Below are 55,878 nucleotides of genomic sequence, written 5' to 3' on the forward strand. Positions count from 1 at the left end.
AAACGCCCGGTTACATTCCGAACCCGGAAGCTAAGCCTCACAGCGCCGATGGTACTGCAGGGGGGACCCTGTGGGAGAGTAGGACGCCGCCGAACTATTATTAGAGCTCCGGCTCCTGGGAATTTTCCCGGGAGCCGGAGCTTTTTTGTTTTCCGGAAGGATTTCCCGCTGACGTCCCCGCTCCTGCCTCCCCTCTGCGCTGTCGCGCCGGGGCTGCGGGTAAGGTCAGGGGGCATCGTTGGCTCGTTTCCCACAGGAGGCCCCCGGGTGGAGGTCCAGGAGACCCGCGTTCAGACGAACCGGGTCCTCACCATCCCGAACATCCTCAGCATGGCGCGCCTCGCCGGCGTACCCATCTTCCTGTGGTTGATCCTCAGGCCGGAGTTCGGTGGTCCCAACAGCGACGGTTGGGCGCTGCTCGTCCTCATGCTGAGCGGCATCAGCGACTATCTGGACGGCAAGCTCGCCAGGCGCTGGAACCAGATCAGCAGCCTCGGCCGGCTGCTGGATCCCGCGGCCGACAGGCTCTACATCCTGTCGACGCTCGTCGGACTCACCTGGCGCGAGATTCTGCCGATCTGGCTCACGGCCGCACTTCTCGCACGCGAGCTGGTTCTGCTGGTGATGGTGTGGATCCTCCGGCGCCACGGCTATCCGCCCCCGCAGGTGAACTTCCTCGGGAAGGCGGCCACCTTCAACCTGATGTACGCCTTCCCGTTGCTGCTGCTCAGTGACGCCAGCGGCTGGATCGCGACAGTCGGCGCCATTTTCGGATGGGCGTTCGCCGGATGGGGTACAACGCTGTACTGGTGGGCAGGAGTCCTCTACGTGGTACAGGTCCGCCGGTTGATCCGAGCGGACACCATGGCCGAATGAGCTCAGCCCGATTGGGCGGCTCGAGAGCCCCGATGGCCCCCGCTCGAAAACTGCGGGACAATCAGGACGGGTGAAGTCGGCTGTACCGTCGTCTCTTCAAGGAGGACGCTTCCGACATGAAGGCCGTCGTGATGGCCGGAGGCGAAGGCACACGCCTTCGCCCAATGACCTCGAGCATGCCCAAGCCGCTCCTGCCCGTGGCGAACCGCCCGATCATGGAGCACGTACTCAGGCTGCTCAAAAGGCATGGGCTCAACGAAACCGTCGTCACTGTCCAGTTCCTGGCCTCACTGGTCAAGAACTACTTCGGTGACGGCGAAGAGCTCGGCATGGAGCTCACCTATGCCAATGAGGAGAAGCCACTCGGTACCGCCGGCAGCGTCAAGAACGCCGAGGAGGCGTTGAAGGACGATACCTTCCTCGTCATCTCCGGTGACGCTCTTACCGACTTCGATCTCACCGAACTCATCAACTTCCACAAGGAAAAGGGCGCCCTCGTCACCGTCTGTCTGACGCGCGTCCCCAATCCGCTGGAATTCGGCATCACCATCGTGGACGAGGAAGGCAAGGTCGAACGCTTCCTGGAGAAGCCGACCTGGGGCCAGGTCTTCTCGGACACCGTCAACACGGGCATCTACGTCATGGAGCCGGAGGTCTTCGACTACGTCGAGGCCGATACCTCCGTCGACTGGTCCGGAGACGTCTTCCCCCAGCTGATGAAGGAAGGCAAGCCGGTCTACGGCTATATCGCCGAGGGCTACTGGGAGGACGTCGGCACCCACGAGAGCTATGTGAAGGCTCAGGCCGACGTCCTTGAGGGCAAGGTCGACGTCGAACTCGACGGGTTCGAGCTGTCTCCGGGCGTCTGGGTGGCCGAGGGCGCGGAGGTCCACCCCGACGCCGTGCTGCGCGGGCCGCTGTACATCGGTGACTACGCCAAGGTCGAGGCGAACGCCGAGATCCGCGAGCACACCGTCGTCGGCTCCAACGTCGTCGTGAAGAGCGGAGCCTTCCTCCACCGGGCCGTCGTGCACGACAACGTGTACGTCGGGCAGCACAGCAATCTGCGCGGCTGCGTGGTCGGAAAGAACACCGACATCATGCGGGCCGCCCGTATCGAGGACGGCGCCGTGATCGGCGACGAGTGCCTCGTCGGTGAAGAATCGATCATTCAGGGCAACGTCCGCGTCTATCCGTTCAAGACGATCGAGGCCGGCGCCTTCGTCAACACCTCGGTGATCTGGGAGTCGCGCGGCCAGGCCCATCTCTTCGGCGCTCGTGGCGTGTCCGGGATCCTGAACGTGGAGATCACCCCGGAGCTGGCCGTTCGCCTGGCGGGTGCCTACGCGACGACCCTCAAGAAGGGTTCCACCGTCACCACGGCCCGCGACCACTCCCGAGGCGCCCGCGCGCTGAAGCGGGCGGTGATCTCGGCGTTGCAGGCCAGCGCCATCGACGTACGCGACCTGGAGAACGTACCCCTGCCCGTGGCCCGGCAGCAGACGGCCCGGGGAAGCGCGGGCGGAATCATGATCCGGACGACACCGGGAGTGCCCGACTCCGTCGACATCATGTTCTTCGACGGAGCGGGCGCCGACCTGTCGCAGGGCGGCCAGCGGAAACTGGACCGGGTCTTCGCGCGACAGGAGTACCGGCGCGCGTTCCCCGGTGAGATCGGCGACCTGCACTTCCCCGCGAGTGTCTTCGACTCGTACACGGGATCACTGCTGCGCAATGTCGACACCACCGGGATCGCGGATTCCGGGCTGAAGGTGGTCGTCGACGCCTCCAACGGCAGTGCCGGACTGGTGCTGCCCAGTCTGTTGGGCAAGCTCGGTGTGGACTCCCTGGTGATCAATCCCGGTCTCGACGAGTCCAGGCCGACCGAGACGGTGGAGACCCGGCGGGCCGGGCTGGTGCGGCTGGGCGAGATCGTCGCCTCCGCGCGGGCCGCGTTCGGAGTGCGCTTCGACCCGGTGGGCGAGCGGCTCTCGCTCGTCGACGAGAAGGGCCGGATCGTCGAGGACGACCGGGCCCTGCTCGTGATGCTCGACCTGGTGGCCGCCGAGCGCCGAAGCGGGCGGGTGGCGCTGCCCGTCACGACCACGAGGATCGCCGAACAGGTGGCCGCGTACCACGGCACGCAGGTGGAGTGGACGACCACGTCGCCGGACGACCTGACCCGGGTCGGCCGCGAAGAGTCGACGATCTTCGGCGGTGACGCGCGCGGCGGATTCATCATTCCCGAGTTCAGCGGTGTCTTCGACGGCGCGGCCGCGTTCGTACGGCTCATCGGTCTGGTGGCGCGGACACAGCTCACACTCAGCCAGATCGACGCCCGGATTCCGCGGGCGCATGTCCTCAAGCGGGACCTTGCGACTCCGTGGGCCGTGAAGGGTCTGGTGATGCGCCGGGTCGTGGAGGAGGCGGGAGACCGTTTCGTGGACACGACCGACGGTGTCCGTGTCGTGGAGACGGACGGACGCTGGGTGATGGTGCTGCCGGACCCCGCGGAGGCCGTCACCCATCTGTGGGCCGAGGGCCCGGACGACACCTCCGCGGAGGCTCTGCTCGATGAGTGGGCCGCCGTCGTGGACAGCGCCGGCCGCTGAAACGATCTTCACCCGTACGTGTCGGACAAGTGCCCTTCAGGGGGCCTGTCCGGCACGTTGGTGGGGCCATTCGGAGGTAGTACCCGCGACGTGCGACGATGTGCGGCATGCCGCAGCAGCCCCCCGTTCGGAGCAGCGCTCCGCGCCCCTCGCGCCCGGACGCCTCCATGTCGCTGCTCACCAACGTCATGGACCACAGCCTCGACGAGGGATACGCCGAAGCGGCGGCCCGCAAGGGGGCCGAGGGCACCGGTGGTATGCCGAAGACGCTCCGGGCCAAGGCGGCTCTCGCCGCGGGTCTGGTGCTCGCCGCGCTCGTGGTCACCGTGGGGGCGGCGAACGCCCGGCTGGCGGCCCCCGTCGTCGCCAAGGAGCACCAGGAACTCATCGACCGCATCGAACGCGAGACGACGGCCGCTGACAAGCTGGAGAGCGGCGTCGACACCCTGCGCGCCGATGTGAGCGCCCGCCAGCGCGCCGCGCTGAAGAAGGGCGGCGGTGAGCAGGCCGACCTCGTGAGCATCCTGTCCGGTGCCACCGATGTGCACGGACCGGGTGTGCGGCTCGTCGTCAACGACGCCAAGGAAGCCAGCACGGGCGGAGACGGCACCAACCCGCGCGAGACCTCGGGCTTCTCCGACACCGGGCGGGTGCGGGACCGTGACATGCAACGGGTGGTCAACGGCCTGTGGGAGTCGGGTGCCGAGGCCGTCTCCGTCAACGGCCAGCGGCTGACCGCCCTGTCGGCCATCAGGGCCGCGGGTGACGCGATACTGGTCGACAACAAGCCGCTGGTGCCGCCGTACACGGTGCTCGCGGTGGGGGACGGCCAGAGGCTCAGCACCAGGTTCCAGAACAGCGCCGACGGGCTGTATCTGCATGCGTTGCAGGAGAACTACGGCATCAGGACCAGCATTTCCACCGAGGGGGACGTCCGGTTGTCCGCCGCACCGAGCGTGATCGTACGTACAGCAGAGCCGAGCACAGAGAAGGGCACACCGTGATCGCCGTACTGGGCCTCGTCGTGGGAGTCGTGGCTGGACTGTTGGTCCGGCCCGAGGTTCCGGCGGTCGTCGAGCCTTACCTTCCGATCGCCGTCGTGGCGGCGCTCGACGCCGTGTTCGGCGGTCTGCGCGCGATGCTCGACGGCATCTTCGACGACAAGGTCTTCGTGGTCTCGTTCCTGTCGAACGTGGTCGTCGCCGCGCTGATCGTTTTCCTCGGTGACAAGTTGGGCGTGGGTGCCCAGCTGTCCACGGGTGTCGTGGTCGTCCTCGGCATCCGGATCTTCTCCAACGCCGCGGCCATCCGCCGGCACGTGTTCCGGGCGTGAGGCCGATGAGCAACCAGAACGAGAACGAGGACGAGACTCCCGAGAACCCGCTGCGCAGAGAGCTGCCGGAAGAGGTTCCCGCGGTCGCGGAGGAGCCCGAGCCGCAGCCGGCCGAGGAGGAGGGCGTGCCCTCGCTCTCCGGCCGTCGGCGGCTGGTCAAGGGGTTGTGGCCGCCGCGGCTGTCGCGTGCCCAACTCATCGTCGCCGTGCTGCTGTTCGGCCTCGGTTTCGGTCTGGCCGTCCAGGTGGCGTCCAACAGCGACGGCGACAGCGCGCTGCGCGGCGCACGTCAGGAAGATCTCGTCCGCATTCTCGATGAACTCGACAGCCGGACTCAGCGTCTTGAGGACGAGAAGCAGGGTCTCGAGGATCAGCGCACCGAGCTGGAGAACAGCTCGAACCAGGCCGAGGAGGCCCGCAAGCAGACGGTCGAGAAGGAGAAGCAACTCGGCATTCTGGCGGGCACCGTGGCCGCACAGGGCCCCGGCATCACTTTGACGATCGACGACGCGAAGGGGACGGTCAAGGCGGACATGCTGCTCGACGCCGTCCAGGAGCTGCGTGCCGCCGGTGCGGAGGCGATCCAGGTGAACGGCGTGCGCGTGGTCGCCGGTACCTACCTGTCCGACTCCGGAAGCGGGGTGAAGGTCGACGGGAACAAGATCACCCAGCCCTATCGTTTCAAGGTCATCGGCAAGCCGCAGGACCTGGAGCCGGCGCTGAACATTCCGGGAGGCGTGGTGCAGACACTGGAGAAGGAGCAGGCCACCGTCACGGTGGAGCGCTCCACGAAGATCGTCGTAGATGCCTTGCGACCGGCGAAGCGGCCTGACTACGCTCGGTCGTCCTCCCGGTGAACGGCGGTCGGATGGGGGCCGTCGGGCGAGGGCAGGAGGTTGCGGGGGGTCGGCGCACCGAATGGGTGGTGCGTGGTGGAAACTGTCTGGTGGATACGGACGTTGTGAGGATGTCCGGGTCGACCGGTGTGTTCAATCAGGGTTCGTCCTGCCCCACGGGCGGGTCTGTTTCGGTCAAGGGGAATCGCCCGTGAAGTTGTTTGCGAAGTTGTTCGGCAAGAGCACGCGAGAGGACAGTGGCGAGAACGCGACTGCCCGCCATCGCGCACCGCGCCAGGGAGACGCGGAGGCCCAGGGCGGCGACCGCCCGCTGTTCCGGGACCAGGTAGGCGGTCCCGGTGGTCAGGGCGCGTCGTCTGTTGACCCTGGCCAGCCCGGACGCATAGGTTTCGGGGAACCGTCAGCCTCGAGCGCGGGTGGAGGGTTCGCCTCCGATCCGTATGCGTCCCATGCCCCTGGTGGGCAGCCGCGGCAGGAGGATCCGTCCATGTCGGCCCAGGTGTGTACGAGGTGCGGGAACCGTAACGGGGAGAACAGCCGGTTCTGCTCCAACTGCGGTGCGCCGCTGCGGGGCGGCCCGGAGCGTCCGTCCGAGACGACGTCCACGATCTCCATCTCCGGTATCGAGGCCTACGACGCCGAGGTGACGGGCCAGACGCCTTCGCCGACGCTCTCCCCGGAGGCGCAGGCGGCCGTCGACGCGCTGCCGGTCGGTTCCGCGCTCCTGGTGGTGCGCCGCGGCCCCAATTCGGGCAGCCGCTTCCTCCTGGACGGCGAGCTGACCACGGCCGGCCGTCACCCGCAGAGCGACATCTTCCTCGACGACGTGACGGTGTCGCGCCGGCACGTGGAGTTCCGTCGCGTGGCCGACGGTTCGTTCACGGTCGCCGACGTCGGCAGCCTGAACGGCACGTACGTCAACCGGGAGCGGATCGACCAGGTCCCGCTGTCGAACGGTGACGAGGTGCAGATCGGCAAGTACCGGCTGGTGTTCTACGCGAGCCAGCGGGGCATCTGATCCTCCCCCAACTCCGTCCGGGGGGACATCGAGGGAATGTCCATGCTTCAAACACCGAGCGGCGGTGCCGGAAGCGGTACCGCCGCCGCGGACAGTGGGCTGATGAGCATCGGCGCGGTGCTGAGTCTGCTGCGCGACGAGTTCCCCGAAGTCACCATCTCCAAGATCAGGTTCCTGGAGTCGGAGGGGCTCGTCGAGCCGAGGCGGACCCCTTCGGGGTATCGCAAGTTCAGCGCGGACGACGTCGCGCGCCTCGGTCACATCCTGAGGATGCAGCGTGACCACTACCTTCCGTTGAAGGTGATCCGTGAGCATCTGGACGCCCTGGCGCGCGGTGAGCAGGTGCGTCTGCCGTCCGTGGGCCGTCAGCGCGACGCGGGCGAGGCAGACCCACCGGGCGAGCTCTACGGCGATCCCGAGGGGTCCACGGTGGCCCGGGTGGGCCGCGAGGAGCTGCTGGCCGCCGCCGAGATCGGTGAGCAGCAGCTCCAGGAGTGGGAGTCGTACGGACTCATCGGCCCGCTGACCGACGGTGTCTACGACGCTGAGGCGGTGACCGTCGCCGCGCTCGTCGTCGAGCTGGGCCGCTTCGGGATCGAGCCGCGCCATCTGCGGGCCATGAAGGCCGCCGCGGAGCGTGACGCGGGGCTGGTGGACCAGGTGGTCGCCCCGCTGCGGCGCCACCGCAATCCGCAGACCCGGGCGCACGCCGAGGCCCGTACGAAGGAGCTCGCGGGCCTCACGGTGAAGCTGCACGCGGCGCTCGTGCAGACCGCGCTGGGTGTGCGGTTGCGCTGACGCGTGCCCCCGGCGTGGGCCCCGGATCGTCCACCCGTTCTGTGCCCGACTACCCAAACGTCCCGGGCACGGCCTAGGGTTGCTGTGTGAACGAGCTCGATGTCGTAGGTGTCCGGGTCGAAATGCCCTCCAACCAACCGATCGTGCTTCTGCGTGAAGTGGGAGGCGACCGCTACCTCCCCATCTGGATCGGACCGGGGGAGGCGACGGCGATCGCCTTCGCCCAGCAGGGCATGGCCCCCGCACGACCGCTGACCCACGACCTGTTCAAGGACGTGCTGGAGGCCGTCGGCCAGGAGCTCACGGAAGTACGTATCACCGACCTGCGTGAGGGTGTGTTCTACGCCGAGCTCGTCTTCGCCAGCGGGGTCGAGGTGAGTGCCAGGCCGTCCGACGCCATAGCGCTCGCGCTGCGCACCGGAACGCCGATCTACGGCAGTGACGGGGTGCTCGACGACGCGGGAATCGCGATCCCCGACGAGCAGGAGGACGAGGTGGAGAAGTTCCGCGAGTTCCTCGACCAGATCTCACCCGAGGACTTCGGCACCAACAGCCAGTGAGACTTCCGGGCGGAGGGTCTCTTCGGGCGGCATTTGCCTGCGGCGAGTGTGGTGTGGCGCGGCCCGTGCCGAGAGCATTCGGCTAGCCTTTCCCCGCGGTAGGGCACGGGAAACCACTCTTAGGGTGATTATCACTCGGCGTGCCGAGTGTGGCGATCGTTGACGCGCCCCGGGTGACTGCCTACCGTCGAGAAGGCAGGTCAAGGACGGAGGTCGGCGTGAGAAGCAGCGGCGACGGTACGGCTGGGGGTGCTCCCGGACGCGGTTCGGGGGAGAGCGGCCCGTACCCTCCCCCAAGCTCTCGGCTCGGCTCGAGCGGGGGGCGCCCTCATCAGGGCGGTGCGGCCGGGCATGTTCCGGTGCGCGCGGCGGCAGTGCCGGACGAGGGAGGGACGGTTCCCGAGGAGGTCGGCTACCGAGGGCCCACGGCGTGCGCCGCCGCGGGCATCACCTACCGGCAGCTGGACTACTGGGCACGGACCGGACTGGTCGAGCCCAGCGTGCGTCCCGCCTACGGGTCGGGGACGCAGCGCCTCTACAGCTTCCGGGACGTGGTGGTCCTGAAGATCGTCAAGCGGTTCCTCGACACCGGGGTGTCGCTTCAGAACATCCGCACCACGGTCCAGCACCTGAGGGAGCGCGGCTTCCAGGACCTGGAGCGCATGACCCTGATGAGCGACGGCGCCACGGTCTACGAGTGCACCTCCCCGGACGAGGTCCACGCCTTGCTCCAGGGCGGCCAGGGCATCTTCGGCATCGCCGTGGGCGTGGTGTGGCGGGACGTCGAGGGCGCCCTGTCCCAGTTGCACGGAGAGCGCGTGGACACTGGTGAGACGCTTCTCGCGCACCATCCCGCCGACGAGCTGGCGCGCCGCCGCAACCGTGCGGTGTGAGCTGTGAGCCGCATCAGATGACGCGATGCCCCGGGATGCCGGGGCATTGTCAGTGGCGTAGGGCAGCATCGGAGATGTGAGAACCGCGCCCACGATCCTGCATCTCGACATGGATGCCTTCTTCGCCTCGGCGGAGCAGGCGTCCAAGCCGAGCCTGCGCGGCAAGGCCGTCGTCGTGGGCGGGCTCGGGCCCCGTGGAGTCGTCGCCACCGCCTCGTACGAGGCACGCGTCTTCGGGGTGAACTCCGCGATGCCCATGGCGCAGGCGCGCAGGCGCGCACCGAACGCCGCCTACCTCGTGCCGCGTTTCGGGCTCTACCGCGAGGTCAGCGAGCAGGTGATGGGGCTCCTGCGGGGCCTGTCGCCGCTGGTCGAGCCGCTGAGCCTGGACGAGGCCTTCGTGGACCTGGAGGCGGGCGGGACGGCCTGGGACGAGGCCTCCGCCCGGCTGGCCGGTGCCAAGCTGCGCGCGGACATCCGGGCCGTCACGGGACTCACGGGGTCGGTGGGGCTCGCCGCCTCCAAGATGCTGGCGAAGATCGCCTCGGAGCAGGCCAAGCCCGACGGCCTCGTCCTGATCGAGCCCGGCACCGAGCGGGCGCTGCTGGGGCCGATGACGGTGCGGACGCTGCCGGGCGTCGGGCCGGCCACCGGCGACCATCTGCGCAGGGCCGGCATCACGACCGTCGAGGACCTCGCCGAGGCGGGCGAGGACGAGCTCGTACGGCTGCTGGGGAAGGCTCATGGACACGGGCTGTTCGCGATGGCGCTGGCCCGCGACGAGCGGTCCGTGGTGGCGGAGCGGGAGACCAAGTCGGTGTCGGTCGAGGACACCTACGACGTGGACATCCACGACCGGGTCCGGGTTGAGCTGGAGGTGCAGCGGCTGGCGGACCGGTGTGTGGGGCGGCTGCGCGGGGCCGGGCTGTCGGGGCGGACGATCGTGCTGAAGGTGCGCAGGTACGACTTCTCGACCCTGACCCGGTCCGAGACGCTGCGCGGGCCCACGGACGATCCCGGCGTCGTGCGGGAGGCCGCCGCCCGGCTGCTGGAGGGCGTGGACACGACCGGTGGCGTCCGTCTGCTGGGAGTCGGCGTCTCAGGGCTCGCCGACTACACGCAGGAGGACCTGTTCGCCCAGGCCGCGGCCGTGGCCGAGCCGCCGGCCGAGGAGCACACCGCGGACGAACCGGCCGAGGAGCACACCGCGGCCGGGGAGACGGCGCCCGTGGAGCGGCGCTGGCCCTCCGGACACGACGTGCGGCATGCCGAGTTCGGGCACGGCTGGGTGCAGGGGAGCGGCCTGGGCCGGGTCACCGTGCGGTTCGAGACGCCCTACTCGGGACCCGGGCGGGTGCGGACCTTCAGGACGGACGATCCGCGGCTGGAGCCGGCCGAGCCGCTGCCCCTGGTGGAGCGAAGACCCGAGGTCGCCGACGGGCTGCCGGCAGGCCCCGGGCCGTCGGTGTCGCAAGCCGGGACGCGCGGCCCCGGCCCGGGGGCTCAGGCGTCCTCCGAGCCCGCGAGCCGGCCGAAGTCCCGGTCCGGCGGCGGAGGCGACGCCACGTCGAGGCCGTAGTGGTGGTAGAGCTGGAGCTCCTGTTCGGGTGAGAGGTGGCGCCCGACACCGAAGTCGGGGGCGTCCTTGATCAGGGCCCGGTCGAAGGGGATGCGCAGGGTCCCCTCGATGATCTCGCTGGGCTCCAGGGGTACGAAGGCGTCCCTGCTGAACAGCCCGGTGCGTATGGCCGCCCATTCCGGGACGCCGGTCGCGTCGTCGAGGTAGACCTCGTCGATCGTGCCGATCTTGGTGCCGTTGCTGTCGAACGCCTTGCGGCCGATCAGGTTGCGCGGATCGATGTCGGTCTGCACGGTCCCTCCAGTGGTCGCAAACTCATCCGTAAGTACTACAAAAGAGCACATCTGTGAAGGCGGCCACTCGAGCTGTCCTCCGGCCGCCGCTGGTACGCTGGCAAGCGGCTGCTGATCCCGTGCGGGAGAGTCCTCCGGATTTCACCGGAGGCGCCGAAGGAGCAAATCCTCCCCAGAATCTCTCAGGCTCACGTACCGCACGGACGAGGTCACTCTGGAAAGCAGGGCGGGTGCCGATCCATGGCCACCGCCCTCACCGACGGTGAAAGCCGGATCGTCCGCAGGACCGTCCGGTGAAACTCTCAGGTTGAGATGACAGAGGGGGAGGCCGTCGGGGTACCCGTGCCGGGGTGCCCCTCGAAGGTCGCGTCAGACCAGGAGGCCTCCGCCATGACCGCCCCTCGCATTCCGCTCTCCGAGCTCGAACAGGGAATCCCCTTCGAGCAGCGCCACATCGGACCCGACTCCGAAGCACGGGCCAAGATGCTCGCGCAGGTCGGCTACGGCTCGCTCGACGAGCTGACCGCCGCCGCGGTGCCGGATGTGATCAAGAACGCCGAGGCCCTGAAGCTGCCGGCCGCGCGTACCGAGGCCGAGGTCCTGGCCGAGCTCCGCTCCCTCGCGGACCGCAACCAGGTGCTCGGCTCGATGATCGGCCTCGGTTACTACGGCACGTTCACGCCGCCGGTGATCCTGCGCAACGTCATGGAGAACCCGGCCTGGTACACCGCGTACACGCCGTACCAGCCGGAGATCTCGCAGGGCCGCCTCGAGGCGCTGCTGAACTTCCAGACAGTCGTCGCCGAGCTGACCGGGCTGCCGACCTCCGGCGCGTCCCTCCTCGACGAGGGCACCGCCGCCGCCGAGGCCATGGCGCTGTCCCGCCGCATGGGCAAGAACAAGAAGGGCCTCTTCCTGGTCGACGCGGACGCGCTGCCGCAGACCATCGCCGTCATCGAGACACGTGCCGAGCCGACCGGCGTCGAGATCGTCGTCGCCGACCTCGGCGACGGCATCCCGGCCGACCTCGCCGGGCGCGAGATCAACGGCGTGCTCATCCAGTACCCGGGCGCCTCAGGTGCCGTACGCCACATCAAGCCGGTCGTCGAGCAGGCGCACGAGCTGGGCGCGGTCGTCACCGTCGCCGCCGATCTGCTCGCCCTGACCCTGCTGACCTCGCCCGGCGAGCTCGGCGCGGACATCGCCATCGGCACCACGCAGCGCTTCGGCGTGCCGATGGGCTTCGGCGGTCCGCACGCCGGTTACATGGCGGTCCGCGAGAAGTTCGCGCGCAGCCTCCCCGGCCGCCTCGTCGGCGTGTCCGTGGACGCGGACGGGCACAAGGCGTACCGCCTCGCCCTTCAGACGCGTGAGCAGCACATCCGCCGCGAGAAGGCGACGAGCAACATCTGTACCGCTCAGGTGCTGCTCGCCGTCATGGCCGGCATGTACGCCGTTTACCACGGCCCCGACGGCCTGCGGACCATCGCACGGCGTACCCACCGCTACGCCACGGTCCTGGCCGCCGGGCTCATCGCCGGCGGTGTCGAGGTCGTCCACGGCGCGTACTTCGACACGCTCACCGTGCGCGTCCCTGGCCGTGCCGCCGAGACCGTGGCCGCCGCTCGCGAGAACGGCGTCAACCTCCATCCCGTCGACGCCGACCAGGTATCGATCTCGTGCGACGAGACGACCACGCGCGAGCAGCTGGCCGCCGTGTGGAACGCGTTCGGTGTCGAGGGCGACATCGAGTCGCTCGACGCGAGCACCGAGGACACGCTGCCGGCCACGCTGCTGCGCACCGACGCGTACCTGACGCACCCCGTGTTCCACGAGCACCGCTCCGAGACCGCGATGCTGCGCTACCTGCGCAAGCTCTCCGACCGCGACTACGCGCTCGACCGCGGCATGATCCCGCTGGGCTCCTGCACCATGAAGCTCAACGCGACCACGGAGATGGAGCCGGTCACCTGGCCCGAGTTCGGGCAGCTGCACCCGTTCGTGCCCGCCGACCAGGCGCGGGGCTACCTGACGCTCATCCACGAGCTGGAGGACCAGCTCGCCGAGGTCACCGGCTACGACAAGGTGTCGCTCCAGCCCAACGCCGGCTCGCAGGGCGAGCTGGCCGGTCTGCTGGCCGTCCGCGGCTACCACCGCGCCAACGGTGACGAGCAGCGCACCATCTGCCTCATCCCGTCCTCGGCGCACGGCACCAATGCCGCCAGCGCCGTGATGGCCGGCATGAAGGTCGTCGTCGTCAAGACCGCCGACGACGGCGAGATCGACGTCGAGGACCTGCGCGCCAAGATCGAGCAGTACCGCGACGAGCTGTCGGTGCTGATGATCACGTACCCCTCCACGCACGGTGTGTTCGAGGAGCACGTCGCCGACATCTGCACCCAGGTGCACGAGGCCGGCGGCCAGGTCTACGTGGACGGCGCGAACCTCAACGCCCTGGTCGGCCTCGCCAAGCCGGGCCACTTCGGCGGCGACGTCTCGCACCTGAACCTGCACAAGACCTTCTGCATCCCGCACGGCGGCGGCGGCCCCGGCGTCGGTCCGGTCGGTGTGCGCGCGCACCTGGCGCCGTACCTGCCGAACCACCCGCTCCAGCCGGAGGCCGGTCCCGAGACCGGTGTCGGCCCGATCTCGGCCGCTCCCTGGGGCTCGGCGGGCATCCTGCCCATCTCCTGGTCGTACGTCCGGCTGATGGGCGGCGAGGGCCTCAAGCGCGCCACGCAGGTGGCCGTGCTCTCCGCCAACTACATCGCCAAGAGGCTGGAGCCGCACTACCCGGTGCTCTACACCGGCCCGGCCGGTCTGGTCGCGCACGAGTGCATCATCGACCTGCGCCCGCTCACCAAGGCGACCGGCGTGAGCGTCGACGACATCGCCAAGCGCCTGATCGACTACGGCTTCCACGCGCCGACGATGTCGTTCCCGGTGGCAGGCACCCTGATGATCGAGCCCACCGAGTCCGAGGACCTGGGCGAGATCGACCGGTTCTGCGACGCGATGATCGCGATCCGTGCGGAGATCGAGAAGGTCGGCAGCGGCGAGTGGGCCGTGGACGACAACCCGCTGAGCGGTGCGCCGCACACGGCCGCCGCGCTCGGCGGGGACTGGGAGCACCCGTACAGCCGCGAGGAGGCCGTCTTCCCGGCCGGTGTCTCGGCCGCCGACAAGTACTGGCCGCCGGTGCGCCGCATCGACCAGGCGTACGGCGACCGGAACCTCGTCTGCTCCTGCCCGCCGCTGGACGCCTACGAGGACTGATCGGCGCTCGGCACGCGGACGCCTACGGGGAGTGATCACCCTCGGACATGCGTCGGGGCCGGTTCGGAGAGTACGTCTCCGGGCCGGCCCCTCGTGTGTCTGGGCGGCCTTTCACGGCCGCCCGGGTCGTGCGGCTCAGGCGGCCGTCATCACCGGCGCGCTGCCCAGTGGGCGGTGCGGGGCGATGATCTGGCCGTCAGGCAGGAGCTCACCGGTGTCCTCGAAGAGCAGAACGCCGTTGCACAGCAGGCTCCATCCCTGCTCCGGGTGATGCGCCACATGGCGGGCGGACTCCCGGTCGGCTGATTCGGCTGCGGGACACGGTGGCTGGTGCTGGCACATGGATGGGATCTTTCGCTGGGTCGAGATGTGAGTGATGGCTGTGGTGTCCGTGTTGCGGCTCGAGGTACTCATCGCCGCCCCCCGTTGATGTGTGGTCTGGAACCCAGTGTTGCCCCACGGGCGCCGATCCGCAGGGATTTGAGGGCACCGCTTCTCACAGGTTGATGACGCATCACCCGTGCGGAGGGTTCACCCCAACTGCGCCGTCCTTTCGGGTGGTTCGAGGTGGCCGGATCGGGCTAGTCCGGTCGGGCGCGGAGCGCGTTTTCCCTCGTACGAGCGGTTGGAAGCCCTAACGAGCGAGCGGCGCTCCGGGTTGCTGAGAGCGCCGTGCCCCGCAGCCTGGTTTACCCCTGAGGGGCACGGCTGCGGGGCACGGACGCGAGGTGCGGGGACTCAGGCCGGCGAACTGAGGAGTGGTGCCGGGGTGACTCGGTGGGTGAGGACCGGCAGCAGTTCGGTGACGAGGTACGGCCGGTGCGCGGCGATGCCGGGCGGGGCGGGTGCGAGTGGGACCAGCAGGTCGTCGGCGGCCGGATGGCCGGTGGCGCCGTCCGCGGTGCAGTCGCCGTGCAGCCAGAGCGTCAGCATGTACAGCTCGGGCACGGACAGCAGGCGTGCCTGGTAGGGCTGTTGCATGGTCTCGGCCTGCCGCAGGGCGAGCTCGGTCGCGGTGATGTAGGGGCCCTCGAAGAAGCGGGAGAAGGCCCAGCCGTCCGGGGTCAGCATGGTGTCGGCGGCGGCCACCGCGCGGTCGCCGCTGTGGATCAGGAAACGCCACCCGGCGAGCCGGGTGGCGGAGGCGCCCGCGGGAGTGATGCGGTCCAGGACGTGGACGGGCAGGGGGAGTTCAGGGGTGACGGGTCCCTGTGCCAGGCGTAGGGACGGGGTGCGGGCTTCGCGGACAGCGGTGGGGGAACCGAGTGCCGTGAGAACCGTGCGCAGGGCGGGCGCGGGAGCCGGGGGTACGTGCAGCGGCATGGTGGGTCGCCTCTCATTCGACAGGCACAGTGGCGCGAGGGCGGGGGCGGACGGCGCTGTCAGCTCTCGGGTCAGAGGTGGGGCGAGGGGTCTGGATCTGCCGACAGGGTGTCGCCTGCCGTCGTCACCGTGACGACGGCACTAGGACCGCGAGTGCCAACTCTCTGCCTCGGTAGCGGAGTTTATACGACGCGTGTTCAGGCGTTGTTTCGTCTAGTCGCACCGAATACGCAGAACAAGTCGATATCCGGTCGGCGAAATGCGGGAATCATCCCGGTTCTGCGCGATCGAATCGCCGTGACCTCGGAATGCTTCGCCCGTGCGGTCGGCCGATTCTCGTCGGTGTTTTTCACGAGATCATTTCGGGCGGTAAACTTGCTGAATGCTCCATGCCTCGTGAATGTGCCCGGGGCCGATGTCCAGACTAGCGGTCGAAGAGCGCGCGCGGGACGTTATGGATCGTGTTGCCTGGGCATCATCCCCCGTGACCCGGGACGCCAGGGCCGAAACGTCGGCCTGCCCATCCGAGGAGGGACACTTCGATGGGGGAGAAGGTCGTGGCAGGGACGTTCGGCCTGTCCGATCGGCAGCGCCATCGCGACAAGCTCCGACAGTGCCTGACGGGGCTGGAGCGACTGCTGGAGGAGAAGCGGTTCGACCGTCCGAAGAACCTGATGGGCCTGGAGATCGAATTGAATCTCGCAGGTCCCGACGGCATGCCAAGAATGATGAACGGACAAGTACTGGAAAGGATTGCGAGCCGCGACTTCCAAACAGAACTCGCCATGTTCAACCTGGAAGTCAACATAGCCCCACACCGGTTGGGCGGACGGGTATTCGACCGGCTCGCCGAGGAGATCCGCACCTCGCTCGCCTATGCCCACCGGAAAGCCAGTGAGGTCGACGCCGGAATCGTCATGATCGGTATTCTGCCGACGCTCGGCCAGGACGATCTGGTGTCCTCCAACCTGTCGGACGTCGACCGTTACATGCTGCTCAACGACCAGATAGTGGCCGCGCGCGGAGAGGATTTCGTCCTCGACATCGACGGTGTGGAGCGTCTGGTGTGCCGCTCGGCGTCCATCGCGCCCGAAGCCGCCTGCACCTCGGTGCAGTTGCATCTCCAGGTCACTCCTGGACGGTTCGCGGACGTGTGGAACGCGGCGCAGGCCGTCGCGGCTCCGCAGGTCGCGATCGGGGCCAACTCGCCCTTCCTGTTCGGGCACGAGCTGTGGCGGGAGTCGAGGCCCCCGCTCTTCCAGCAGTCCACCGACACCCGGCCGCCGGAGCTTCAGGCGCAGGGAGTCCGGCCGCGTACCTGGTTCGGCGAACGGTGGATCACCTCGGCGTACGACCTCTTCGAGGAGAACCTGCGGTTCTTCCCGCCCCTGCTGCCCATCTGCGACGAGGAGGACCCGCTCGGTGTCCTCGACGCGGGGGGCGTGCCCAGACTCGCCGAACTGGTGCTGCACAACGGCACCGTGTACCGCTGGAACCGGCCCGTGTACGGCATCGCCGACGGCGTCCCGCATCTGCGCGTCGAGAACCGGGTGCTGCCCGCCGGCCCGACCGTCACCGACGTCATCGCCAACGCGGCCTTCTACTACGGCCTGGTCCGCGCGCTCGCCGAGGAACAGCGTCCGGTGTGGACCCGGATGTCCTTCGAGGCGGCCGCCGCCAACTTCGACGCGGCCTGCCGGCACGGCATCGACGCTCGCCTGGAGTGGCCGCGGCGCGGCCGCTACGGCGGGACCACGCAGGTGGACGCGGCGAACCTGGTGCGCGACGAGCTGCTGCCGCTCGCGGCCGCGGGTCTGGACGCGTGGGGTGTCGAGCCCGCCGACCGTGACCTCTACCTCGGCGTGATCGAGGACCGGTGCAGGTTGCGCGTCAACGGCGCGACCTGGCAGGCGGCCACGTTCCACCGGGCCCTGGAGAAGGGGCTCGGCCGCGATGCCGCGCTGGCCGCGACGACACGGCGCTACGGCGAGCTGATGCATCTCGGCGAGCCTGTGCACACCTGGCCCGTGGGGCTGCCCGAGCCGGTACCGCTGGGGTGACGCGTGCCGGGGTGGGGGTGCGTCCGGGGTGTCACCGGGCGCCCCTGCCGGGGTGGCACCGGGGGCACTCTCGCAGGGGCATCACCGGACACCCCTGCCTGGGCATTCCTGCCGGAGTGCTCCGGTGACGCCACCCGGAATATGTCCCCCGGCGGTCGGCAGGTGCCGGCCACCTGCCCCTCGGGCTGCCTGTACGGCAGGCCTCCGTGAGGCGAGGTTGCCGGAGCGGTCGGGCGGTCGGCGCGGCCTGTGCGGGTCCTGGGGTGAGCGGCCGGGGTCAGTACGGGTTGCCCGTGCCCGCCGCTGTGATCGCCTTGAGCATCGCCGCGTGGATCTGTGAGGGCTCGTTGACCCGCTGGCCCGAACCGCCGGTCGCCCTGGCGATCTCGTCGACCTCCTTGCGGTCGCTGTCGGGGCCCACCGCGATGGCGATCAGCGGCACCGGGCGCTCCGGGTCGGCCAGCTTCTGAAGTTCGGAGACGAGATCGGACCGGGAGATGCTGCCGGGGTCCCGGTTGACCCCGTCCGTGAGGACGACCAGGGCGTTGAACCGGCCCTTCGCGTAGGAGGCGACGGCCGCCTTGTACGCGGCGAGCGTGGTGTCGTACAGACCGGTCTCCCCGTGCGGGACCGGCTCCAGCGACTTGAACGCGGCGGAGAGCTTCGCGCGCCGGCTGGTGGATTGCTTGCCGTTGCCGAGCGGTCCGGTCGGCACGAGGACGCGGTAGTCCTTGTCGCCGTCGAGCTTCGTGGAGAACTTCCAGAGCCCGATCTCGTCCTCGGCGGTGAAGGTGGCGAGCGCCTGGAGCAGGGATTCCTTGGTGACGTCCATGCGGGACCGGCCGCCGCCCGGCACCGGCTGGGCCATGGAGGAGGAGGCGTCGACGACCGTGGTGATCCGGGCGCTCTCCACCGTGATCGTCCACATGCCCAGGGCCTCCTGGACCGCGCCCTTGGACGCGGAGTCGGCCAGGATGCGCGCGTACGGCTGCGGGGACCTCCCGCCGGCCCCGGCGACGAGCGTGGCCGAGGGGCTCTCCGCGTCCGTGCGGAACCCGAACATCCGCAGGAACTGCCGGGGCGCCGCCTCTCCGAGCAGGGTCATGAACCGGAGGGCCGCACGGCCCTCGTCGGTGCTGAGCCTCGGCTCGTCGACCAGCGTGTACGGGTAGTCGAGCAGCGGCGAGCCGTCCTTGGGGTAGAAGAGGTCGAGACGCTGACCGCTGTCCTGCGCGTTGTTGTGCGCGAACGCCGCCTGCTCGGACAGGATCAGCGCCTGGTTGCGGTCGGCGCCGCTCCGTCCGGTGCCCAGGGTGTCGGTGGGCAGGGTGTCCAGAAGGTCGGTGTCGCTGTCGGACGTGCGCTCCGAGAGCGACTTGGCCATGGCCGCCGCGCGGACGTCACCGTCCTTGACGCCGGAGGTGGCCGCGCTGATCCTGGCCAGCGCGAGCAGTCCCGTCGAGCTGCGGGTGGGATCGACGGCGCCCAGCCTGAGCTTCCCGGCCCGCATCCTCTGTCCGGCCAACTCGGTCCAGCTGTACGTCTTCGCGGGCCAGCCCAGCGTCTTGGCCGCCGAGGGGACGACGGCGACGCCTACCGGTGAGGAGGCGACGTTGCCGAGGCTGGTGACCTGCGTGGCGGCGCTGGTGCCGGCGACTCGCTCCACCCAGGCGTCGGAGTCGGGCACCCACACCTGCGCCTCGGACTTCTTGCCCGCCCCGAGTGCCGCGGCGACCTTGTACGACTCGCGCGCGCTCACGCTGACGTCCAGACAGCGGCCGTCGGAGGTGACGTTCTTCTCGCGGGCGTCCTCCGCGACGGCCCTGAGCGCGGGAGCGATGTCCGGCGAGGCGGCCACCTCGATGTGCACGACGTCGTCCTCGCAGGAGCCCCCGAAGGAGAAGAGGCCCCCGCGGACCGCGGCAGCGGTGCCTCCGACGACGGTCAGCACGAGTGCCGTCGCGAGGGCCGTATTGCGGCGGCGGGCGCGGATCCGGGGGTCGGCGGAGCCCGCCCGTCGCGCGTCGGGCAAGCTGTGACGTCCCATGACGGTGAGGTCCCTCCCAGATGAGCCTGAGCCGTGAGACAGCCGTAGAACAGGCGAAGGGGGACGTACGCCCCGTACGGTGCCCGCCCCCGACGGCCTGTCGCGCACGATCTTCGTAACTTCTTTCGAGACCCTAGCGGGGCGACGACGGGGATGCGGTGGGAATACCCAACTGGAGGCGGGAGTGCAGGTGGAGACGGGATCGGTGGCCGATTCTTTTCCGGGGGAGAGGCTGACCCGACGGATTCTCCGGGACGAGACGCTGCTCGTCCTGGCGCTGTCGCTCGGGGCGAGCGGAGTGTCCGCGCTCATCAGCTTCGTCGGATCGGTGACGAAGCCCGGAGGTCTCAAGGACCAGGCGGCCACCCTCAACGCCTCGGCGGCGCCGGGCCGGCCCTGGCTCGACCTGGCCTGGCAGCTCTTCGGCATCGCGTCGGCCCTGGTGCCGGTGGCGCTCGTCGCGCATCTCCTGCTGCGCGAGGGCCAGGGGATGCGCGTGATCGGCTTCGACCGCACGCGTCCCTGGCCCGACCTCGGTCGCGGCGCCCTGGTCGCGGCGGTGATCGGCAGCACGGGAATCGCCTTCTACCTGGCGGCGCGCGGGTTCGGCGCCAACCTCACCGTGGTGCCCGAGGCATTGCCCGACGTGTGGTGGAAGTTCCCGGTGCTGATCCTCTCGGCCGTGCAGAACGCGGTGCTGGAGGAGGTCATCGTCGTCGGGTATCTGCTGCGCAGGCTCGGGCAGTTGGGCTGGACACCGGGGACGGCGCTGATGGCGAGCGCGGTGCTGCGCGGTTCGTACCACCTCTACCAGGGCATCGGCGGGTTCGTCGGCAACATGGTGATGGGCGTGGTCTTCGTCTATCTGTACCGGCGTTGGGGCCGGGTCGGGCCGCTCGTGGTCGCGCACTCACTGCTCGACATCGGCGCCTTCGTGGGGTACGCGCTGCTCGCGGGGAAGGTGGGCTGGCTCCCGACGGCATGAGCGGCGCTCGCGGCGACCGGGCTGCGGGCTGATCCGAAGGGGCGTACGGCCGTTTCGTACGCCCCTTTCCGCGCTCACCGCACGAGCAGGTCGCCCTCGATCACCGTGACCGCGTGGCCCGAGAGCAGGGTGCGGTCGCCGCGTACCTCGGTACGGACCAGGCCGGAGCGGGGGGAGGCCTGGAGTCCGGTGAGGGCGGGGCGGCCGAGGCGCTCCGACCAGAACGGGGCCAGAGCGGTGTGGGCGCTGCCGGTGACCGGGTCCTCGTCGATGCCGACGTTCGGGAAGAAGCAGCGGGAGACGAAGTCGTAGCCCCGGGAGGGGTCTTCGGCGCGGGCGGTCGCGATGATGCCGCGCTCGGAGTGGCGGGCGAGCGCCTTGTGGTCCGGGGTGAGCGCGCGGACCGTCTTCTCGTCGGCGACCTCGACCAGCAGGTCACCGGTGTTCGGGCCGGTGTCGAGGGTGCGGAGCGGCTCGGCGCCGAGCGCCTCGGCGACACCGTCGGGGATCTCGACCGGGGTGAGGGGCGCGGTCGGAAAGTCCAGCAGGATCGAGCCGTCGGCTTCGGGGGTGGCGATGAGGACACCGCTGCGCGTGGCGAAGCGCACCTGTCCCTCGTGGGCGCCGGTGGTGGTCAGGACGTGCGCCGCGGCGAGTGTCGCGTGTCCGCACAGGGCGACCTCGGTGGCGGGGGTGAACCAGCGCAGCGCCCAGTCGGCCTCGCCCCCCTCCGGAAGACGGCGGGCGAACGCCGTCTCGGCGTGGTTGACCTCCCTGGCCACGTTCTGGAGCCAGGCATCGTCGGGGAAGGTGTCGAGGAGGAGCACCCCTGCCGGGTTGCCGGCGAAGGGGCGGTCGGTGAAGGCGTCGACGATACGAATCCGCATGCCCCGACGCTAGCCGCCCCGTCGGACCACAGGCCAAGGCCAATCCGGCGGATCTGGCCCCTCACCGGAGCGGCGTGCGACGGCGGTGCCCATCTGCCTCCCGCGCCACGGCCGCCCGGCGCGAAGGCGGTTGTGTTGTGCCGAGGCTAGGACTCGTTCGCTGCTGAGCCGGACCAGAAGGCGAGGTCGCCTCCGGGCAGTGAAACGAAGCGCCATCCTCCTGGGCCCGTGACCTGCCACGCTTCGAAGGACGGATCGGACGAGCAGGTCAGGTGGTGGCCGGTGTCGAGAACGAGACGCAGGGTGCCGGACTTGAACGCGATCGCCGACAGGACCTTCGCTCCGAAGAGTGCGAGGGCCGCCGCGACGTCCTGCGATTCCGGGTTCAGGAGCACGGACGGGTTGGCGTGCGCTGTCCCGTGCGAGAGGTCGACGGGTGCCTCCAACGCGACTTCCCAGTGAGAGCCGAGGGTCAGCACGAGTCGGAAGTCCACGCTGATCCTGGTGACGCTCAGGCCGCGAAGGTTCAGGATCCACCGGTCCTCGTGTTCGACGGGACTCTCCTCAGTACTCACTCCTGCACCTTGGCTCATTCGACAGCCGCGAGCCGGCCCGCCGGCCGAGCCGTCCGCGCGGCGGACGAAGTAGCCCCCCGGCGTCCTCGACCGCGCGACCAGGTTCGCTCAGGCGGAGGGCTGAACAACTCGCTTCGTCGAGAAGGCGACTCGTGGCGGCGTTCGTGCGGAAGGGGGTTGTCATGCGAGTGCTACCGATATATCGTTGACGCATCGCGACCGATCAACGATGGAATGGAGTGATTGCGATGCGTTCCCGTGGAGAAGACTTCGGATACGAGCACGGACACGGACCTGGACACCACGGCGGACCCGGCCATCGGGGTCGGGGCGGCTTCGAGGGGCTGCGTGGGGCTTTCGGGCCCTTCGGTCCTGGTGGTCCCGGCGGCGGCCCCGGCTTCGGCGGACCGGGCTTCGGCCCGGGCCCCTGGGGCGGGCGCGGCGGCCGGGGCGGACCGCGGGGGAGGGCGCGGCGCGGTGACGTACGCGCGTCGATCCTCGCCCTGCTCAAGGACCGGTCCATGCATGGTTACGAGATGATCCAGGAGATCGCCGAGCGCAGCGGCGGGGCGTGGAAGCCCAGCCCGGGTTCGGTGTACCCGACTCTTCAGCTGCTGGAGGACGAGGGCCTGATCATCAGTGAGGCCGAGGGCGGCAAGAAGCTGTTCTCGCTCACCGAGCCGGGCCGCAGCGCGGCCGACGAGGGTCCCGACGCGCCCTGGGAAGAGGCCGGGCGCGGGGTCGACTGGGAGACGCTGCACGAGATCCGCCAGGCCGGCTTCGGCCTCATGGAGGCCTTCGGTCAGGTCTGGAAGACCGGCAGCAAGGGCCAGCGCGACAAGGCGCTGGCGGTCATCAACGAAGCCCGCAAGAAGCTGTACCTGATCCTCGCCGACGAGGACTGACGGCGTGCTGTGGTACCTGCCGGCGCCCCGTGGAAGTGTTTCCGCGGGGCGCCTGTCCGTCTACGGAGCGCCGGGCGCCGCTTCGGGCCTCGCGCGGACGCGCGAGGCTCAGGCCACCAGTCCGGCCAGTTTGCGCAGCGACTCGTCGAGGGCGGCCGTCGCCGAGTCCTTGAGCTTGCCGGCCATCAACGAGACGGCCGCGCCCGTGAACTCCCCGTCGATGCGCACCGAGGTCGCATCGCCGTCGGGGGTGAGTGTGTAGCGCGTCGTGACGATCACCGACATCGGGCCCTTGCCGCGGATGGCCAGAACGCGGCCGGGCTCCAGTTCCTCGATGGTCCAGGTGACCTCGGCCGGAAAGCCCATGAGCTTCATGTTCTCCGCGAAGGTGCCGCCCACCTCGAGCCTTTCAGGGCCGCCCTTGGGGAAGCCGGTGTGCGTCGCGTTCCACTCCCCGTAGGCGGACCAGTCCGTCAGCTGGGCCCAGATCTTCTCGGCGGGCGCCTCGATCCTTGCTTCCGCGCTGACTTCGGCCATGCGACCACCCCTTCGTGTCGGGCGCTGCGCCCGGCGCAGCTACGGTGTCGCGGAACGTAACTCCAGGGCCTGGAACATTCAATACTGATGGACCGTCAGAAATTCTGGAAGGGGGCCGGCCGGCCATCGGGGCGGGCGGGCCGGGGAGTTGCGGCCCGGCGAGCCCGAGGCAAGGCGGCGCGCGATGCTGGGGGGAAATCGGCGCGAAGTCATCCGCAAGGAGGACAACCCGTACAGGGATGCCCACCCTGCGTCGGATCCGAAGATGCTGCCCGCCGCGGATGACCCGGCGCCGCGAGGCTGATGGGGTGGAGGTTGTGCCGCCCCGTATTCCTCAGCAGTCCGCCGCGAGCGGACCGAAGCATGCCGGTGCCGAGGCCGGACTCGGCGCGGAGCTGGCCCCGGTGGTGTCCGCCGCGCGCAGGCGGGCGCTGCGCGACGGGGACCGGCAGATCGATACGGCCCACCTGCTGCACTCCCTGCTGGAGTCCGACCCCGAGGTGCGTGCCGCCTTCGACGGCGGGCCGCAGCTCGCCCGGCTGCTCGGCTACCTCGTGCAGCGCAGCATCGGCTACGGACTCCGCTGGCAGAGCGCCGTCGAGAGCTCGAACGCCGGACCGGTGGTGACCGGGCGGAACTGGTCCCCGGCGGCGGCCGCCGCGATGGAGGAGGCGTACGAGCGTGCCGTGCTGCGGGGCGACGAGCGCGCCCGTGGCCTCGACCTGCTCGTGGCGCTCGTCGCCGATCCCCGGTCACGGGCCGTCGAGGTCCTCGGACGGGCCGGTGTCGGCCTCCCGCGGCTGCTCGAGCGTGCCGGGAACGGGCGCGAGCAGTGCGCCGGACCGGGCGACAGCGGCTGACGGTTCCGGGTCCAGCCGTTGAGACAGGTGTCTTCGGGGGTGACGGTCATGTCGTCGCCTGTCATCATGTGCCGGTGCACACGTCTCAGGGCAGTCAGGGCAGTCGGGTCAACCACGGAAGACGCGTCGGTCTCGGCCTGGCGCTCGTGTCGGCGGTCGCCTTCGGCGGATCGGGTGTGGCGGCCAAGCCGTTGATCGAGGCAGGGCTCGACCCGCTCCACGTGGTGTGGCTGCGGGTCGCCGGTGCCGCGCTCGTCATGCTGCCACTCGCCGTGAGGCACCGGGCGCTGGTCCGACGACGCCCCGCGCTGCTCGCGGGATTCGGACTTCTCGGCGTCGCCGGTGTCCAGGCCTGCTACTTCGCCGCGATATCCCGCGTCCCCGTCGGCGTCGCCCTTCTCGTCGAGTACCTCGCCCCGGCGCTGGTCCTCGGCTGGGTGCGCTTCGTACAGCGCCGGCCCGTCACCCGTGCCGCCGCTCTCGGGGTCGTCCTCGCGGCCGGCGGACTCGCCTGCGTGGTCGAGGTGTGGTCGGGGCTCGGCTTCGACGCCGTCGGACTCCTGCTCGCGCTGGGCGCGGCCTGCTGCCAGGTCGGCTACTTCATCCTGTCCGACCAGGGCAGCGACGCGGGCGACGAGGCACCCGACCCGCTCGGCGTGATCGCGTACGGCCTGCTCGTCGGCACCCTCGTGCTGACCGCGGTCGCGCGCCCCTGGGCCATGCACTGGTCCGTTCTCGGGGGCAGCGCGGACATGAACGGGACGTCCGTGCCCGCCTCGCTGCTCCTCGGCTGGATCGTCCTCGTCGCCACGGTCGTCGCCTACGTCACCGGAGTCCTCTCCGTGCGCAGGCTCTCCCCGCAGGTCGCGGGCGTGGTGGCGTGTCTCGAGGCGGTGATCGCCACGGTCCTGGCGTGGGTGCTGCTGGGCGAACACCTCTCCGCCCCGCAGATCGGCGGCGGCGCCGTCGTACTGCTCGGCGCGTTCATCGCGCAGTCCTCCGCCCCGGCGAAACCCTCGCGGGAGCCGGTCGCGAGTGAGACGAACGACGCCGAAAGGGAGTTGTCGGCCCGCGGAACGACCGTCTAAGGTGCTGATCATGCCTATGACGCTCGTTCTTCCGCCTCCGGCCGCCTGAGGCGGGCATACCGGAACACCGCCCGGCCCCGTGCCGGGCGGAACGGCGCTGCCCGCAGAAGAGTCCGAGGACCTTTCCGCACGCCCCTGCCCCCGCGGCACGGGCTGCGACGTGGTCCCTTCCCGAACTTCTGCGGATCTGCGGAGAGAACACGTGTCGAACACCGCTGTCGGCCTGCCCGTCGGGCGAGGCCTGCTCTATCTGATCGTCGCCGGTGCCGCCTGGGGCACCGCGGGCGCCGCCGCGTCACTGATCTACCGGACCAGTGACATGGGGCCGGTCGCCCTTTCCTTCTGGCGCTGCGCGGGCGGACTCGTCCTGCTGCTCGCCGTGCGCCTGCGCCGTCGTCCGCGCCTTCGGCCCGATATGCGCGGGGGCCGTCCCGCAGTGCGGGAGCCCCTCCGCTCCAAGGCGCTGCGGATCGGTCTGACCGGCCTCGGGCTGGCGCTCTTCCAGACCGCCTATTTCGCCGCCGTCGAGGCGACCGGCCTCGCGGTGGCGACCGTCGTCACCCTCGGCGCGGGGCCCGTCCTCATCGCGATCGGCGCCCGGCTGACCATGGGGGAGCGGCTCGGCCGGGGCGGCGGTGCCGCCGTCGCCGGGGCGCTGGCCGGGCTCGGCGTGCTGGTCCTGGGCGGCGGGGGTGCCAGCGTGCGCCCCTGGGGTGTCCTGCTCGCGGTGCTCTCCGCGGCTGGCTACTCCGCGATGACGCTGCTCACCCGGTGGTGGGGACGCGACGGCCGCGTCGACGGGTCGGGCACGACGGTGTGGACGTTCGCCGTCACCACGTTGTGCCTGCTGCCGTTCGGCCTGGCCGAGGGGCTGATCCCGAGCACCGCGCAGCCCGCCCATCTGCTGGCCCTGCTGGCGTACATCGCCGCCGTACCCACGGCGCTGGCCTACGCGCTCTTCTTCGCGGGCGCAGCCGTCGTCCGCTCCGCCGCCGTGTCCGTGATCATGCTCCTGGAGCCGGTCTGCGCGGCCGTGCTCGCCGTCGGACTGCTGGGCGAGCGGCTCACCGCCGCGACAGTCGCCGGCACCCTGCTGATGCTCGGCTCGGTCGCCGGACTCGCGGTGGCGGAGGCGCGCGCCGCGGGGGCCGAACGGCTCGCGGCGCCCGAGGAGCCGGTCCTCGTGTGACACCCCCGCGGACCTCCGGGTGAGGAACAGCGCCGGTCCTCGCGGGGGCCGGTGCTGGTTCCGGACACCGGGTGCGCGGGGCCCCGCCGTCTCAGTCCGCGCGGTGACCGGCCCCGGCGCTCACAGGGCCTTCAGGTAGTCGGGCAGCTCGACGTCCGGTGCCAGGTCGTCCGCCGGTACGGGGGCACCGTGGCCCTTGGTCAGCGGGACCACGCCGGTCCAGTGGGGGAGGGAGAGATCCTCGGGCTCGTCGTTCGGGCCGCCGCCGCGCAGCTTGGCGGAGACCTCGTCGAGGTCCAGGCTGATCACGGCCGTGGCGGCGAGTTCCTTGGCGTTGGCGGGGCGCGAGTCGGCCGAGCGTCCGGGCACGACATGGTCGACCAGCGCGTCCAGTGCGAGGCGCCGCTCGTCGGGGTCCGTCACCTGGTGGGCGATGCCGTGCACGACCACGGAGCGGTAGTTGAGCGAGTGGTGGAAGGCCGAGCGGGCCAGCACCAGTCCGTCGACGTGGGTCACCGTCAGGCAGACGGCCAGCCCGGGGTCGCTCTGGCCGGACATCCGCAGCGGACGCGAACCCGTCGATCCGTGCACGTAGAGCCGCTCGCCGACCCGTGCGTACAGCGTGGGCAGGACGACCGGCGCGCCGTCGCGGACGAACCCGAGATGGCAGACGTACCCCTCGTCGAGTATCGAGTGCACCAGTTCCCGGTCGTACGCGGCGCGTTCCTTGGAGCGGGTGGGGACAGTGCGGTCGGTCGGGGTGTAGGCGGCGGACCCCGTGGTCCTCTGCTGGGTGCTCGTCTCCGACATTGCCATCTCCATTGCACTAGTGCATAATCTCTTTTGTGCTAGGAGAGTATCGGATCGAAGGGCGTCGCGCAGCCGACATCGCGGCCGATGTCGAGCGGGCGGTCGGGGACGGGAATCTGGAGCCCGGTCAACTCCTTCCGCCCATGCGGGAGTTGGCCGAGGGGCTTGGTGTCAACCCGAACACCGTCGCGGCGGCCTATCGCACCCTGCGTGAGCGCGGGGTCATCGAGACCGCCGGCCGTCGGGGCAGCCGGGTGCGCCCGAAACCGGCCACCACGGGGCGTGAACAGCTGCGCGTCGAGGTGCCCGAGGGTGTGCGGGACCTGGGCGAGGGCAATCCCGATCCAGCCCTGCTGCCGGCACTCGTCGAGGCCTTCGCGACGGCGGCCGGGCAGTCGGACCGGCATCCCGTGCAGTACGGGCAGGACGCCGTCGAGCCGGAGCTGGGGCGCCTCGCCCGCGCCGGGCTCGACGCGGACAAAGTGCCCGCGGGGCCGGTCGTCGTCACCTCCGGATCGCTCGACGCGATCGAACGCGTCCTGATGGCCCACCTCAGGCCCGGCGACACGGTGGCCGTCGAGGACCCCGGCTGGGGCAGCCTGTTCGACCTCCTCCCTGCGCTGGGGCTGCGTACGGCCGGCGTCGGTGTCGACGACGAGGGCCCGCTTCCCGCCGACGTACGGAACGCGCTGGAGGCCGGGGCGCGGGCGCTGATCGTCACCGACCGCGCGCAGAACCCCACCGGCGCCGCGGTCACCGCCGCCCGCGCGCGTGCCCTTCGCTCGGTGCTCCGCGAGTACCCGCGGACCCTGCTCATCGAGGACGACCACGGTCATCAGATCGTCGATCTGCCGCTGCATCCGCTCGCCGGCGTCACGCACAGCTGGGCGTTCGTGCGCTCCGTCGCCAAGGCGTACGGGCCCGATCTCCGGCTCGCCGTGCTCACCGGAGACCCCGTCACCGCCGACCGTGTGCAAGGGCGGCAGCGGCTCGGCCCCGGCTGGGTGAGCCGCCTGCTCCAGAAGGCCGTGGTCCACCTGTGGACCTCGGGCACGGTCGACGCGGGGGCCGTGGCGGCCGCGTACGGGGCGCGCCGCGACCTGCTGATCGACGCGCTGCGGGCGCGCGGAGTCGAAGCGCGCGGACGCAGCGGGATGAATGTCTGGATCCCCGTCCCGGACGAGACCGGGGCCGTCTCCCGGCTGCTGCACCGCGGCTGGGCGGTCGCGCCCGGCGCCCGCTTCAGGATGAGCTCGCCGCCGGGCATCCGGATCACCGTCTCGACGCTCCGGCCCGAGGACACCGAGCCGCTCGCGGACGCCGTCGCGTCCGCCGTGGGACCGGCCCCGGCACGCCGATACGTCTGAGTCGGGATGAGCTCGGCGCCGGGCATCCGGATCACCGTCTCGACGCCGTGCCGTGCCGTGCCGGGGCGTCAGCGGCGCGGCTTCGCCTGGGTGAGGGCCGCGCCCGCCAGGACGATCACCGCCCCGACCGGCGTCGACCAGGTCAGCGACTCGCCGAGGATCGCGACACCGGCGGCGGTGGCGATGACCGGGATGAAGTACGTGACCATCTGCGCCGTCGTCGGGCCGACCTCGGCGACGATGCCGTACTGGACGAGCATGGCCAGACCCGTGCCGAGCGCCCCCAGCCCGGCGATCGCGAGCAGCGGCACCCACGCGACACGGCTCGGGAGCGTGGTGAACAGCGGGGTCACGAAAGCGAGCTGGACGGTGGCCAGGAGCAGCTGGGCGCCGGTCATCGACAGATGCGAGTGGCCGGTGCCCGCCAGGGTCCGGCGGACGTATATCCAGCCGACCGGGTAGCTCAGGGACGCCAGCAGGGCCATCGCCGTGCCCGTGGCGTCCAGGCCGTGGAAGCCCTGCCAGACACCGAGAACCGTCAGGACGCCCAGGAAGCCGATGCCGAGACCGGCCACTCTTCGCCGGGTCGGCCGGTCCTCGGAGAGGGCGACCAGGGAGAGGGCCATGCCCCACAGCGGAGACGTCGCGTTGCAGATGCCCGCGAGCGTGGAGGGGATGGTCAGCTCGGAGTAGGCGAAGAGGGAGAACGGCAGCGCGTTCAGCAGGAAGGCCGCGACCGCGAGATGCCCCCACGTCCGCGCCCCGCGCGGAAGCCGCTCCCGCTTCACCGCCATCGCGGCCACGAGCACCAGGCTTCCGAACAGCAGCCGGCCGAAGGTGACCTGGAACGGCGCGTAGCCCTCCGTGCCGACCTTGATGAGCAGAAAGCTGAAGCCCCAGATCAGCGAGAGGACGCCGAAGCGGATCCGCCAGTCGAGGGCGGTGCGGCGGCCGGGTGCGACGCCGTTCGGCGTGACGGGGCGGGGAGAGGCGACGGTGCTCATGGGGTCAAGAATGAGGCAGAACAATCTCGTAGCACAAGCGAGAATATTCAAGCGATATCTCGTAGCATTGCTTACATGTTGAATCTGGAGCGGCTGCGTACCCTCGATGCCCTCGCCCGGCACGGCTCGGTGAGCGGCGCGGCCGAGGGACTGCATGTGACGACCTCCGCCGTCTCGCAGCAGATGTCGAAGCTGGAGCGCGAGGTGGGACAGCAGCTGCTCGCCAAGAACGGCCGGGGAGTGCGCCTGACCGACGCCGGCAGGCTCCTCGCCCAGCACGCGGCCCGCATCCTGTCCCAGGTCGAACTCGCGCAGTCCGACCTGGAGGCGCAGCGCGGCCAGGTGGCCGGTGAGCTGAGGCTGTCCGCGTTTCCGACCGCGGCCCGCGGGCTGTTCCCGGCGGCGCTCTCGGAACTGCGCGCCGCACACCCCGGACTGCGGGTGCGCTCCAGCGAACTCGAACCGGAGGCCGGGGTCGCGGGAGTGGTGCGCGGGGACCTGGACCTCGCGGTCGTGCTCGACTGGTACAACAAGCCGATGCCGCTGCCCGACGGGCTGGTGAAGGCGTCGATCCTCGACGACCCGGCCGATGTGGCGATGCCGGCCGGCCATCGGCTCGCGGGTCGGCGCGAGGTGGATCTCGGGGATTTCGCCGACGACGAGTGGATCACCTGGGGCGAGGGCGAGTTCTGCCACGAATGGCTGATGTTCACCCTGCGCTCCCAGGGAGTCGAACCGCGTATCGGGCACCGCGCCGGGGAGACGCACACCCAGCTCGGACTGGTGGCCGCGGGACTCGGCGTGTGCGTGGCCCCGCTCCTCGGGCGCCGTCCCATGCCCGAGGGGGTCGTCACCGTGCCGGTCCATCAGCGTGTGCGTCGCCATGTCTACGTCGTGTGGCGGGCCGACGCCGACCGCCGGCCCTCGATCAGGGCGGCGGTGGACGCCTTGCGCAGGGCCGGTGCGGCTGTCGAGTAGGGAGAGCCGAAGGGTGGTTCGGCTTCTCGGCTACATCGGAGGGAGCTTGCGGAAGTCCCACGAGGCGATCGCGGCCGGGGTCAGTCGCATCCACGCGTGCCGGCCGTCGTGCGGCAGCTCCTCCAGGCCGAAGTTCTTGCGGGCGAACAGGGTTTCCGGGACGTCGAGTTCGGCGCACAGTTCCCCGGTGCGCGGGAACTCGCCGACGAACTCCACCGTGCCGGACAGTTCGACGCCCCGCAGCTCCCCGTACTCCTCGCCCGAGTCGATCACCACGGCGACCCGCGGGTCGTTCCGCAGCTGCACCCAGCGCTTGCTCCGCACCACCGAGTACAGCCACAGCGAGGTGCCGTCCCAGGTGAACCAGAGGGCACTCACATGCGGCACTCCGTCCTTGGACACGGAGGCGACGCGGCAGGTGCGCTGGGTGGTGAGGAACTCGTCCAGTTCACCGGGGGTCATCATGATCTTCCGGCCCCTGCGCTGGGTGACGGTCATACGGTCCCCTCTCGATTCCGTGTATCGGCCGAATCCAGCCGATCTGTCCAGGTGCGCCGACGCCGTCCGCCGGAGCTTCCCGTAAAGCTTTCTGACGTTCCGTCAGGAAATCATGCGGCGTCTTCCGTCCTCACGCAATGGTGGTTACGCTCCGCCGTCCCGACCCGCGACGACAAGGAGAGCCATGCCGTCGTTCGAGCAACTCAGTGAACTCCTCGACCCCGTCGGCACGGTACTGCTCACCGTGGAGTGCCAACAGGGTGTCGTGGGCCCGGACAGCGCACTGCCCGAACTCGCCCACGAGGCAAGGGCGTCCGGGGTGCTCACCCGGATCGCCCGGCTGGTGGGCGCCGCGCACGCGAACGGGGTGCAGGTGATCCACGCGGTCGCCGAGCGCCGCCCGGACGGCCGCGGCGCCAACCACAACGCCCGGCTGTTCCGCGCGGCCGAGCGACTGCCCGTGCGCCAGCTGACCGGCACGACCGCGGTTCGGATCGCGCCGCCCGTCGAGGTCGCAGAGGAGGACTTCGTCGTACGCCGGCTGCACGGTCTGTCGCCGATCTCGGGCACCGACGTCGACCCGCTGCTGCGCAACCTGGGCTGCCGCACCCTCGTCGTGACGGGGGTCTCGGCCAATATCGCCGTTCCCAACGCCGTGTTCGACGCCGTGAACCGCGGCTACACCGTCGTCGTTCCCGCGGACGCCATCGCGGGGGTGCCCTCCGAGTACACCCCCGCGATGGTCCGGAACACACTCGCACTGGTCGCCACCATCACGACCACCGACGACATCCTCGCCTGCTTCGAACGACGGCGGCACTGACGCCGGCGTTCCACCGGCGGGTGGCCGCCGGTGGCCGGTGCCGGCTGTCAAGCGAGCTTGATGGAGCCCCCGGCGACGGTGATGTCGGCGGCCGCGAGTCCGGTCGTCGCGGGCCCCTTCTTCACACTGCCGTCGATGGCGGAGAACTGGCTGCCGTGGCAGGGGCAGGTGATGACACCGTTCGCGATGCCCTTGACCGCGCAGCCCTGGTGGGTGCACTTGGACGAGAAGGCCTTGAAGGTGCCCGCCGTCGGCTGGGTCACCACGACCCCCTTGTCGGCGAAGACCTTGCCCCCGCCCTCGGGGATGTCGCTGGTCTTGGCGAGTTCCGTGCCGCCCGCGGTCCCGGCCGCGCCGCCGCCCGAGCTCCCACCGCTCGTGCCGTTGTCGGAGCCCACGCTGCTGGAGGCCTTGTCGTCCGCCCCGCACGCGGTCAGCGCGACGGCGAGCCCTGCCGCTCCGACCGCCGCCACGACGGTGCGCCGGGCCGGTGCCTGTGTGGAGTGAAGCGATTCGCTGGACATGCTGGCTTTCCCTTCAGCGGACATGATCTGGATCTGCTCAGAGGTACGGTCCGCCAGGGCGGGCTGTTCAGGCAATGGCGACTTCTTGACCTGATCCACAGCGTGCCGACAGCCGCGTGTGCCCGGCCACGGTCCACCCCGGCCCCGGATACAGGGGACCACTCCGCCCACCGTCACCGGGTCGCGTCCGCCGGGCGGGACCACCCCAGTAACCTGGGGCGATGCTCAAGGAAGTGAACGCCTCCCGCTACATCACGCCGTTGCGCGAGGGCGGCTCGCTGCCGGGACTCGTCGAGGCCGACGACCTCGGGACGTACGTCATGAAGTTCACCGGCGCCGGACAGGGGCGCAAGACGCTCGTCGCGGAGGTCGTCTGCGGTGAACTCGCCCGCCGGCTCGGCCTGCGGGTGCCGGGCCTGGTGACGATCGGCCTCGACCCGGTCCTCGGGCTCGGCGAACCGGACCAGGAGGTCCAGGAACTGCTGAAGTCGAGCGGCGGCCCGAACCTCGGGATGGACTTCCTGCCCCGCGCCATCGGCTTCGACCCCCTCGCCTTCGAGGTGAGCGCCGAGGACGCCGGCCGGATCGTCTGGTTCGACGCCCTCGTCAACAACGTCGACCGCTCCTGGCGCAACCCCAACCTGCTGATGTGGCACGGAGACCTGTGGCTCATCGACCACGGCGCCACGATGATCTGGCACCACCACTGGCCGGGCGCCGAGAAATCCGCCGCCAAGCCGTACGACATCTCCGACCACGCGCTCGCCCCCTTCGGCCCGGACATCGCCTCCGCCGCCGCCGAACTGGCCCCGCAGATCACCGAGGACCTGCTCGCCGAGGTCACGGCCCAGATCCCCGAGGCCTGGCTGGCCGACGAGCCGGGCTTCGACTCGGTGGACGCGCTGCGGCGCGCCTACGCACGGCCGCTGCTGACACGCGCGGCGGTCATCCATGAACGGATCAAGGGCATCGACGGCCTCGACGGCACCGGGGGAGACAAGTGAACGAGCGGGTCGTCTTCGAGTACGCGCTGCTGCGTGTGGTGCCGCGGGTCGAGCGCGGCGAGTGTTTCAACGCGGGCGTGCTGGTGTACTGCCGAGCCCACTCATTCGTCGCCGCCCGTACCCATCTGGACGAGAACAAGCTGCTCGCACTCGACCCGGACGCCGACGTGATGGGCGTACGGGCCGCGCTGCGCGCCGTCGAAGGTGTCTGCGCCGGAGGGAAAGCCGCTGGTCAGGCCGCAGGCGACGACGCCGGACGGCGTTTTCGCTGGCTGATCGCGCCGCGCTCGACGGTGGTCCAGCCGGGACCGGTACACACCGGACTGACCGCCGATCCCGAGGTCGAGACCGAGCGGTTGCTCCAGCTCCTGGTCAGGTAATGGATCACATGCACGCGGTGCGGCGTTGACACCGGGTGCCAGGGCTTCTAGCGTCACGTCTGCTGAAGGTACTAAGCGGTCGCTCACCTGACGGGCGTACCGTGTGAGCCGCGGGTCCCCGGGGACCCCGAAGACTCCGCAAGGTTGTCGAGACAGCTTGGCCGGGCTTGGGCCGGCTTTTCCAAGGGCGAGGAGAACCAGCAATGTCCACCACTGAGCAGCGCGTCGCCGTAGTCACCGGCGCCGCGCGCGGCATCGGTGCCGCGACCGCCGTACGACTGGCCGCGGAGGGCCGCGCCGTCGCGGTGATCGACCTCGACGAGGCCGCGTGCAAGGACACCGTGGAGAAGATCACCGCGGCCGGCGGCAGGGCCCTCGCGGTCGGCTGCGACGTCTCTGACGAGGCCCAGGTCGAGGCCGCCGTCGCGCGGATCGCCGCGGAGCTCGGCGCGCCGACCATCCTCGTGAACAACGCCGGTGTCCTCCGTGACAACCTGCTGTTCAAGATGAGCGCGTCCGACTGGGACACCGTCATGAACGTGCACCTGCGCGGCGCCTTCCTGATGGCCAAGGCGTGCCAGAAGCACATGGTCGACGCCAAGTTCGGCCGTATCGTCAACCTGTCCTCGTCCTCGGCGCTGGGCAACCGCGGCCAGGCCAACTACTCCACGGCCAAGGCCGGTCTCCAGGGCCTGACCAAGACCCTGGCCATCGAGCTCGGCAAGTTCGGCGTGACCGCGAACGCCGTGGCGCCCGGCTTCATCGTCACCGACATGACCGCCGCCACCGCCGCCCGCGTCGGCATGGACTTCGACGACTTCCAGGCCGCGGCCGCCACCCAGATCCCCGTGCAGCGCGTCGGCAACCCCGACGACATCGCCAACAGCATCGCCTTCTTCACCGGCGAGGCCGCCGGATTCGTCTCGGGCCAGGTGCTGTACGTGGCCGGCGGACCGCTCAACTAGACGTAGGGGAAACGCACATGACCACACTCCCCGAACTCTCGGGCAAGGTCGCGCTCATCACGGGCGCGAGCCGCGGCATCGGCTACGGCGTCGCGGAGGCCCTGGTCGCCCGCGGCGACCGGGTCTGCATCACGGGCCGCAACGAGGACGCTCTCAAGGAGGCCGTCGAGAAGCTCGGCGCCGACCGCGTCATCGCCGTGCCGGGCAAGGCTCACGACGAGGCCCACCAGGCCGTCGCCGTCGAGCGCACCATGGAGGCCTTCGGCCGGGTCGACTTCCTGGTCAACAACGCCGGTACGAACCCGGTGTTCGGGCCGATCGCCGAACTCGACCTCAACGTGGCGCGCAAGGTCTTCGAGACCAACGTCGTCTCCGCGCTCGGCTTCGCCCAGCAGACCTGGAAGGCCTGGCAGGGCGAGAACGGCGGCGCGATCGTCAACATCGCCTCGGTCGCGGGCCTCGCGCCCTCGCCGTTCATCGGCGCGTACGGCATCAGCAAGGCCGCGATGATCAACCTGACCGTGCAGCTGGCGCACGAGTTCGCGCCCAAGGTGCGGGTCAACGCCATCGCGCCCGCCGTGGTGAAGACGAAGTTTGCGGCCGCACTGTACGAAGGCCGCGAGGCGGAGGCCGCTGCGGCCTACCCGCTCGGCCGGCTCGGCGTGCCCTCCGACATCGGCGGCGCCGCCGCGTTCCTCACCTCGCAGCAGTCGGACTGGGTCACCGGTCAGACGCTCGTGGTCGACGGCGGGATGTTCCTCAACGCCGGAGTCGAGTGACACGAGGGCCACACGAAGGCCGGTCGGACGTTCCCCGCACACGGGGAACGTCCGACCGGCTTTTTGTTGAAAGTTGACAAACACTCAGCCCGCGTCGGATGGCGCGGAGTTCGCTTCACGCAGCGTCTACACGTTCACAGCATGCTGACAACGTGGTCACAAACATGCTGATCAAGTGCCCTGTCAGGGAAACGCGGTTCCCCCGGCAGGGCGCCGCGGTATCGTCGGCCGACCTTGGGACGGCGGATCGAGGAGCGTGTGCGTGTTCAACCGGAACCGATACCTGCGACAGCTGGCGGCGATCACGTCCACAACCCTGGTGGCCGCGTGCGGCACGCTCACCTCGGGATCGCCGGCCGACGAGGGGCCGATCGTGGTGGGCACCACCAGCGCCCCCAGCACCCTGGACCCGGCAGGCTCCTGGGACGGATCGTGGGAGCTGTTCCGCAACATCTACCAGACGCTGCTGAGCTATCCGACCGGCTCCGTGGCCCCGCGGCCCGACGCCGCCGCGAAGTGCGGGTTCACGGATGGAACCAACAGCGTCTATCGCTGCGAACTTCGCCGGGACATGAAGTTCTCCGACGGCGACCCGCTCGACGCGTCGGCCGTCAAGTACTCCATCGAGCGCATCAGGAAGATCGGGGTGAGCGGCGGCCCCGCGGGTCTGCTCGGCAGTCTCGAACGGGTGCAGGTGCTGGGCAGTCGTGTTGTCCTCTTCCATCTCAACAAGTCGGACGCCACCTTCCCGTTGGTCCTGGCCACACCCGCGATGTCGATCGTCGACCCCCGTCACTACCCGGCCGACGCCCTGCGCGACGACGACAAGGTCTTCGGCTCCGGGCCCTACAGACTGCGCTCCTACACGGAGGGCAAGAAGGCCGAACTCGTCAGGAACGACCACTACGACGGCTTCGCCGACCGCAGGAACGACGCGGTGACGATCCGCTACTTCCAGGACTCGGCCCAACTGGTCGGAGCTCTGCGGAACAAGAAGATCGATGTCACCTACCGCGGCCTCGCCGCCTCGGACGTCGTCGCCCTCCAGAGCCGGGGCGCCCGGAAGGACATCCAGCTCATCGACGGCACGGGCACCGAGATCAGCTATCTGGTCTTCAACCCCAAGGACCCGTGGGCCGGGAAGCTCGCCGTCCGGCACGCGATCGCCCAGGTGGTCGACCGGCCCGCCATCGCGCACAAGGTCTACCGCGACACCGTCGACCCGCTCTACTCGATGGTCCCCGCGGGCCTGGCCGGGCACACCACCGGCTACTTCGACGAGTACGGCAGCCCGAGCCCGTCGAGAGCCCGCAAGATCCTGCACGACGCGGGCATCGACCGGCGCGTCCCGCTCACCCTCTGGTACACGACCGACCGCTACGGCTCCGAGACCGACCCGGAGTTCCGCGAGCTCAAGCGCCAGCTCGACGGTTCCGGACTGTTCACCGTCACGCTCAGAAGCCGCCCCTGGAAGACGTACGAAGCGGGCTACCGCGGCGGCGAGTACCCGGTGTTCGGCCGCGGCTGGTTCCCCGACTTCCCCGACGCCGAGAACTTCATCGCCCCCTTCGTGGGGGAGCGGAACGCCCTCGGGACGCCGTATCCCGTCCCCCGGATCACCGACGACCTGCTGCCCGAGTCGCGCGGTGTGCGCGATCGCGGGGCGGTGGTCAAGGAGTTCGAGGAGGCCCAGCGGATCCTCGTCGACGACGCCCGGCTGCTGCCGCTGTGGCAGGGCAGGCAGTATGTGGCCGCGAACGAGGAGATCTCGGGCGCGGAGCGGACCCTGGACCCGTCGACGATCATGATGATGTGGGAGCTCGAGCGCAAGACCAGCTGGTAGGGGCCCGGCGACCGGGTGACGAGGAGCGGCGGAAGGGGGCCGCAGCGCGTCCGCCGTGCGCCGCGCGGGCACACCGTACCGGTCCTGCGGCCCCGATGCGGGCCCCGAACCGATTGTCAGTGGGCGACGGTAGGTTCTGTGGTCTGGAAGTCATCGCACATCGAAGGAAGTTGACGTGACCGATATCGCCATGCTGCCCGAGTCCTGGCGCGGCGTCCTGGGTGACGAAACGCAGCAGCCCTACTTCAAGGAACTCACCGAGTTCGTCGAGGAGGAGCGTGCCAAGGGTCCCGTCTACCCTCCGCGCGAGGAGGTCTTCGCCGCGCTCGACGCGACGCCGTACGAGCGGGTGAAGGTGCTGATCCTCGGACAGGACCCGTACCACGGCGAAGGCCAGGGGCATGGTCTGTGCTTCTCGGTGCGTCCCGGGGTCAAGACTCCGCCGTCGCTGCGGAACATCTACAAGGAGATGAAGGAGGAGCTCGGCACCCCGATCCCGGACAACGGCTATCTCATGCCGTGGGCCGAACAGGGTGTGCTGCTGCTCAACGCGGTGCTGACCGTCCGCTCAGGCGAGGCGAACTCGCACAAGGGCAAGGGCTGGGAGAAGTTCACCGACGCGGTCATCCGCGCGGTGGCCGACCGCCCCGACCCGGCCGTCTTCGTCCTGTGGGGCAACTACGCGCAGAAGAAGCTCCCGCTGATCGACGAGGAGCGGCACGTGGTGGTGAAGGGGGCGCACCCTTCACCGCTGTCCGCGAAGAAGTTCTTCGGCTCGCACCCATTCACGCAGATCAACGCGGCCGTGGCCGCCCAGGGCCATGAGCCGATCGACTGGCGCGTCCCCGACCTCGGCTGACGGCCGGGCCGCTGGGCAGGTCCGTCACCGGCCTGGCCCAGCGGTGTACGGGGGCGCCTGAGCGGGATTGTCACCGGCTCCGGTTAGCGTCGTGCGGGACAGTGACGAGCCTGGAGGACGCGGTGGCGGAGCAACAGGAGCAGGCGGCGCCGGACGCCATGACGACCCGGATCGGACAGGCCGTCATGCTGCACCACGCCGGTGACCGCGAGGAGGCCCGGGGCCGCTTCCTGGATCTGTGGACAGAGATCGGCGACGGCGGCGACGCACTGCACCGCTGCACACTCGCGCACTACATGGCCGACACCCAGGACGACCCCGCCGACGAACTCGCCTGGGACCTGAGGGCTCTGTCGGCGGCCGAGGAGCTGACGGACGGACGTGTCGCCGAACCCCACCAGTCGCTCGCCGTCCGCGCGTTCTACCCCTCGCTGCATCTGAACCTCGCCGCCGACTACGCGAAGCTCGGCCGCTCGGAGGCCGCCCGCACGCATCTGCGCCGGGCCCGTGGCGCGGCCGGCGCCCTCGCGGACGACCGGTACGGCGACGGTGTCCGCGCGGCCATCGGCCGTCTGGAACTCAGGCTTCAGGACAACGTCACCTCGGCGGAGGCCGCCGGTTCCGACCGCTTCGACGAACCGGGTGGCGAGACCCTGGGCCCGCCGAGGCAGCGGCCCTGAACCGAGCCCCGCCGGCGGGTTCCGAGGTCCGCCGGGCGGGTTCCGGAGCCCGAGTCCTGTCGCACCGGGTGCGGAGTGCCACGGGTACTGCGTGCCAGGGGTGAGGGGTGCCCGGGATGTCAGGGGTACCGGGAGTGCCCGGGTGCGAGCCCCCGGGATGCGGTGCCGTCCCCGGAGCGGGACCGCGGGGGCCGTCAGTGCCCGTACGTCCTCGCGCAGAGAACCGCCTCCGGACTGTCCGCTTTCCAGCCCCCGTACTTCCTGCCGAGCGCGCACAAGTCCGGATGCTTCGGCACGTCGGCGGCACCGCGCGGTACAGCGGTACGGCGCCTGTCGTGCCGTGACTCGGGACGCGGGGCAGGGTGGGCGTGCCGCGGAGGGGCCGGGGGAGCGGCGGCCCGCGGCGGGGGAGCCGCGCGGTGCCGGGCCGCCGCGTCGGGTGCGGGCTTCCGCGAGGGGCCGACGCGCTCCAGCGCCTCCCGTGCCGGTGCCTGCACGATCCGAGGTCCCTCCTTGCTGTCCGGGTGGGGCGCGGTGAGCCCCGACGGGGTGGCGGGAGAGCCTGAGCCGGGGGGCCGCTGGACGGTCACACAGCCGGAGAGGGCGGTGACTGCCACGGCGGCCAGAAGCGTTGCGGTCGTCGTCGTTCGGTACACCCGCGCAACTCTGCTGGTTCGGGACCGCGTCCAGGGAGCGGAGAGGCGCAGGATGCCCCGCACGGGTGATCCTTCCGCTCCTCCGGCGGGCACGGACATCGGCGGGCTGACACCCTGCCCGGGCACACACCGCCCGGAAGCGGCAGGCGCCCCCGGGCGCCCCGCTGCCCACGTACGGCCGTCACGGTCGCCGTATGCTTCCGACGGAACCGCGTCGGCTACTGAAGGAGACCCCAGTGAAGGTCGGCTGCATCGGACTCGGCGACATCGCGCAGAAGGCGTATCTGCCGGTGCTCGGTGTGCAGCCCGAGATCGAACTGCATCTTCAGACGCGGACGCCCGCCACCCTCGAACGGGTCGCCGACAGCCTTCATCTGCCGGGGGCTCAGCGCCACACCGACCTGGACGCCCTGCTGGCCCAGGACCTCGACGCGGCGTTCGTGCACGCGCCGACCGCCGCCCACCCGGAGATCGTCACCCGGCTGCTGGAGGCGGGCGTGGCCACGTACGTCGACAAGCCGCTCGCGTACGAGCTGGGCGAGTCGGAGCGGCTGGTGCGGCTCGCGGAGGAGCGCGACGTCAGCCTGGCCGTCGGTTTCAACCGGCGTCACGCACCCGCGTACGCGCAGTGCGTCGAGCATCCCCGCGAGCTGATCCTCATGCAGAAGAACCGCACAGGGCTGCCCGAGGAGCCCCGCTCCATGGTTCTCGACGACTTCATCCACGTCGTCGACACCCTCCGCTTCCTGGTGCCGGGCCCGGTCGACGACGTGACGGTGAGGGCCCGTGCCGAGGACGGACTGCTGCACCATGTCGTGCTCCAGCTCGCCGGAGACGGATTCACGGCACTCGGCGTGATGAACCGGCTGAGCGGCTCGAGCGAGGAGATCCTCGAGGTCTCGGGCCAGGACAGCAAGCGGCAGGTGGTCAACCTCGCCGAGGTGATCGACCACAAGGGGCAGCCGACCGTGCGCCGGCGCGGCGACTGGGTGCCGGTGGCCAGGCAGCGCGGCATCGAGCAGGCGGTCCTCGCGTTCCTGGACGCCGTGCAGTCGGGAAAGGTGCTCAGCGCCCGGGACGCGCTGGCGACTCACGAGTTGTGCGAGCGGGTGGTACAAGCGGTTCAGGAGCGCTCCGCCGCAGTCTGAACGTGCGCGCGCCCTCCGTCACGCACAGCGCCGCCAGCACCAGCAGGGCGCCCTGCACCGGCCAGTCGCCGAACCGGACGTACGGAGTGACGCCCCGGGCCAGCGGCACCTCGTAGACCACCGCGCTGCTCGCGTCCGTGCCGAGCCAGGAGCCGATGCGCTCGCCGTCCGGGCCGTAGACGGCGGAGACGCCGGTCAGCGTCGCGTGCACCATGGTGCGGCCGGTCTCGGCGGCACGCAGCGCGGCGAGCGAGGCATGCTGCTCGGGAGCCCAGCTGTGCTGGAACGTCGACGTCGAGGACTGCGCCACCAGCACCTCGGCGCCGTCCTGGGCGAGGTGGCGGCTCATGTCTGGGAACGCCGTCTCGAAACAGATCATCGGGCCGACGCGCAGCCCGTGGCCCACGTTCATCACCACCTGCTCGGTTCCCCGCATGCGGTCCTCGCCCGCGGCCTTGCCGACGGAGGTGGCCCAGCCGAGCAGGTTCCGCGCGGGCACGTACTCGCCGAACGGGACCAGCCGCATCTTGTCGTAGCGGTCGCCGGTGGGACCGTTCGGCCCCACCAGGACCGAACTCTTGTAGATGCCGGGGCGGTCGGAGCGGCGCGCGTCCACGTTCACCAGGATGTCGGCGCCGACCTCGTGGGACAGCGTCGCGACGCGGTGCGCCAGATCGGGCCGGTCGGCCAGGTCGAAGCCGAGGCTGCTCTCGCCCCAGACGACCAGATCGACGCCTTTGCCGACGAGCTCACGGGTCAGCGTCTCCTCGCGAGCGAAGCGCTTGTCGCCGCTCGTGCTCCCGTCCACGACACCGGGCTGCACGACCGCGATCCGCACCCGGCCGTCGACCTGCGGGCGCGGCGACCACACCCAGGCCGCCGAGGTGGCGGCGGCCGTCGCCACCAGTCCGGCGACGGCGGGCATACGGGACTCACGCACCGAGACGAGCACGGCGACGGCGACGTTGACCGCGACCACCAGGAAGCTGAGCAGCCACACCCCGCCGACCGACGCCAGCCGCAGGGCCGGTTCCACCTGCCACTGACTGGATCCGAGCAGACCCCAGGGACCGCCCAGGCCCTGCCAGGACCGGGCGAGTTCCACCATCAGCCACCCCGACGGCAGCACGAGCAGCGCGGCGCCGACCCGGCCCGGTGAGGGCACCCCGGCCAGGAAATGCCGGACGAGCCGGCCCCACGGAGCCCACAGCGCGCCGAGCAGCGCGGCTATGAGCACCGTGAAGACATGCAGGCTCGGCAGCAGCCAGTGGTGCACGGCCAGCATGAATCCGAACCCGCCGAGCCAGCCGTCGTAGGCTGCCCGCCTGCCCGTGGGGGCCGAGCGCGCCAGGAGGATCCAGGGCACCAGAGCCACGTAGGCGAACCACCACCACGACGGCGCCGGGAAGGCGAGCATCGGCAGCGCGCCCGCCGCCGCGGCCACGACACCACGCCGCCACGGGGAGACCAGCCATGGGCCGAACGCACGGTCGGGCCTGTTCATCTTCCGCCTCCCTGCCCCGTGGTGTCTCCAGTGTGCGCGTCGGCGGCGATCTACGACAGGGGGCATGGCGCTCGGGAAGGGGCGCGCGGACGGGGAGCGCCCCGGGGCGCCGAGGCGGGTCGTGGCTCAGGTGTGCGCGGGTGTGTGGCTGGGCTGCGGCATCCGGCGCCACTTCTCCTGGACAACCACTTGGCGCAGCCGCCAGCCGTCTTCGGTGCGCAGCAGTCCGAAGGCGTAACGGCCGCCGCACACGAGGTCGGGCGCGGTCGAACCGCCGTCCTGCCCGGCGAACCGCATCGGATTGACGTAGTCCGCCTGTACCTCGGCCGTGTCACCCGTGTTCTGTTCCAGGACGCCGAACCGCACCCGCCGGTTGACGATCAGGTGCTGGCGCATCGCGAACAGGTCCAGGCTCTGCGCGAGCCACTCGGCGACCTGGGAGGCGTCGCCCTCGATGCCGCCGGCCGAGCGGTAGTCGGCCCGGCCTTTCGGCGCGAACAGCCCCCGGTACGCATCCCAGTCACCGTCGTCCACGGCCACCGCGTACCCGGTGACGATCTCGTCGACGGAGAACCGGTCCAGCACGGTCGCGAGCTCCACACGCTGCGTCATCGGCTCAGTGTTGGCCACTCCGCCTGCCACGCCAAGGGCCCGCGCGGGGGTATTCGGTGTCCGCGAGGGTTCTGTTCGGCGTCGGCCGGCAATCGGGCGGCGCGGCCGGGGTGGCTTCGCGGGTGAGGCGCGGCCCACGTACGGGAGCCGATCTCCGAAGCGGGGACTCCGTGCACGGGCCGACGCGGATCTGCGATGGTTGGTGATCGATGATCGATCGCGGTTGATCCCGGCCGCGGCGGTCGGGTCGGCGTCGTCGCCGTCATTGTCGAGGGGGCTCTCATGGCACGTCAGGTCACGATCGTCACAGGTGGCAGCCGCGGGATCGGCGCCGCGACGTGTACCCGGCTCGCGGCTGACGGACACGACGTGGTCGTCGGCTACGTGAGCGACGGTGAGGCCGCCGAGCGGACCGCGGCCGCCGTCCGCGCGGCCGGGGCGCGCTGCGTGACCGTACGCGTCGACACCTCCGACGCCGCCGCTGTCGAGCGGCTCTTCGACACGGCGGCGGACCGGCTGGGGCCGGTGACGGGGCTGGTGAACAACGCCGGGGTGACCGGCCCGCTCGGCCCGCTCGCGGACGCTGACCCCGCCGATCTGCGCCGTGTGGTGGAGGTCAATCTGCTGGGTACCCTGCTGTGTTCGCGCAGGGCGGCCCGGTCCATGGGCGAGCTCGGGGGTGGTGTCATCGTGAACGTGTCCTCGGCGGCGGCCACGCTCGGCAGTCCCGGCGAATTCGTGCACTACGCGGCGAGCAAGGCGGCCGTGGACGCGCTGACCGTGGGGCTCGCCAAGGAACTGGGCCCCGGCGGCATCCGCGTGAACGCCGTCGCGCCCGGCATGATCGACACCGAGATGCACGCGACCATGGGCGACGCGGGCCGCGCCGAACGCGCCGCCTCGTCGATTCCGCTGCGGCGCGTCGGAGCGGCGGAGGAAGTCGCCGCCGCCATCGCGTGGTTGATGTCGCCCGACGCGTCGTACACGACGGGGGCGGTGCTGCGGGTGTCCGGTGGGCGGTGAGTCCCTGCGGGGCCTGCGGGAGCCGGTGAGCGGTGGGCCGCGGCGTTGGCGCCGGTGGCCGCTGAGGGTGGGCTCGCGCGGCGGTGCTTCGGATGTCCGGCGGGGGTGAGCTTGTGCGGTGCGACCGGTGTCCGCTGGGGGGTGAGTCCGTACGGTGGCACGAGTGTCGGTGGGAGTGAGGCCGTGCCGTGCCGCGGGTGTCGGTGATGCCGTGTGGTGGCGCGGGGGAGGCGGGCGTGAGCCCGGGCGTCATGGGAGCCGGTGAGTGACGGGCCCTTGCGTGGCGGGAGCGTGAACGGCTCTACGCCGCTTCGATGATCTCGCCGCGTATCGCCTCGGCCCACTTCACGATCAACAGCTCGTACTCCGCCCGCTCCTGCGCCGACAGGGAGCCGCCCGTCCGCGTCCACAGGGCGCGGATCTGTTCGTTCAGCGCGGCGGCAGACCGCACGGAACCAGGCGGGGTGACATCGGGGGACATGTGGACCAGCCTAGGCGCAAGGACTGACACTGCGCTACCGGGCGGCTACGCAAGTCGTATGTGCTGCGTCACGATGCGTCGGGCCGGTGCCGCTCTCGTAGTCGAACTCCCTTTGCAGCGTGTTGAGTTGGTGTCGTGGGATCCGAATCTCCGAGAAGGGGCAATCGGCGGGGCCGCACACGCCCGTCCTTGGCGGCATCCCCGCGAGGCGGGCGGGATGGCCGGGGCGGGCGGGGGCGGCCGGCGCGACCCGGACGGATGAGTGGCGGAGAGGGCCGGGACGGGCTGTGTGGTGGAGACGGGCGGGGACGGGCTGTGTGGTGGAGACGGGCGGGAGCTGCGGGACGGGCCGGTGGTGGGCGCGGCCGGGGCGGTGGATGCGTCGGATGCGGCGAGCGGAGATGGGCACCCCGGCCAAATGATCACCCGGAGTGATTCAGCGGATCACGCCCGGGGTGAGTCATGAGACCTGCCACGGCTCCGTGGCTTCAACCGTTCGGGTCGCCCTGTTCCGAGCGTTCGGCCCACACCCGCGCCGCCAGCGCCTCCGCCTCGCCCTGGGGAATACCCGCCCTCACCAGGATGACCCCGCGGCTGCCATCCGGGAACTTCACACTGCGCGCTTCCGTGCCCAACCGGCTCAGCGCGGGATCTTTCGGCATGCTCCACCTCCAGTCGGAGAGGCCACGCTAAAACGTCGCAACCCGGTTCGCAGAAGCGTTCGGCCAGACGGCCCAATGCGCAGGTCGCCGCCCGAAAATGCCGATCGCCGCCCTCGCGCCGGGCCGCGATCGTGCCGTCCTCAGCGCGGCAGCACGTTGTCGAGGTACGCCTGCACCGGCCCGAAGACGCCACCCGGAACGAGCCGACGAACGTCGTCGAGCCCCGCCCAGGTGACCTCCGCGACCTCCCGCGGAGACGCCGTCCGCGCTTCGCCGGACACCAGGCGACAGGCGACGTAGACCACTCGCCGGCCGGTCACCGGATGGACGCGCTCGCCCAGCATTGACACCGGCGTGACGGTGACTCCGGTCTCCTCCGACGCCTCCCGGACCGCCGCGTCCGCCGGGGACTCGCCCGCCTCGACCTTCCCCGAGGGGAACGTCCACACGACGGAACCCACGGGCACACTGCGGCGCATCATGAGCACCCGCCCGGCATGGACGATCACCGCGCCGGCGACGGTCTTGTCCTCATCCGGCATGCGGCCTCAACTCTCCTTCCTGGAGCGGCCGTTCACCAGGCACGCCTTCCCCGCTCGGGAACGCGTGACCAGTAGTCCGCTCAGCCCGACGACTCGGCTGCGTGCGGGCTGAGGGCATCGGCGCCGACCAGGCCGATGATGACGGATCCGAGGGCGATCCGGTACCAGACGAACGGCATGAAACTCTTGTGGGAGATGAACTTCATGAACCATGAGATCACGGCATATCCCACCGCGAAAGCGATGATCGTCGCGAAGGCGGTGGGGCCCCAGGAGACATGACCCTCCGCGGCCGCGTCCTTGAGCTCGAAGGCGCCCGAGGCGAGGACGGCCGGCATGGCGAGCAGAAAGGAGTAACGGGCCGCCGCCGCCCCGCCGTAGCCCATGAACAGGCCGCCGCTGATGGTCGCGCCGGACCGTGAGACGCCGGGGATCAGGGCCATCGCCTGGCAGACGCCGTACAGGAGGCCGTCCTTGGTGTTCAGGTCCTCAAGTACCTTGCGCCGCTTGGCCGCCCGGTGCCTGCCGCCCGTTTCGTCGCGCGCCGCGAGCCGGTCGGCGATGCCTATGACCACGCCCATCACGATCAACATGGTCGCGGTGACCCGCAGATCGCGGAACGGCCCCTCGATCTGGTCCTTGAGCGTGATGCCGAGCACCCCGATGGGGATCGAGCCGACGATCACCAGCCACCCCATCCGGGCGTCGTGGTCGCCGCGCATCGCCTTGTCGGTGAGCGAGCGGAACCACGCCGACAGGATCCGTCCCACGTCCTTGCGGAAGTAGATCAGCACCGCGGCCTCCGTGCCGAGTTGCGTGATCGCGGTGAACGCCGCACCGGGGTCGTCCCAGCCGGCGAAGGCCGCGGTCAGCCGCAGATGCGCGCTGGAGGAGACGGGAAGGAATTCGGTCAGCCCTTGGACGAGCCCGAGGACGAGGGATTGAAACCAAGACATGGAGTTACGTGGTCCAAGTGCTGATCGCGGAAAGGGAGATGGGCACGCCTGATCGCGGTGCGCGGCGATCACGGACGCTGAGGGAAGCCTAACCTCCGTAGGGGAAGGCCCGGCCGTGGGGGTTTCGGGGACTTTCCGGAGAAAGCCTTCCGCCATGTCCGGGAAGGCTCCGGCAGCGGCGCCGCGGGACCGTGTCGTCCCTGGCGACCGCCCGGCTGGTTCCCTCGCGGTCTGGGCGGTGCCGTGCTCGCGGTGTTGACCGGCCGCCCGGCCCCCGCTTACGTTGCAGTGCGGCAGGGAAAGCGCTTGCCCCCGCACGGTGCGCGTCCGCCGGCCGGTACGTGTCCGAGTGGTGGAGCCATGCGCGGGCCGACGTCCGACATCACGTCCGATGGAGCGCTGATCAGGCAGATGACCGCATCCCGTCCCGCAACCGACCCCCAGGCCGCTGCGAACCGTGCCGCGAACACCCCTCTCGACGGCCGCCGTGTCAGGGTCGCCGTCGTGGGCGCGGGCGCCATCGCCCGCGGTGGCCACCAGCCCGCTCTCGCCCGGCTCGCCGATGAGGGCGAGACGGAGACCGTCGCCGCGGTGGACATCGCCGAGGACGCCGTCCGGGCTTTCTGCTCAGAGGCCGGCATTCCGCGCGCATACACCGATCAGGACCGGATGCTGGAGGAGCAGCGGCCCGATCTCGTCGCCGTCTGCACCCCGCCCACCCTGCACCGCACGCAGGCCGTCGCCGCGCTGCGGGCCGGCGCCTGGGTGTGGTGCGAGAAGCCGCCCGTGCCGACGCTCGCCGACTTCGACGCGGTCGAGGCGGCGGAGGGCACGGACGGCGGGCCGTACGCCGCGATCGTCTTCCAGCACCGGTTCGGCTCGGGCGCCCGCCATGTGCGGCATCTGATCTCCGAGCGGGTCATGGGCCGGCCGCTCGTCGCGCACTGCCAGACCACCTGGTACCGCGACGCCGACTACTACGCCGCCCCCTGGCGCGGCCGCTGGGCGACCGAGGGCGGCGGCCCCGCGATGGGGCACGGCATCCACCAGATGGATCTGCTCCTCGACCTGCTCGGGCCGTGGACGGAGGTGCGCGCGATGACGGCTCGTCTGGTGCACGACGTGGAGACGGAGGACGTCTCGACGGCCCTGGTCCGTTTCGCGAACGGCGCCCTGGCGACCGTCGTCAACAGTGTCCTGAGCCCCGACGAGGTCAGCCGCATCCGGGTCGACTGCGAGCGCGCGACCGTCGAGTTGACCCATCTGTACGGTCACGGCAACGACAACTGGCGGATCACCCCCGCCCCCGGTGTCCCGGACGTGGACGTCACGGCCTGGCGGGACTTCGGCGTGGACGTGCCCAGTTCGCATCTCGCGCAGTTGAGGGATCTCGTCGCCTGCATGCGGGCGGGCGAACGCCCGCGCGGGAGTGGTGCCGACGGGCGGACCAGCCTCGAACTGATCACCGCGCTCTACAAGTCGGCGTTCACGGACACGACCGTCCGCGCGGGGGAGATCGGTCCCGGAGATCCGTACTACACGGCGCTGCACGGCGGCGCCCCGGGCTGGGCACCCGCCGGGACCCGGACGGCGGGGACGGAGGTCCCGGCATGAGCGAGTCGCGAGGGTCGGGCCTTCGGATCGTTCACACACACGGCGAACGGATCACCGTCAGCGAAGTCTCCACCGGCGTCGAGCTGTTGGCCTACGTCTACCGTCCGGAGGACGCCTGGGAATCACCGAAGCCGTATGTGCATCCACTGCGGACCCTGGCCGGCGACATCGTCACGGACTACCGTCCGAACGACCACCGCTGGCACAAGGGCCTCCAGATGACGGCCTCGCATCTCTCCGGACAGAATCTCTGGGGCGGTAACACCTACGTCCACGGTCAGGGGTATCTCGAACTCCCCGAGCGCGTCGGGTCGATGGTGCACGCCGGCTTCGACGAGGTGGCCGCCGAGGCCGGCGGCGCGGTCATCGCCGAGCGGCTCACCTGGCATCCGTACGACGGTGAGCTGTGGGCCGACGAGCAGCGCCGGGTCGAGGTGCGTGACGTCGATCCCGGGGCGGGTTCCTGGGCGTTGACCTGGAGCTCCGCCGTCACCAACCGGCGCGAGGAACCCCTGCGCTTCGGCAGTCCGACCACCGCCGGGCGCGAGATGGCCGGTTACACGGGCCTGTTCTGGCGTGGACCACGAGGCTTCCGGGGCGGGCGCGTAATCGGCCCGGACTCCGAGGGGCCCGGGCTGATGGGGCGTTCGGCGCCCTGGCTCGCGTACACGGCGGAGCACGACGGCCGCGACGGTCACGCGACCCTCGTCTTCGAGCACGCGCCCGAGAACGATCACGCCGGGGCGCGGGGCACCCACCCGGCGCACTGGTTCGTACGCAGCGAACCCTTCGCCGCGGTCGCCCCGTCCCTGGCCTTCTTCGACGAGCTGGAACTCGCGCCCGGCGACACGCTCACCCGTCGCTACCGGGTGATCGTCGCCGAAGGGGTCCGGGATCGCCAGGACATCGTCAAGTACCTTGCGGAGCACCCCTGGTGAGCGCCGTGACACCGGGCTTTCCCGGACTTCCGGGGGCGGTCGCCGTGTCGCGTCTGCGGGTGTACGACTGGCCCGCGGCCGACGGCCTGAGCGGCGGAACTCCCCATCTGCACCTGACCTGTTCGGAGGCGTACGTCGTCACCGGGGGCAGCGGTTCGGTCCAGACGCTGACGACGGCGGGGTACGAGGTGACAGACCTCGTCCCCGGCACGGTCGCCTGGTTCACCCCGGGCACGATCCACCGCCTGGTCAACGAGCGCGACCTGAGCATCACGGTGCTCATGCAGAACGGCGGGCTCCCGGAGGCCGGCGACGCGGTCATGACGCTGCCCCCGCGATACCTGACCGATCCCGGGATCTACGCGGCGGCCACCGTCCTCCCGACCGACGCGTCCGAGGAGGAGCGGGCGCGCCGCGCCCGTGCCCGGCGGGATCTCGCCCTGGAGGGGTACCGCGCGCTGCTCGACGCGGACGGACCCGAGCCGCTCGCGGCGTTCCACCGGGCCGCCGCGGCCCTGGTGGGGCCCCGCCTCGCGGAGTGGCGTGAGCGGTGGCTGCGCGGGGCCGGGGCCGCCGCCGCGGCGACGGGCGACCAGCTCGACCGGCTGGAGCGGGGGGACCTGTGGCACCTCGCCGAGGCCGCCGTGCGAGCCGGACAGCCTTCCGCGCGGGGCCGGTTCGGCATGTGCGGACGGCTCGACGTCTACGAGGCGGCCGACTGAGCCGTACGATCTGCTGCCTGCTGCCTGCTGCCTGCTGCCTGCTGCCTGCTGCCTGCTGCCTGCTGCCTGCTGCCTGCTGCCCGCCGCGAACCCGTGTGTGTCTCAGTGGCCGCGCAGGTGGTGGCGCTTTCGCCAGGCCACCACCGTTCCGACCACGGCGGGGAGCGTGATCAGGGCCATCGCGATCAGGAACGCCGGGGAGGTCGGTGAGGACGCGCGGGCGCCGGCGACGGCGTACGCGGCGGTGTTCGGGATCGAGCCGAGCGCCGTCGCGACCAGGAAAGGAAACCAGCCCATGCGGGAGACGGCCGCGCAGTAGTTCGCGGCCCAGAACGGCACACCGGGGAAGAGTCGGGCCACCATCATCGAGCGGAAGCCGTGCCGGCTGAGCTGACCGTCCGCCGCCTTCAGCCAGCGGGCCCGCAGCAGTGACCGCAGCGCGTCCTGCCCCAGGATCCGGCCGAGCCCGAAGGCGGCCCCCGCGCCGAGCACCGTGCCCACCAGCGCGGTTCCCAGACCCAGCTGGGAGCCGAACACGGCGCCGGCGGCCAGGTTGAGCAGCGGCCGGGGTACGAAGGCGACCGTGCACAGCCCGTACGCCACGGAGAACGCGACAGCCGCGGTGGCGCCGCCGAGCTGGGGCGGCCAGCCGTCGGCGAGCAGCCGCTGCGGGTCGAAGAGGAGCACACTCGACGCCGCGGCCGCGAGCAGCACGACCAGCAGGGAGAGCCGCGACCATGGCGAGAGCAGTGCTCTCACGAAGCGCGCGGCCGGGCCGGTGCGTACGACGGTCGGGACCGCGGGTGCGGCGACGGTGATCTCCGCGCCGACGACCGGGTCGGCGGCGACGGTGAGCTCCGTGGCGGCGGCCTGGGGAGTGGCCGTTGCGGTGCCCCCAGAGCGGGTGGTGGCATCGAGCATCCGGCGAGACTAACCGACGCGTGTGTGTGATCGCCGTATGGTTCGTCTCATGGGCGTCACAGCTTCGGGAACGTCAGGTGCGCGGTTCGAGGTGCCGGACAGCGTCCTCGCGGACACCCTCCTGGAGCGGGTCACCTCCGTCTACCCGTCGGCAGCCGACCCCGACCGGGCCGCGTCGATGCGCGCGTACATGAAGGACATCGCTCCCTTCCTCGGGCTGACGACCCCCGAGCGCCGTGCCCTGTCCCGCACCGTGCTCCTGGACACCGCCCGGCCCGACGAGCAGGACTGCACCGCGCTCGCCCTGCGCTGCTGGCGGCTGCCGGAACGCGAGTACCGGTACTTCGCCGTCGACTATCTGCGCCGCCATGTGACGCGCCTGTCGTCGGGCTTCCTGCCGGTGGCCCGGCATCTCGTCTCCAGCGTCCCCTGGTGGGACACCGTCGACGCGCTCGCCGCGCATGTGGTGGGAGGCCTGGTGGCCGCCGATCCGCGCCTGCGCACCGACATGGACGCCTGGATCGAGGACGACGACATGTGGGTCGCCCGCACGGCGCTGCTCCATCAGCTGCGGTACAAGGAGGCCACCGACACCGGGCGCCTCTTCGCGTACTGCGTCCGGCGCTCGGACCATCCCGACTTCTTCATCCGCAAGGCCATCGGATGGTGTCTGCGCGAATACGCCAAGACCGATCCGCAGGCCGTGCGGGACTTCGTGGCCGCGGAACGGGCGAGGCTCGCCCCGCTGTCCGTGCGTGAGGCGCTCAAGAACATCGGTCCCTGAGACCGCGGGCGAACCCCACGGACCCCGGAGCGCCGCCCGCGTCACACCGGTCCACGGGGCACCGAAATTCATTCGACGCCGGCGGACCGGTCGGCGATGATCTCCTCATGTTCCGGTACGCCTTCCTCCTCGCAGCATCCGCAGTCGCGGATGCGCCGAAGGCTGCCGTCCAGATCATCACGGCAGCCGTCGACGGCGCCCGAAGCTGACCCTTCCCGGATCGTCCGGCGGACCCCGCAGGGGGAGGGTCGGTAACTCCTGGGGGTCCCTGTCCCGGCCCGTACGCGCCGGGGCCATCACTCAGCTCCGCTGACACTGAAGAGGCTTCGAGGTACAGCCATGCCCAAGACGGCTTACGTGCGCACCAAACCGCACCTGAACATCGGCACCATGGGTCACGTCGACCACGGCAAGACCACCCTGACCGCCGCCATCACCAAGGTCCTCGCCGAGCGCGGCTCCGGCACGTTCGTACCGTTCGACCGGATCGACCGCGCGCCCGAGGAGGCCGCGCGCGGCATCACCATCAACATCGCGCACGTCGAGTACGAGACCGACACCCGGCACTACGCGCACGTGGACATGCCCGGCCACGCCGACTACGTCAAGAACATGGTCACCGGCGCGGCCCAGCTCGACGGGGCGATCCTCGTCGTGTCCGCGCTGGACGGGATCATGCCGCAGACCGCCGAGCACGTGCTGCTCGCCCGGCAGGTGGGTGTCGACCACATCGTCGTCGCCCTCAACAAGGCCGACGCCGGGGACGAGGAACTCACGGACCTGGTCGAGCTCGAGGTCCGCGAACTGCTCTCGGCGCAGGGCTACGGAGGCGACTCGGTGCCCGTCGTGCGGGTGTCCGGCCTCAAGGCGCTCGAGGGGGACCCCCGGTGGACGGCCGCGATCGACGCGCTGCTCGACGCCGTGGACACCTATGTGCCGATGCCCGAGCGCTATCTCGACGCGCCGTTCCTGATGCCGGTCGAGAACGTGCTCACCATCACCGGACGCGGAACCGTCGTCACCGGTGCCGTGGAGCGCGGCACGATCCACGTCGGGGACCGGGTCGAGGTGCTCGGAGCGGGCGTCGACTCGGTGGTCACCGGCCTGGAGACCTTCGGCAAGCCCATGGAGGAGGCGCAGGCCGGGGACAACGTGGCGCTGCTGCTGCGCGGTGTGCCGCGTGACGCGGTCCGCCGCGGGCACGTGGTCGCCGCTCCCGGCAGCGTCGTACCCAGCAGTCGTTTCACGGCGCGCGTGTATGTGCTGTCGACGCGCGAGGGCGGCCGTACGACATCGGTCACCACCGGATACCGGCCGCAGTTCTACATCCGCACCGCGGACGTGGTCGGCGACGTCGACCTCGGCCGGCTGCCCGTCGCCCGGCCGGGCGACACCGTCGAGATGACGGTCGAGCTCGGCCGTGAGGTGCCGCTGGAGCCCGGCCTCGGCTTCGCGATCCGCGAGGGCGGCCGCACGGTCGGAGCCGGGACCGTGACGTCGGTCCTCTGACGCCAGGCCGGTAGGGGGACGCGGGGCCTGCCATGACACGGCGGGCCCCGTTCACGTCGCCGGGGCGGGCCCCGTTCGCGTGGCCGGGCGGGCCCGTTCACGTCTTCGCGAGTGCCGCACAATGGACCCGTGGACGAGCCGATACCCGTGACGCGGGCCGTGGATCACGGGACCGCCAAGCTGATGCCCGACGTCGATCGCGAACGGGCGTGGCTGCTCACCGTGGACGGCGCGCCCCAGTCGTACGTCGATCTGGACGAACCGACCCACCTGGAGTTCGAGTACACCCGGCGCCTCGGGCACGTGCTGGACACGGTGAGGGAACCGGGGCGCGCCCTGGACGTGCTGCACCTCGGCGGCGGGGCGCTCACCCTGCCCCGCTACGTCGCCGCGACCCGGCCCGGTTCCCGCCAGGACGTGGTCGAGGCGGACAAGGGCCTGCTGGAACTGATCGGCGAGTGTCTGCCGGTGCCCGACGGCACGGGCATCGAGCTGCACCGCGCCGACGCCCGCGCCTGGATCGAAGCCGCCGCTCCGGCCACCGCCGACATCCTGATCGCGGACGTCTTCGGCGGCTCGCGCGTACCGGCGCACCTGACATCGACCGCCTACGCGAGCGCCGCCGAGCGCGTGCTGCGCCCCGGCGGGGTCTACCTCGCCAACCTCGCGGACGCGGCGCCCTTCGGCTTTCTCCGCTCGCAGCTCGCCACGTTCTCCACCGTGTTCGAGGAGATCGCCCTCATCGCCGAACCCGGAGTGCTGCGCGGCCGGCGCTTCGGCAACGCCGTGCTCGTGGCCTCCCACCACCCGCTCGACACGACCGCCCTGGCCCGTCGTACCGCCGCCGACGCCTTCCCGGCACGCGTCGAACACGGCGCCGCGCTGCGGGACTTCATCGGCGGGGCCGCTCCGGTGCGCGACGAGGACGCGGTGCCGTCACCCGAGCCGCCCGGCGGGTCCTTCGGCATCGGCTGAGGCCCGCTCCGCGCCGGGGGCCGGGGCGGGAGCGCCCTGGGCCACCGTCCGGGACCGCCGCGTCAGATTCCGGACGTCGGGGACGCACAGCACCGCCGCCGTGGCCACCACGACCAGCGTCGCACAGCCCCACAGCGCGGGCGTCCGGCCGAAGGCCTGCTCCGCGGGGCCCGCCAGCGCCGTGGCCAGCGGGACCATCGCGATCGATCCGAACCAGTCGTACGCGGACACCCGCGAGAGCTTGTCCTCGGGTATCTCCTGGTGGAGCGCCGTCATCCACGACACCCCGAACACCTCGATCGCCAGACCGCTGACGAACATCACCGCGTACAGCGGTCCCACCGGCAGCGGGACCGCGAGCGCGGCAGCCGGTGCAGCGAGCGGGAAGACGCACAAGGTGCCGGCGAGCAGCAGACGACGGGGCTTCCAGCGGGTCATCAGCAGCGCGCCGCCCACGGTCCCGGCGCCGAACGCGCCGAGCGCCAGACCCCAGGGTCCCGGCCCGCCGAGACTGTCCCGGGCGACCAGCGGACCGTAGACCGCGTCCGCGGCTCCGACGACCGCGACCACGACGGAGAACTGCGCGACGATCGTCCACAGCCAGGGCCGTCCGACGAACTCGTGCCAGCCGTCGCGGAGATCGGAGAACAGACCGCCGCCGGGTTCACGCGGCGGTATGTGGCTGATGTCGAGGAAGGAACGCAGGGCGCCGGCGACCGCGAACGCCACCGCGTCCACGGCGAGCACCCAGCCCGGTCCGATCACGGCCACCAGCGCGCCGCCCAGGGCCGCGCCGCCGAGGCCCGCGCCCTGCATAGCCATCCGGAACATCGCGAACGCGCGGCTCGCCTGCTCGCCGCGGACGGAGGACATGAGCATGCCCTCGGCGGCCGGGTTGAAGAACGCCTGCCCGGTGCCGCCGAGCGCCGACAGCAGCATCATCTGCCACAGCCGTGCCTCGCCGGAGACGACGAGGACGGCGAACGCCGCCTGCGACACACAGTTGAGGGCGTTGGCCGCGACCATCACGTGATGCCTCGGCAGCCGGTCCGCGACCGCACCGCCGATCAGCAGGAAGAGCACCAGCGGCAGGGTGCGCGCCGCGGCCACCAGGCCGACGTCGCCTCCGTCGCCGCCCGCGCCGAGCACCGCGAACGCCGAGGCGATCAGCGCGCCCTGGCTGCCCAGGTTGGTGACGACCGCGGCGGCGGTCAGAAGGGTGTAGTTCCGGCCCGCCCAGGAGGGGCGGCGGGAGGGTCGGGCGAGGTCGGCGGCTGAGGTCACCGGGAGACTATCGCCGCCCGGTGCCCGACTTGCCAAACCCGAGGTGAGCACCCCTGCGGGCACTCACCCCGCCCGGCACCCGCCCCCACACGCCCGCCCGCCGCGAGCGGTCGTGCAGGGGGACGGCAGCGCACCGGAAGCGGCCGTGCACGGGGACGGCGGCGAGCCTGAAGAAACGGTGCACGGGGACGGCTGCGCGCCGGAAGCGACCGTGTACGGGGACGGCTGCGCGACGGAAGCGACCGCTCCGTTTTGTCGCCGCGAGGCATCCCGCCCCCGCCCCGGGAAGGGGGCCCGGGCGCCGGGGCCGCGCGCTCGGGCCGGGGCTCAGGAACCTGTCGGATTGCCGTGCAGCCGTACGGTGCTGAGGATCTTCCGCACCGTCGCGTCCGGGATCTCCTCCGAGACGCCCTTGGCGCCGTAGAGCGTCCAGGACACGAAGTCGCCCGCCGAGTTCTTGAAGGCGAAGGTGGTCGCCTTGC

55 protein-coding genes, 1 rRNA gene and 1 riboswitch (1 of these 57 only partly in view) are annotated in these 55,878 nt (G+C 70.9%); of the genes, 36 read left to right on the forward strand and 20 right to left on the reverse strand.

Going from position 1 to position 55,878, the window contains the following annotated elements:
* The 11 genes from rrf to ABZV42_RS12105 all read left to right on the forward strand — a co-directional run.
* A 5S ribosomal RNA gene (gene rrf, locus ABZV42_RS12055) occupies window positions 1-95 on the forward strand; the annotation flags it as partial.
* Between the two features lie 172 nt (window positions 96-267).
* Window positions 268-876: a CDP-alcohol phosphatidyltransferase family protein gene (locus ABZV42_RS12060; RefSeq protein WP_355976794.1), complete on the forward strand. Its 609-nt coding sequence runs from the start codon at window positions 268-270 to the stop codon at window positions 874-876.
* 116 nt (window positions 877-992) lie between these two features.
* Window positions 993-3,488, forward strand: a complete 2,496-nt coding sequence (locus ABZV42_RS12065; protein ID WP_356051816.1) for a mannose-1-phosphate guanyltransferase — start codon at window positions 993-995, stop codon at window positions 3,486-3,488.
* Window positions 3,489-3,586: 98 nt separating this feature from the next.
* Window positions 3,587-4,492 carry a DUF881 domain-containing protein gene (locus ABZV42_RS12070; protein WP_355976800.1) on the forward strand — a complete coding sequence of 302 codons (906 nt, stop codon included), beginning with the start codon at window positions 3,587-3,589 and terminating at the stop codon, window positions 4,490-4,492.
* Window positions 4,489-4,821: a small basic family protein gene (locus ABZV42_RS12075; RefSeq protein WP_003988855.1), complete on the forward strand. Its 333-nt coding sequence runs from the start codon at window positions 4,489-4,491 to the stop codon at window positions 4,819-4,821. The genes ABZV42_RS12070 and ABZV42_RS12075 overlap by 4 nt, the downstream gene beginning before the upstream one ends.
* Window positions 4,822-4,826: 5 nt before the next feature.
* Window positions 4,827-5,678 (forward strand): DUF881 domain-containing protein, encoded by an 852-nt coding sequence (locus ABZV42_RS12080; protein ID WP_356051817.1) that lies wholly within the window; start codon window positions 4,827-4,829, stop codon window positions 5,676-5,678.
* Between the two features lie 61 nt (window positions 5,679-5,739).
* Window positions 5,740-6,696 carry an FHA domain-containing protein gene (locus ABZV42_RS12085; RefSeq protein ID WP_355976806.1) on the forward strand — a complete coding sequence of 319 codons (957 nt, stop codon included), beginning with the start codon at window positions 5,740-5,742 and terminating at the stop codon, window positions 6,694-6,696.
* 42 nt (window positions 6,697-6,738) lie between these two features.
* Window positions 6,739-7,494 carry a MerR family transcriptional regulator gene (locus ABZV42_RS12090; protein ID WP_356051818.1) on the forward strand — a complete coding sequence of 252 codons (756 nt, stop codon included), beginning with the start codon at window positions 6,739-6,741 and terminating at the stop codon, window positions 7,492-7,494.
* An 86-nt stretch (window positions 7,495-7,580) separates the two neighbouring features.
* A complete protein-coding gene (locus tag ABZV42_RS12095) occupies window positions 7,581-8,054 on the forward strand; it encodes a bifunctional nuclease family protein (RefSeq protein ID WP_006123076.1) in 474 nt (157 codons plus the stop codon).
* A 218-nt stretch (window positions 8,055-8,272) separates the two neighbouring features.
* Window positions 8,273-8,947, forward strand: a complete 675-nt coding sequence (locus ABZV42_RS12100; RefSeq protein WP_355976812.1) for a MerR family transcriptional regulator — start codon at window positions 8,273-8,275, stop codon at window positions 8,945-8,947.
* Between the two features lie 76 nt (window positions 8,948-9,023).
* Complete coding sequence (locus ABZV42_RS12105; protein ID WP_355976815.1) at window positions 9,024-10,526, forward strand: DNA polymerase IV; 1,503 nt, start codon at window positions 9,024-9,026, stop codon at window positions 10,524-10,526.
* Here ABZV42_RS12105 and ABZV42_RS12110 read toward each other — a convergent pair.
* Entirely contained in the window at window positions 10,451-10,819 is a 369-nt protein-coding gene (locus tag ABZV42_RS12110) for a PRC-barrel domain-containing protein (RefSeq protein WP_355976818.1), read from the reverse strand. The genes ABZV42_RS12105 and ABZV42_RS12110 overlap by 76 nt on opposite strands.
* 112 nt (window positions 10,820-10,931) lie before the next feature.
* Window positions 10,932-11,027, forward strand: a riboswitch (glycine riboswitch).
* A gap of 182 nt (window positions 11,028-11,209) precedes the next feature.
* On the opposite strand from ABZV42_RS12110, the gene gcvP reads away from it, so the two are divergent.
* A complete protein-coding gene (gcvP, locus tag ABZV42_RS12115) occupies window positions 11,210-14,095 on the forward strand; it encodes an aminomethyl-transferring glycine dehydrogenase (RefSeq protein ID WP_356051819.1) in 2,886 nt (961 codons plus the stop codon).
* A gap of 135 nt (window positions 14,096-14,230) precedes the next feature.
* On the opposite strand, the gene ABZV42_RS12120 is transcribed toward gcvP, so the two are convergent.
* Together ABZV42_RS12120 and ABZV42_RS12125 are read right to left on the reverse strand one after the other, a co-directional pair.
* Window positions 14,231-14,437: a DUF5999 family protein gene (locus tag ABZV42_RS12120; RefSeq protein ID WP_355977377.1), complete on the reverse strand. Its 207-nt coding sequence runs from the start codon at window positions 14,435-14,437 to the stop codon at window positions 14,231-14,233.
* A 396-nt stretch (window positions 14,438-14,833) separates the two neighbouring features.
* Window positions 14,834-15,418 (reverse strand): hypothetical protein, encoded by a 585-nt coding sequence (locus tag ABZV42_RS12125; RefSeq protein WP_355976824.1) that lies wholly within the window; start codon window positions 15,416-15,418, stop codon window positions 14,834-14,836.
* A gap of 542 nt (window positions 15,419-15,960) precedes the next feature.
* Between ABZV42_RS12125 and ABZV42_RS12130 the strand changes: the two genes are divergently transcribed.
* Window positions 15,961-17,478, forward strand: a complete 1,518-nt coding sequence (locus ABZV42_RS12130) for a glutamate--cysteine ligase (RefSeq protein WP_355976827.1) — start codon at window positions 15,961-15,963, stop codon at window positions 17,476-17,478.
* A 277-nt stretch (window positions 17,479-17,755) separates the two neighbouring features.
* Here ABZV42_RS12130 and ABZV42_RS12135 read toward each other — a convergent pair whose 3' ends face one another.
* Entirely contained in the window at window positions 17,756-19,525 is a 1,770-nt protein-coding gene (locus ABZV42_RS12135; RefSeq protein ID WP_356051820.1) for a VWA domain-containing protein, read from the reverse strand.
* Window positions 19,526-19,709: 184 nt separating this feature from the next.
* Between ABZV42_RS12135 and ABZV42_RS12140 the strand changes: the two genes are divergently transcribed.
* Window positions 19,710-20,510 carry a type II CAAX endopeptidase family protein gene (locus tag ABZV42_RS12140; RefSeq protein WP_355976833.1) on the forward strand — a complete coding sequence of 267 codons (801 nt, stop codon included), beginning with the start codon at window positions 19,710-19,712 and terminating at the stop codon, window positions 20,508-20,510.
* A gap of 74 nt (window positions 20,511-20,584) precedes the next feature.
* Here ABZV42_RS12140 and ABZV42_RS12145 read toward each other — a convergent pair whose 3' ends face one another.
* Together ABZV42_RS12145 and ABZV42_RS12150 are read right to left on the reverse strand one after the other, a co-directional pair.
* Window positions 20,585-21,397, reverse strand: coding sequence for a PhzF family phenazine biosynthesis protein (locus ABZV42_RS12145; protein WP_355976836.1), 813 nt, complete (start codon window positions 21,395-21,397; stop codon window positions 20,585-20,587).
* A gap of 146 nt (window positions 21,398-21,543) precedes the next feature.
* Entirely contained in the window at window positions 21,544-21,972 is a 429-nt protein-coding gene (locus ABZV42_RS12150; RefSeq protein ID WP_356051821.1) for a DUF6188 family protein, read from the reverse strand.
* Window positions 21,973-22,220: 248 nt separating this feature from the next.
* On the opposite strand from ABZV42_RS12150, the gene ABZV42_RS12155 reads away from it, so the two are divergent.
* Window positions 22,221-22,877 carry a PadR family transcriptional regulator gene (locus ABZV42_RS12155; protein WP_356051822.1) on the forward strand — a complete coding sequence of 219 codons (657 nt, stop codon included), beginning with the start codon at window positions 22,221-22,223 and terminating at the stop codon, window positions 22,875-22,877.
* Between the two features lie 108 nt (window positions 22,878-22,985).
* On the opposite strand, the gene ABZV42_RS12160 is transcribed toward ABZV42_RS12155, so the two are convergent.
* On the reverse strand, window positions 22,986-23,414 hold the full coding sequence (locus ABZV42_RS12160; protein ID WP_355976845.1) for an SRPBCC family protein: 429 nt from the start codon (window positions 23,412-23,414) through the stop codon (window positions 22,986-22,988).
* Between the two features lie 308 nt (window positions 23,415-23,722).
* Between ABZV42_RS12160 and ABZV42_RS12165 the strand changes: the two genes are divergently transcribed.
* From ABZV42_RS12165 to ABZV42_RS12175, 3 genes are all read left to right on the forward strand, one after another.
* Window positions 23,723-24,274, forward strand: a complete 552-nt coding sequence (locus ABZV42_RS12165; protein WP_355976848.1) for a Clp protease N-terminal domain-containing protein — start codon at window positions 23,723-23,725, stop codon at window positions 24,272-24,274.
* Window positions 24,275-24,342: 68 nt separating this feature from the next.
* Window positions 24,343-25,362, forward strand: coding sequence for an EamA family transporter (locus ABZV42_RS12170; RefSeq protein ID WP_356051823.1), 1,020 nt, complete (start codon window positions 24,343-24,345; stop codon window positions 25,360-25,362).
* A gap of 202 nt (window positions 25,363-25,564) precedes the next feature.
* Window positions 25,565-26,551: an EamA family transporter gene (locus ABZV42_RS12175; protein ID WP_356051824.1), complete on the forward strand. Its 987-nt coding sequence runs from the start codon at window positions 25,565-25,567 to the stop codon at window positions 26,549-26,551.
* A 120-nt stretch (window positions 26,552-26,671) separates the two neighbouring features.
* On the opposite strand, the gene ABZV42_RS12180 is transcribed toward ABZV42_RS12175, so the two are convergent.
* Window positions 26,672-27,361 carry a pyridoxamine 5'-phosphate oxidase family protein gene (locus tag ABZV42_RS12180; RefSeq protein WP_355976855.1) on the reverse strand — a complete coding sequence of 230 codons (690 nt, stop codon included), beginning with the start codon at window positions 27,359-27,361 and terminating at the stop codon, window positions 26,672-26,674.
* 35 nt (window positions 27,362-27,396) lie between these two features.
* On the opposite strand from ABZV42_RS12180, the gene ABZV42_RS12185 reads away from it, so the two are divergent.
* Entirely contained in the window at window positions 27,397-28,728 is a 1,332-nt protein-coding gene (locus ABZV42_RS12185; protein WP_356051825.1) for an aminotransferase class I/II-fold pyridoxal phosphate-dependent enzyme, read from the forward strand.
* Window positions 28,729-28,796: 68 nt separating this feature from the next.
* Here the strand turns inward: ABZV42_RS12185 and ABZV42_RS12190 are convergent, their stop codons facing one another.
* On the reverse strand, window positions 28,797-29,732 hold the full coding sequence (locus tag ABZV42_RS12190; RefSeq protein ID WP_355976859.1) for a DMT family transporter: 936 nt from the start codon (window positions 29,730-29,732) through the stop codon (window positions 28,797-28,799).
* A gap of 75 nt (window positions 29,733-29,807) precedes the next feature.
* On the opposite strand from ABZV42_RS12190, the gene ABZV42_RS12195 reads away from it, so the two are divergent.
* The gene (locus tag ABZV42_RS12195) at window positions 29,808-30,710 is read left to right on the forward strand and encodes a LysR family transcriptional regulator (protein WP_355976861.1); all 903 of its coding nucleotides are present in this window, start codon (window positions 29,808-29,810) and stop codon (window positions 30,708-30,710) included.
* A gap of 30 nt (window positions 30,711-30,740) precedes the next feature.
* Here ABZV42_RS12195 and ABZV42_RS12200 read toward each other — a convergent pair whose 3' ends face one another.
* On the reverse strand, window positions 30,741-31,208 hold the full coding sequence (locus tag ABZV42_RS12200) for a pyridoxamine 5'-phosphate oxidase family protein (RefSeq protein ID WP_355976863.1): 468 nt from the start codon (window positions 31,206-31,208) through the stop codon (window positions 30,741-30,743).
* A gap of 184 nt (window positions 31,209-31,392) precedes the next feature.
* Here ABZV42_RS12200 and ABZV42_RS12205 point away from each other — a divergent pair, with 184 nt between their 5' ends.
* Window positions 31,393-32,031: a cysteine hydrolase gene (locus ABZV42_RS12205; protein WP_356051826.1), complete on the forward strand. Its 639-nt coding sequence runs from the start codon at window positions 31,393-31,395 to the stop codon at window positions 32,029-32,031.
* Between the two features lie 47 nt (window positions 32,032-32,078).
* Here the strand turns inward: ABZV42_RS12205 and ABZV42_RS12210 are convergent, their stop codons facing one another.
* A complete protein-coding gene (locus ABZV42_RS12210; RefSeq protein ID WP_355976867.1) occupies window positions 32,079-32,555 on the reverse strand; it encodes a Rieske (2Fe-2S) protein in 477 nt (158 codons plus the stop codon).
* 221 nt (window positions 32,556-32,776) lie between these two features.
* Between ABZV42_RS12210 and ABZV42_RS12215 the strand changes: the two genes are divergently transcribed.
* The 8 genes from ABZV42_RS12215 to ABZV42_RS12250 all read left to right on the forward strand — a co-directional run bounded on the left by ABZV42_RS12215 (window position 32,777) and on the right by ABZV42_RS12250 (window position 40,869).
* Entirely contained in the window at window positions 32,777-33,559 is a 783-nt protein-coding gene (locus tag ABZV42_RS12215; protein WP_355976869.1) for a HipA family kinase, read from the forward strand.
* A complete protein-coding gene (locus ABZV42_RS12220; protein ID WP_355976871.1) occupies window positions 33,556-33,939 on the forward strand; it encodes a DUF3037 domain-containing protein in 384 nt (127 codons plus the stop codon). The genes ABZV42_RS12215 and ABZV42_RS12220 overlap by 4 nt, the downstream gene beginning before the upstream one ends.
* Before the next feature lie 203 nt (window positions 33,940-34,142).
* The gene (gene fabG, locus ABZV42_RS12225) at window positions 34,143-34,904 is read left to right on the forward strand and encodes a 3-oxoacyl-ACP reductase FabG (RefSeq protein ID WP_355976873.1); all 762 of its coding nucleotides are present in this window, start codon (window positions 34,143-34,145) and stop codon (window positions 34,902-34,904) included.
* A gap of 17 nt (window positions 34,905-34,921) precedes the next feature.
* Entirely contained in the window at window positions 34,922-35,683 is a 762-nt protein-coding gene (locus tag ABZV42_RS12230) for an SDR family oxidoreductase (RefSeq protein ID WP_355976875.1), read from the forward strand.
* 262 nt (window positions 35,684-35,945) lie between these two features.
* Window positions 35,946-37,526, forward strand: a complete 1,581-nt coding sequence (locus tag ABZV42_RS12235) for an ABC transporter substrate-binding protein (RefSeq protein ID WP_356051827.1) — start codon at window positions 35,946-35,948, stop codon at window positions 37,524-37,526.
* Between the two features lie 175 nt (window positions 37,527-37,701).
* Window positions 37,702-38,385, forward strand: coding sequence for a uracil-DNA glycosylase (locus ABZV42_RS12240; protein WP_356051828.1), 684 nt, complete (start codon window positions 37,702-37,704; stop codon window positions 38,383-38,385).
* A 122-nt stretch (window positions 38,386-38,507) separates the two neighbouring features.
* Entirely contained in the window at window positions 38,508-39,065 is a 558-nt protein-coding gene (locus ABZV42_RS12245) for a hypothetical protein (RefSeq protein WP_355976881.1), read from the forward strand.
* 892 nt (window positions 39,066-39,957) lie between these two features.
* A complete protein-coding gene (locus ABZV42_RS12250) occupies window positions 39,958-40,869 on the forward strand; it encodes a Gfo/Idh/MocA family oxidoreductase (RefSeq protein ID WP_355976883.1) in 912 nt (303 codons plus the stop codon).
* Here the strand turns inward: ABZV42_RS12250 and lnt are convergent.
* Entirely contained in the window at window positions 40,787-42,373 is a 1,587-nt protein-coding gene (gene lnt, locus ABZV42_RS12255) for an apolipoprotein N-acyltransferase (RefSeq protein WP_355976885.1), read from the reverse strand. The two genes, ABZV42_RS12250 and lnt, sit on opposite strands and share 83 nt — an antisense overlap.
* Before the next feature lie 126 nt (window positions 42,374-42,499).
* On the reverse strand, window positions 42,500-42,985 hold the full coding sequence (locus ABZV42_RS12260) for a nuclear transport factor 2 family protein (protein ID WP_355976886.1): 486 nt from the start codon (window positions 42,983-42,985) through the stop codon (window positions 42,500-42,502).
* Between the two features lie 282 nt (window positions 42,986-43,267).
* On the opposite strand from ABZV42_RS12260, the gene ABZV42_RS12265 reads away from it, so the two are divergent.
* The gene (locus ABZV42_RS12265) at window positions 43,268-44,008 is read left to right on the forward strand and encodes a glucose 1-dehydrogenase (protein ID WP_356051829.1); all 741 of its coding nucleotides are present in this window, start codon (window positions 43,268-43,270) and stop codon (window positions 44,006-44,008) included.
* Window positions 44,009-44,309: 301 nt separating this feature from the next.
* On the opposite strand, the gene ABZV42_RS12270 is transcribed toward ABZV42_RS12265, so the two are convergent.
* The 4 genes from ABZV42_RS12270 to ABZV42_RS12285 form a co-directional block, all read right to left on the reverse strand.
* Window positions 44,310-44,489: a hypothetical protein gene (locus ABZV42_RS12270; RefSeq protein WP_151470596.1), complete on the reverse strand. Its 180-nt coding sequence runs from the start codon at window positions 44,487-44,489 to the stop codon at window positions 44,310-44,312.
* A gap of 488 nt (window positions 44,490-44,977) precedes the next feature.
* The gene (locus tag ABZV42_RS12275; protein WP_355976890.1) at window positions 44,978-45,151 is read right to left on the reverse strand and encodes a hypothetical protein; all 174 of its coding nucleotides are present in this window, start codon (window positions 45,149-45,151) and stop codon (window positions 44,978-44,980) included.
* A gap of 140 nt (window positions 45,152-45,291) precedes the next feature.
* Window positions 45,292-45,693, reverse strand: a complete 402-nt coding sequence (locus tag ABZV42_RS12280) for an NUDIX domain-containing protein (RefSeq protein ID WP_356051830.1) — start codon at window positions 45,691-45,693, stop codon at window positions 45,292-45,294.
* A gap of 80 nt (window positions 45,694-45,773) precedes the next feature.
* Complete coding sequence (locus tag ABZV42_RS12285) at window positions 45,774-46,649, reverse strand: undecaprenyl-diphosphate phosphatase (RefSeq protein ID WP_356051831.1); 876 nt, start codon at window positions 46,647-46,649, stop codon at window positions 45,774-45,776.
* 411 nt (window positions 46,650-47,060) lie between these two features.
* On the opposite strand from ABZV42_RS12285, the gene ABZV42_RS12290 reads away from it, so the two are divergent.
* Genes ABZV42_RS12290 through ABZV42_RS12300 form a run of 3 tightly spaced genes read left to right on the forward strand, consistent with a single transcriptional unit; the run spans window position 47,061 to window position 49,923 of the window.
* Entirely contained in the window at window positions 47,061-48,263 is a 1,203-nt protein-coding gene (locus ABZV42_RS12290; RefSeq protein WP_356051832.1) for a Gfo/Idh/MocA family oxidoreductase, read from the forward strand.
* Entirely contained in the window at window positions 48,260-49,201 is a 942-nt protein-coding gene (locus ABZV42_RS12295) for a PmoA family protein (RefSeq protein WP_356051833.1), read from the forward strand. Before ABZV42_RS12290 ends, ABZV42_RS12295 begins: the two co-directional genes overlap by 4 nt.
* Complete coding sequence (locus tag ABZV42_RS12300) at window positions 49,195-49,923, forward strand: cupin (RefSeq protein WP_356051949.1); 729 nt, start codon at window positions 49,195-49,197, stop codon at window positions 49,921-49,923. Before ABZV42_RS12295 ends, ABZV42_RS12300 begins: the two co-directional genes overlap by 7 nt.
* A 102-nt stretch (window positions 49,924-50,025) precedes the next feature.
* On the opposite strand, the gene ABZV42_RS12305 is transcribed toward ABZV42_RS12300, so the two are convergent.
* Window positions 50,026-50,844, reverse strand: a complete 819-nt coding sequence (locus tag ABZV42_RS12305; RefSeq protein ID WP_356051834.1) for a VTT domain-containing protein — start codon at window positions 50,842-50,844, stop codon at window positions 50,026-50,028.
* 49 nt (window positions 50,845-50,893) lie between these two features.
* Between ABZV42_RS12305 and ABZV42_RS12310 the strand changes: the two genes are divergently transcribed.
* The 3 genes from ABZV42_RS12310 to ABZV42_RS12320 all read left to right on the forward strand — a co-directional run bounded on the left by ABZV42_RS12310 (window position 50,894) and on the right by ABZV42_RS12320 (window position 54,112).
* A complete protein-coding gene (locus ABZV42_RS12310) occupies window positions 50,894-51,628 on the forward strand; it encodes a DNA alkylation repair protein (RefSeq protein WP_356051835.1) in 735 nt (244 codons plus the stop codon).
* Window positions 51,629-51,967: 339 nt separating this feature from the next.
* A complete protein-coding gene (tuf, locus tag ABZV42_RS12315; protein WP_356051836.1) occupies window positions 51,968-53,137 on the forward strand; it encodes an elongation factor Tu in 1,170 nt (389 codons plus the stop codon).
* 129 nt (window positions 53,138-53,266) lie between these two features.
* Window positions 53,267-54,112: a fused MFS/spermidine synthase gene (locus ABZV42_RS12320; RefSeq protein WP_356051837.1), complete on the forward strand. Its 846-nt coding sequence runs from the start codon at window positions 53,267-53,269 to the stop codon at window positions 54,110-54,112.
* On the opposite strand, the gene ABZV42_RS12325 is transcribed toward ABZV42_RS12320, so the two are convergent.
* Together ABZV42_RS12325 and ABZV42_RS12330 are read right to left on the reverse strand one after the other, a co-directional pair.
* Complete coding sequence (locus ABZV42_RS12325; protein WP_355976909.1) at window positions 54,074-55,396, reverse strand: MFS transporter; 1,323 nt, start codon at window positions 55,394-55,396, stop codon at window positions 54,074-54,076. The genes ABZV42_RS12320 and ABZV42_RS12325 overlap by 39 nt on opposite strands.
* 327 nt (window positions 55,397-55,723) lie before the next feature.
* Window positions 55,724-55,878: the 3' portion of a hypothetical protein gene (locus tag ABZV42_RS12330; protein ID WP_355976911.1), read on the reverse strand. It continues 874 nt past the right edge of the window; the window shows 155 of its 1,029 coding nt (coding positions 875-1,029); its start codon lies off the right edge, out of view; its stop codon occupies window positions 55,724-55,726.

The organism is Streptomyces sp. NPDC005281 (genome assembly GCF_040607495.1).
In the GTDB taxonomy this organism is placed as follows: domain Bacteria; phylum Actinomycetota; class Actinomycetes; order Streptomycetales; family Streptomycetaceae; genus Streptomyces.

What these genes read in the sequence shown, in the direction of transcription:
- ABZV42_RS12065 (WP_356051816.1), top strand. Translation starts at nt 993, where the DNA reads ATGAAGGCCGTCGTGATGGCCGGAGGCGAAGGCACACGCCTTCGCCCA.
- ABZV42_RS12070 (WP_355976800.1), top strand. Translation starts at nt 3,587, where the DNA reads ATGTGCGGCATGCCGCAGCAGCCCCCCGTTCGGAGCAGCGCTCCGCGC.
- ABZV42_RS12080 (WP_356051817.1), top strand. Translation starts at nt 4,827, where the DNA reads ATGAGCAACCAGAACGAGAACGAGGACGAGACTCCCGAGAACCCGCTG.
- ABZV42_RS12085 (WP_355976806.1), top strand. Translation starts at nt 5,740, where the DNA reads ATGGGTGGTGCGTGGTGGAAACTGTCTGGTGGATACGGACGTTGTGAG.
- ABZV42_RS12090 (WP_356051818.1), top strand. Translation starts at nt 6,739, where the DNA reads ATGCTTCAAACACCGAGCGGCGGTGCCGGAAGCGGTACCGCCGCCGCG.
- gcvP (WP_356051819.1), top strand. Translation starts at nt 11,210, where the DNA reads ATGACCGCCCCTCGCATTCCGCTCTCCGAGCTCGAACAGGGAATCCCC.
- ABZV42_RS12120 (WP_355977377.1), bottom strand. Translation starts at nt 14,437, where the DNA reads ATGTGCCAGCACCAGCCACCGTGTCCCGCAGCCGAATCAGCCGACCGG.
- ABZV42_RS12125 (WP_355976824.1), bottom strand. Translation starts at nt 15,418, where the DNA reads ATGCCGCTGCACGTACCCCCGGCTCCCGCGCCCGCCCTGCGCACGGTT.
- ABZV42_RS12130 (WP_355976827.1), top strand. Translation starts at nt 15,961, where the DNA reads ATGGGGGAGAAGGTCGTGGCAGGGACGTTCGGCCTGTCCGATCGGCAG.
- ABZV42_RS12135 (WP_356051820.1), bottom strand. Translation starts at nt 19,525, where the DNA reads ATGGGACGTCACAGCTTGCCCGACGCGCGACGGGCGGGCTCCGCCGAC.
- ABZV42_RS12145 (WP_355976836.1), bottom strand. Translation starts at nt 21,397, where the DNA reads ATGCGGATTCGTATCGTCGACGCCTTCACCGACCGCCCCTTCGCCGGC.
- ABZV42_RS12155 (WP_356051822.1), top strand. Translation starts at nt 22,221, where the DNA reads ATGCGTTCCCGTGGAGAAGACTTCGGATACGAGCACGGACACGGACCT.
- ABZV42_RS12160 (WP_355976845.1), bottom strand. Translation starts at nt 23,414, where the DNA reads ATGGCCGAAGTCAGCGCGGAAGCAAGGATCGAGGCGCCCGCCGAGAAG.
- ABZV42_RS12180 (WP_355976855.1), bottom strand. Translation starts at nt 27,361, where the DNA reads ATGTCGGAGACGAGCACCCAGCAGAGGACCACGGGGTCCGCCGCCTAC.
- ABZV42_RS12190 (WP_355976859.1), bottom strand. Translation starts at nt 29,732, where the DNA reads ATGAGCACCGTCGCCTCTCCCCGCCCCGTCACGCCGAACGGCGTCGCA.
- ABZV42_RS12195 (WP_355976861.1), top strand. Translation starts at nt 29,808, where the DNA reads ATGTTGAATCTGGAGCGGCTGCGTACCCTCGATGCCCTCGCCCGGCAC.
- ABZV42_RS12200 (WP_355976863.1), bottom strand. Translation starts at nt 31,208, where the DNA reads ATGACCGTCACCCAGCGCAGGGGCCGGAAGATCATGATGACCCCCGGT.
- ABZV42_RS12205 (WP_356051826.1), top strand. Translation starts at nt 31,393, where the DNA reads ATGCCGTCGTTCGAGCAACTCAGTGAACTCCTCGACCCCGTCGGCACG.
- ABZV42_RS12210 (WP_355976867.1), bottom strand. Translation starts at nt 32,555, where the DNA reads ATGTCCAGCGAATCGCTTCACTCCACACAGGCACCGGCCCGGCGCACC.
- ABZV42_RS12215 (WP_355976869.1), top strand. Translation starts at nt 32,777, where the DNA reads ATGCTCAAGGAAGTGAACGCCTCCCGCTACATCACGCCGTTGCGCGAG.
- fabG (WP_355976873.1), top strand. Translation starts at nt 34,143, where the DNA reads ATGTCCACCACTGAGCAGCGCGTCGCCGTAGTCACCGGCGCCGCGCGC.
- ABZV42_RS12230 (WP_355976875.1), top strand. Translation starts at nt 34,922, where the DNA reads ATGACCACACTCCCCGAACTCTCGGGCAAGGTCGCGCTCATCACGGGC.
- lnt (WP_355976885.1), bottom strand. Translation starts at nt 42,373, where the DNA reads ATGAACAGGCCCGACCGTGCGTTCGGCCCATGGCTGGTCTCCCCGTGG.
- ABZV42_RS12260 (WP_355976886.1), bottom strand. Translation starts at nt 42,985, where the DNA reads ATGACGCAGCGTGTGGAGCTCGCGACCGTGCTGGACCGGTTCTCCGTC.
- ABZV42_RS12265 (WP_356051829.1), top strand. Translation starts at nt 43,268, where the DNA reads ATGGCACGTCAGGTCACGATCGTCACAGGTGGCAGCCGCGGGATCGGC.
- ABZV42_RS12270 (WP_151470596.1), bottom strand. Translation starts at nt 44,489, where the DNA reads ATGTCCCCCGATGTCACCCCGCCTGGTTCCGTGCGGTCTGCCGCCGCG.
- ABZV42_RS12275 (WP_355976890.1), bottom strand. Translation starts at nt 45,151, where the DNA reads ATGCCGAAAGATCCCGCGCTGAGCCGGTTGGGCACGGAAGCGCGCAGT.
- ABZV42_RS12280 (WP_356051830.1), bottom strand. Translation starts at nt 45,693, where the DNA reads ATGCCGGATGAGGACAAGACCGTCGCCGGCGCGGTGATCGTCCATGCC.
- ABZV42_RS12285 (WP_356051831.1), bottom strand. Translation starts at nt 46,649, where the DNA reads ATGTCTTGGTTTCAATCCCTCGTCCTCGGGCTCGTCCAAGGGCTGACC.
- ABZV42_RS12290 (WP_356051832.1), top strand. Translation starts at nt 47,061, where the DNA reads ATGACCGCATCCCGTCCCGCAACCGACCCCCAGGCCGCTGCGAACCGT.
- ABZV42_RS12295 (WP_356051833.1), top strand. Translation starts at nt 48,260, where the DNA reads ATGAGCGAGTCGCGAGGGTCGGGCCTTCGGATCGTTCACACACACGGC.
- ABZV42_RS12305 (WP_356051834.1), bottom strand. Translation starts at nt 50,844, where the DNA reads ATGCTCGATGCCACCACCCGCTCTGGGGGCACCGCAACGGCCACTCCC.
- ABZV42_RS12310 (WP_356051835.1), top strand. Translation starts at nt 50,894, where the DNA reads ATGGGCGTCACAGCTTCGGGAACGTCAGGTGCGCGGTTCGAGGTGCCG.
- tuf (WP_356051836.1), top strand. Translation starts at nt 51,968, where the DNA reads ATGCCCAAGACGGCTTACGTGCGCACCAAACCGCACCTGAACATCGGC.